Raw genomic sequence first — 52896 nt, forward strand, 5'->3', positions numbered from 1 at the left:
GAAACCAAGGCCGTCGAGTTCGTGAAGAGCGGCGCGGAGATTTACCGGAAGGTGTGAGTCGCTTGCGTTATTCGCCCCGGCTGCCGTTGTCGCGGTAGGTGGGGCGGATGCTCAGTAGCGGGCGCGAAGCGTGATGACGAAGTTGCGGGGATCGCCGTAGAAGTTGTAAGTGTTGGTGCCCCCCAGGCGGGTGTAATAGTGGCTGTCGAAAAGATTGTTGATGTCCAGCGTGGCTGACCAGGTCTTGTCGATGTCGTAGCCGAGTTGCACCCGGTAGACCGTGTAGGCATTTTGCGTGCGGGCGGCGATCGTAGGGCTGGGCGCGCCGCTGGCACTGGTTCCCTGACCTTGCATGCCAAGCCCAAGGCTGAATCCCCTGAGTGGGCTGTTTTCCGCAAACCGGTAGCGGGTCCAGAGTTTGAGCAACTCCTTGGGGTACCAGAAGCTGATGGGTTGGCCGGTGCTCGTACCGTTATTCACCCAGCGGGTGTCCATCCAGGTGTATCCCGCCGAGACATCCCAGCGCGGTGTGATCTGCCCCGCCATTTCGATTTCCCGCCCCTTGCTCTCCAGCTGGCCCGCTGCTGTGTAATAGCCGGGATTGTCGGAGTCGGCCAGCGCCCGGTTGGTGTCCCGAATGTTGAACACCGATGCCGTCACGCTCAGCCGGTCATTGAGCAGACTGGTTTTGGCTCCCATTTCATATTGTCGTCCTACGCGTGGGTCGAGCACGCTGTTGTCCACGCGCTTCTGGGTCTGGGGAACGAAAATGTCCGCGTAGCTCGCATATAAAGTGAGCGCTCGGCTGACGTCCCAGGTGAAGCCTGCGTAAGGCGTGAATTGACCTTCTGCGTTGGCGCCGCGGGACCACTCCGTTGGCACTGGATTGGGGGCCGTAGTGCGGGATTTGTTGGTGTAGTCCGAAAAGCGTCCGCCAAGGATCAGGCGGAGCGGGTCTGCGAGATTAAGGCTGAGGCGCCCGTAAACACCGCTTTGGGTCGTTACGTTGTGACTGCCGGTTCGATAGCTTACGGCGGGTTCCGCAACCAGGGGGGGATCGGCGAGGAGCACATTCGTTACGGTCAGCCCCGAACTGCCCGGCGAATTCGGATTGGCGCCTCGTCCGCGGCTGTCGAAACTGCTGAAGTTGGCGCCCACTAGCACGGCATGCTCCCGTCCCAAGAGCATGAACGGACCGCCGGCAAAGGCATCCACGGCCTCATGCACGTAGTCGTACATGAACTCCCTGCGCGCATAGCTGGCGATCCGCCCGCTGGCGGGGTCAACCCCGGCCGTTGCGTAGCCATCCTTGAAAAATTGACTCTGATCCCGGCGCATCAGCCTGAGCGACGCCGTCCAGCGGTTTGCGAAGCGATGGGTGAGATCGAGCCCGATATCGGTCGTATCCCATTCAATGCGATTCCAGTCCGGGTAAGGATTGAAGCTGCGTGGAACCGACAGTTGTCGGCCATCCGTGTAAGTGGGCAATCCTGAAAAGCCGGTCGAATCGTTGGTGAGATTGGCGACAAACAGGTTGAGGGTTGTTGCCCGGGAAAAGTCGTAGTCCAGGGTGAGGTAGCCCATCCACTTCTTGTCATGGATGCGGTTGAAGACGAAGTCCCGGTCTATGCCTGACAACACGCCCCGGGCACGCAGGCTGCGATCCGCGTTGAGCGCACCACTCACGTCCGCCTCCAGCCGCCGATTGGTCCAGGATCCATAGGATGCGAGGGCCGATGCCATGAGGTCTGCAGTGGGGCGCTTGCGCACAAAGTTCACCGTCCCGGAGAACGAGCCTGAACCTTGCAGCAGACCGGACGGACCGCGCATGACCTCGATGCGTTCATATAGTCCGAGATCGAACTGTTGGTACCCGGAAAGAGGCAAGGTGGAGGGCAGGCCGTCGTGCTGGACCTCGAGCGCGCCACCCCGGGAATGGAACTGTCCCTGGGTGATGTCGTTGGCGACCGCCTGGACGCCGGTGATCTGGGAAAGCGCATCCCAGGGGGTGACCATGTTCTGGTCGTCCATCTGCTGACGGGTCAGCACCGAGACCGAGTTTGGAATTTCCCGGATGGATTGAGGCAGTTTCCCTGCAACGGTTGTGGTTTCCGCCCGATACGATTCCGCGCGGCTGGCTTCCACCAAAACCTCAGGCAGCGCCTTGGCAGTGGCTGGAACAGAATCGGGTGAGGCCGCAGCGACACCCGCCTGGAGCGCACCCATGAGGAGCGCAAGATTGAGGGGCTTGGGCATGAGCAGTTTCCGCAAGTTCTTAGAGTCGTGGCAAGGGCCGCGATTCTAAGAACTTGCGGAATGCATGGATTGCGACTGATTGCCGCATCCTTTGTGCTGGCTGCCGGCTTGCCCTAGATCATCTCCCAGGCCAGCTTGCCGATCAGCACTGTCACCACCGCCAGGAAGGCCTTGCGCACGAAGCCGCTGCCGTGGCGAACGGCCAGTCGCGTGCCGACCTGGGCGCCGGCCAGGTTGCACACCGCCATCGTCAGCCCGATGCCCCACAGCAGCGGGCCGTGGCTGGCGAAGAAGGCGATGGCGGACAGGTTGGTGGCGACGTTGACCAGCTTGGCGCTGGCCGAGGCGCGTAGGAAGTCCATGCCGAACAGGCGCACGAAGCCGAAGATCAGGAAGCTGCCGGTGCCGGGGCCGAAGAAGCCGTCGTAGAAGCCGATCGCGGCACCGAAAGCCGCGGCGTGCCAGCGGTCGGACGGACGCAGTTCCCGCGTCGGCGCCTGGCCGAGCTCCTTGCGGCGGAAGGTGTAGATAGCCACCGCCAGCATCAGCACCATTACCAGCGGGCGCATCGCCTCGCGGGGCAGCCATGCCACCACCGCGGCGCCGAGCCAGGCGCCGACCAGCGCGGCGAGGGCGGCCGGCAGCACGACGAACCACGGAATCCGTACCGTCCGCGCGTACTGCCACAGGGAGGCGCTGGTGCCGGCGATGCTCGACAGCTTGTTGGTGCCGAACAGGGTCGGGATGGATACCTGCGGAAAGTGGCCGAGCAGGACCGGGATCTGGATCAAGCCACCGCCGCCAACGACGGCATCGACCGCACCGGCGAAGAAGGCCACGCTGCCGAGCAGCAGGAGTTCGAGGGACATGGGGACTGGCTCTTCGGTCGGGGGAGCGGCGATGGCTGGATTGGATCAGAAGGGATGGGATTTCCCGTGGGGGCGAATTCATTCGCCCTCGGCGGGTTGATCTCCCTCGACGGGCGAATGAATTCGCCCCCACAACCCCGAAGAAGGGGTGTGGGGGCGATGAGGGTGGATCAGGCTACGACGGGGGCTTCGGCGACCGGCAGGGCCTCGTCTTCTTCGTCGAAGGCTTCATCGACCGGGACAATGGCGTTTTCCCACTTGGCGACGACGCTGGTGGCGATGGCGTTGCCGAGTACGTTGGTGACGGTGCGGCCCATGTCGAGGAAGTGGTCGATGCCCAGCACCAGCAGCAGGCCGGCTTCCGGCAGGTTGAACATCGGCAGCACGGCGGCGACGACGACCAGCGAGGCGCGCGGCACGCCGGCGATGCCCTTGGAGGACACCATCAGCACCAGCAGCATGGTGATCTGCGTACCCAGGCTCAGTTCGATGCCGTAGGCCTGGGCGACGAACAGCGCCGCGAAGGTGGTGTAGATCATCGAGCCGTCGAGGTTGAAGGAGTAGCCCAGCGGCAGCACGAAGCTGGTGACGCGGTTCTTGATGCCGAACTTCTCGAGTTGCTCCATCAGCTTCGGATAGACCGATTCGCTGGAAGCGGTCGAGAAGCCGACCAGCATCGGGCCGCGGATCAGCTTGAGCAGGCGGAAGATCTCCTTGCCGAGCACGAAGTAGCCAGCGGCGATCAGCACGAGCCACAGGGCGGCCAGGGCGGCGTAGAAGCTGAGCAGCAGCTTGCCGAAGACGAGCAGCATGCCCAGGCCGTTGGTGGTGATGGCACCGGCGACGGCACCGAACACACCTACCGGGGCGAAGCGCATCACGTAGTCGGTGACCTTGAGCATCACATGGACGATTTCTTCCATCGTGCACACCAGGCTGCGCGCGGTCTGGCTGTGCAGGTGGCCGAGGGCGGTGCCGAAGAAGACGGCGAAGACCAGGATCTGCAGGATTTCATTGGCCGCCATCGCCTCGAAGATGTTCTTCGGGAAGACGTGGGTGATGAAGTCCTTCAGGTTCAGCGCGCTGGTCTTCAGGTTGGTGGCGGCGCCAGCTTCCGGCAGCGGCACGTTGAGGCCGGTGCCGGGCTGCAGGACGTTGGCGAAGACCAGGCCGAGCAGCAGCGAACAGAACGAGGCGCAGACGAACCAGCCGAGGGCCTTGAGGCCGATGCGGCCGACCGTCTTGGTGTCGCCCATGCCGGCCAGGCCGGCGACCAGGGTCGCGAAGACCAGCGGGGCGATGATCATCTTGATCAGGCGCAGGAAGACGTCGGTCAGGATGCCGAAGTAGGAGGCGATCTCCTTGGCCTGGGCGGGGGTGGCGGCCAGCGTGTTGCAGGCGTAGCCGACAATGATGCCGAGCACCAGGGCAACCCCGATCAGGGTCGTCAGCCGGTTCATTTTCATGATGTTCTCCTTGGTTCTATGAATGGAGGGCTGCTCAGGCGGCCCGGGCCGGGATCATTTGCGGCTTGGTCAGAATTTCGGGGCGCAGCACCTCGGCCAGTGCTTCGGCACTCATCAGGCCGCGGTTCAGCACGATTTCGGCGACGCCCTTCCCGGTGGCGTGGGCTTCGGCGGCCACGTCGGTGGCGTTGGCGTAGCCGATGTAGGGGTTCAGCGCGGTGACGATGCCGATGGAGCGCTCGACGCTGGCGCGCAGGGCGTCCCGGTTGGCGGTGATGCCGTCCACGCACAGGTCGGCCAGCGTGGTGCAGCCGCGGGACAGGTGCAGCACGCTCTTGAACAGGCTGTGGGCGATGATCGGCTCGAAGGCGTTGAGCTGCAGCTGGCCGGCTTCGGCGGCGAAGGTGACGGTCATGTCGTTGCCGATGACTTCGAAGGCGATCTGGTTCACCACTTCCGGGATCACCGGATTGACCTTGCCCGGCATGATCGAGGAGCCAGCCTGGCGGGCCGGCAGGTTGATCTCGCAGAAGCCGGCGCGCGGGCCGGAGGAGAGCAGGCGCAGGTCGTTGCAGACCTTGGACAACTTGGCGGCGACGCGCTTGAGCACGCCGGAGAGCTGGATGAAGGCGCCGCAGTCCTGGGTGGCTTCGATGAGGTTCGGCGAGGTGACCACCGGGATGCCGCTGACTTCAGCGAGACGGCGGCACACCAGGCCGGCGTAGTCCGGGTGGGCGTTGATGCCGGTGCCGATGGCGGTGGCGCCGAGGTTGATCTCGCGGATCAGCAGCGCGGCTTCCTTCAGGCGTTCCTCGTCCTCACCGAGCATGGTGGCGTAGGTGGAGAACTCTTGGCCGAGGGTCATCGGCACGGCGTCCTGCAGCTGGGTGCGACCCATCTTGAGTACATCGGCGAATTCGGTGGCCTTGCGCTCGAAGGCGAAGCGCAGGTGGGCCATGGCGTCCACCAGGCGGAAGATGCCCACGTAGGTGGCAAGCTTGAGCGCGGTGGGATACACGTCATTGGTGGACTGGCTCATGTTGACGTGTTCGTTGGGGTGCAGGAACAGGTACTCCCCGCGCCGGTGGCCCATGATCTCCAGCGCGCGGTTGGCGATCACCTCGTTGGCGTTCATGTTGGTGGAGGTGCCGGCGCCGCCCTGGATGACGTCCACCACGAAGTGGTCGTGGTACTGCCCGGCGATCACTTCGCGGCAGGCCTTGACGATGGCCTCGGTGCGTTCGCTGTCGAGCAGGCCCAGTTCCTGGTTGGCCTGGGCGGCGGCGAGCTTGATCTGGGCGAGGGCGCGCACCAGGTCGGGATAGGCGGCGATGGAGATGCCGCTGATGTTGAAGTTCTCCAGGGCCCGCAGGGTGTGCACGCCGTAGTAGGCGGCGGTGGGGACCTGGCGGTCGCCGAGCAGGTCGTGTTCCGTGCGGTAGATGGCGGTGGTGGTCATGCGTGTCTCCAATGCTTTTGAATGTCGTTTGCCGGGCCGTGGAGAGGCCGTCGTGCCCATTCATTTGCAGGAGCTGTGCCACCGCTCGGACCTCGATCCGAGTTTTTATCTGTATGTTTTTAAAGGATTTTATTTTCTCCGATTGCTGGTGTGTTCGGATTCCCGGAAAGGGGGCGGAAAAAGCATCCGGAAATCCGAACGCCGCGGGGATGAGGCGGGCTCAGTACCAGTTTGAATCGTCGTCGTCGGTCGCCTTACGGGCGGCGGCCTTCACGCGGACGGCCTCTTCGCGCAGGAAGGTGACGATCTGCCAGATCTCGTCCTCGCGGAGGGCCATGCCGAAGGAGCCCATCTGGGTGTTGGGGCGGCCCTTGGAGATGGTGTCGAACATGAATTTGTCGGAGTTGGGGCCGCCGGGGGCCCAGGCGCCGCGCACGAGCTGCGGGCACTTGCCGCCGTGGCCGCGGGTGTTGTGGCACTGCTGGCAGTTGCGGCCGAACAGCTCCTCGCCCTTGCGGGCGGCTTCGGCGTTGCCGGCGAGGGGATTAGCCGATGCGGCGGCAGGGGCACCACCGGCCGGCGTCACGCCGAAGGCATGGGCCAGGCCGCTGAGCCCGAGGGCGAGGCACAGGCCAATGGCGGACGCCCGCTGCCGGACGGCACGGGCGGTGAGAGATGTGGGGGATGTGGGGTGTGTCATGGTTCTCTGGTGTGGGGTCGTTGGTTTGATCACGGTGCCAGGCCGTGGGCCCGCAGGATTGCGTCGAGGCGGCCGTCGCTGCGCAGGCGGTCCACCGCGGCATTGACGTCGGCCAGCAGGGCCGGGTCGCCGTGGCGCAGCGCGAAGACGAAGCGGGTGCGGCCTGCCTCGGGCAGCGCCAGGCCGTCGCTGGCCGAGGCCTGGCCTAGCCTCCGGGCCTCGGCGAGGGCCGGTTGCCACAGCGCGGCGGCGTCCACGCTGCCGTCGGCGAGGGCGGCCAGCAGCGCGCCGTTGTTGCCGTAGGGCAGGCGGTGCAAGTGCTGCTGGAACAAGTACAGATCGGCCGGCGTGGCGGTGACCACGCCGATCCGGCCGAGCCGGCGGGCGTCGTCGAGGCTGCGGACTGGCTTGCGGGCGCCGACCAGCACATAGCCGGTTTCCAGGTAGGGCGTGCTGGCGGCCAGGCGTTTCTCGGCCAGGTCCTCGTTGGGCCCGCCGCTTTCCGGAATGCCGGCGAACAGCGCACAGGCGCCGCCGGCGAGGTTCTGCGCGAGGGCTTTGCCGAGCCCGCCGCGATTCGGGATGGTTACCCATGTCAGGCGGACTTCCCGGCCAAGCTGTCTGGCGACGGCGCGGGCCAGTTCGGCGTCGATGCCGCCGTCCGGCAGGCTGCTGGCCGAGAACGGGGGGTTGGCTTCGGCGAGGCAGACGGTCAGGGGGCCGCCGCCTGGTTCTGCCGGGGGCGGTGCGCTGCCGGCCGGCTGGCCGTGGGCGAGCAGGGCCAGCAAGGTGCCGCAAAGGCGTGTGCGCGGTGTCATGGATCGCTCCGCGGGCGCGGCCCAGGCTTCGGCCGCGCCCGCCGCAAGGGCTGGGACAGGGTTAGCGGTACTGCGGCGAGAGGGCGAAGACCATCATGCCGCCGCCGCGGTTCTGGTGCTTGAACAGCTCGCCGTACACCAGCGGCCACAGGCTGCCGCCGCCGGGGCCGTAGACGATGGCCACGTACTGCTGGCCGTTCACGTTGAAGGTGGTCGGGTTGCCGTGGATGCCGGTGCCGACGTTGAAGCGCCACAGGGTTTCGCCGGTGTCGTCGCGCATCGCCGAGAAGTAGCCTTCGGCGTCGCCGGAGAAGACCAGCCCGCCGGCGGTGGCGAGCAGGCCGCTGGTGGCCGGCGTGCTCTGCGGGCGCGTCCACGCCAGCTTGCCGGTTGTGGCGTCGAAGGCCTTTACTCCGCCGGTGTAGGGGTTGGCCTTGAGGACCTTGGACGACAGGAACCACTCGCCCTGCCGCCATTCCATTTTCTTCGCCTGGATATCCATCGAGCTGTCGATGTAGGGCACGTAGAGCAGCTTGGTGAGCGGGCTGTAGGCCGCCGGGTGCCATTCCTTGCCGCCGTCGAGAATGGGTGCGACGTCGGTGGCGACCTTGTCGTAGCCGGGCACCTTGTCCGGATTGACGATCGGGCGACAGTTGCCCTGGAAGCCGGTGACCCAGTTCACGCGGGCGATCGGCACCACCCAGTTGCACTTGCCGCTGTCCCGGTTGATGGAATAGACGTGGCCGTTGCGGTCGGCGTGCAGCCACACTTTGCGGCCCTGGTCGTCGTCCACCAGGATGGTCTCGTTGTTGCCGTCGTAGTCCCAGGAGTCGTTGGGGGTGTACTGGAAGTGATGCTTGATCTTGCCGGTGGCGGCGTCGAGGGCCAGCGTGGAGTTGCTGTACAGGTTGTCGCCGGCGCGCACGCGGGGGTCGAAGTCCGGCGTAGGGTTGCCGACGCCCCAGAAGATGGTCTTGGTCTTGGGGTCGTAGTTGCCGGTCAGCCAGGCGGAGGCGCCACCGGTCTTCCAGGAGTCGTTGGCCCAGGTCTTGGCGGCGGGGTCGCTGGCGCTGGTTGGGCGGGTGGTGGTCTGCCAGACGGTCTTGCCGGTATCCGGGTCGAGGGCGGTGATCTTGCCGACGTTGCCGCCCACGTCGGAGCCGGAGTTGCCGACCACGATCAGGCCGTTGGCGACCAGCGGCATCGAGGTGTAGATCTCGCCGGTGCGGTAGTCGCCGAGCGCGACGTCCCAGAGCACGCGGCCGGTGGTGTTGTCGAGGGCGACCACGTGGCTGTCGAGGGTCGCCATGTAAACCATGTTCTTGAACACCGCGACGCCACGGTTGACGGCCTCGCAGCACAGGCGGGGGCCGATGTCGCCGGGCAGCGGATGCTCGTATTTCCAAAGCATGCGGCCGCTCTCGCCATCGAGGGAGAAGACCTTGTTCTGGCTGGCGGTGACGTAGATGCGGCCGTTGACGACGGTGGTCTGGCTGTCCTGGGCGTCGTTCACGCCGAAGGACAGGTTCCACTTGGGCACCAGCCGCACGACGTTGTCGCGGGTGATCTGGCGCAATTGGCTGAAGCGGGTGGCCTGGTAGTCCTTGCCGTAGTGCAGCCAGTTGTTGGCGTCCTTGTCGGCGTTGATCAGCATGTCCTCGGACACGTAGTTGGGGCGCCACTTGAAGCCGGCTTCCAGAACGTCGACACCGAGGGGCGGCTCCGGATCGGCAGGGGCCGCGTCGGCCGCCAGGGCGCCGGTGGCGAACAGGGTCGCGAGCGAGGCGGCCAGCACGGACCTGGAAATGCGTTGGGTTTTTCTCATCGTTTTGTCTCCCGCTTTGAGCGTGGTGTGGTGAGGCTTGTCGTCGGGCCGCGCGAGGTGGTGTCGCAACGGCCGGCCAGTTCCTTCAGCCAGCTTTGTGCCAGGAGGTGAAATCTTTTCTTAACAAGGGCTTGCGTTCAGGCCGCGGTTGGTGGGCGAGACATCCTTCTCAATTCGGGCAGTCTGGCCGAGACAGGCGAGACAGCTGTCTCAAGCCCGCAGTGCTTCCCTGGACGGGGCGGTGGAGGGGGCTGGAGCGGACGCGGATGGCCCGGAGGGTGTAGTCTCGCCCCTGTCGGGCGGGGGTCGGTCGCTCCTGTCCGTCATGCGTCGCGTCAAGCGCGATGCGTCGAGGCCGGTCGGAATGACCGGGATGCGGGCCGGATGCGGTGTGTGACGAGTGGATCGATGTCTTTGCGGATTGCAATAAACGGGTACGGGCGGATCGGACGGTGTTTCCTGCGGGCCTTGCTGGCCTCGCCGATGCGGGAGGGGTTTTCGGTGGTGGCGATCAACGAGCCGGCCGATCTGGACAGCATGGCCTACCTGACCCGCTTCGATTCCACCCATGGCTGCTTTCCGGGCACCGTCGAGGTCGGTGACGGCTGCCTGCGCATCGACGGCAAGGACATCCCGGTCTTCCACGCGGACACGCCGGAGGGCGTGGACTGGGGCAAGATCGGTGTGGATGTGCTGGTGGAGGCCTCCGGGCGCTACAGCTACCGGCCGGAACTGCAGCGTTTCCTCGATGCCGGTTGCCGGCGCCTGCTGTTGTCCCATCCGGGGCATAGCGCCGGTGACGTGGACCAGACCATCGTCTTCGGCATGAACCATGAGTTGCTGAGCGGCGCGGAGCGCATCGTGTCGGCGGCGTCCTGCACCACCAACGCCATCGTGCCGGTGCTGTCCATCCTCGACGAGGCCTATGGGCTGGACCACGCGATGCTGACCACACTGCATTCGGTGATGAACGACCAGCCGCTCATCGACGGCTATCACCACACCGACCTGCACCGCACCCGCTCGGCAATGCAGTCGATGATCCCGGTGTCTACCGGCCTTGCCCGTGGCGTGCAGCGCCTGCTGCCGCACCTGGCCGGGCGCATCGAATCGAAGGCGATCCGTGTGCCGGTGGTGAACGTGTCGGCCATCGACCTGCTGGTGACGCTGAAGCGTGGCACCGACGCGGCCGAGGTGAAAGCCCGCCTGCGGGCGGCAGTGGAAGGCCAGGGCTCCGGCCGCATGGCCTACACCGACGAGCCGCATGCCTCCATCGACTTCAACCACAGCCCCCACTCGGCCATCGTGGACGGCGGCCAGACCCGCATGAGCGGCGACCGCCTGCTCAACTTGCTGGTGTGGTTCGACAACGAGTGGGGCTTCGCCAACCGGATGGTGGACGTGGCCGCCTTCTGGGGCTCGCGGATGGCTTGAGCGCGCAGCCGGGGCGCCCGGAGTCTAGTCCCGGACCGGCGGAATCTCCTGCAGGGCGGGGCCGCGTCCGAACACGTCGAGGATGGGGCGCAGGTTGGCCAGTTCGCGTGCGCAGGTCTCCGCGTCGTCCGGGCAGGTCTGGGCGAAATCCCGGCGGAAGTCGGCCAGCCGGCCCTGGTCGTGCAGGATGGTGGCCAATACGTTGAGGGCGTCGATGCGCTCGGCGTAGTCGCCGGGCTTGACGCCGGCGCCGTAGAACAGCGTGGCGATGCGATCGCGGCCGAAGTGGTAGGCGTGGCCCTGGCTGCTGTCCGTCGAGCCGTCCTCGTCGAAGGTGACGATCAGCAGGCTGTTGTGCTGGGTCGCCCAGGCGGCGTAGGGGCCGATATTCGTTTTCAGCCAGTCGTCCATCTCGCCGAGGGAGGCGCTGTGGGCGTCGTGCCGTTCGTTGGGGATCACCAGCGCCACATTGGGCAGTCGTGCAAAATCCAGCGGCCGACCGCCGGCGTCCTCGGCAAAGCCACGCCAGCGGCGCCCCTGCGGGTCGGTGCTGGCATGGAAGGCGAGGTTCACATCCAGCGGCAGCAGGAAGCGGCGGCGCTCGGGCGGAATGCGCTCCGTCGTTGCGGCGCTGGGCAGGGCGATCCAGTTGATGGCCGGGTTGTGCTTGCGGCGATAGAGGTCCAGCTTGGGATCGGCGTCGCCTTCCGCGTCCCATCCCGGATGGGGCAGGCTCTCCGAAAAGCTCAGGAAACTCCGCCCGCCGGCACGCAGGCTGGTGCCCAGGTTGGCGGTGGCAAAGGGGCGGCGGGCCGCAGGGATCAGCCGGTTGCCGATGCCGCTGGGCTGTTCGGTGCCGGGGCTGGCCAGGCGGTCGCCGTTGCGGGCCAGTTCGGCCTTGCCCCGGTAGGACGAGGACGGATCGGCGAACCAGTCCGGTAGCACGCCCTGGTTGCTGGCGGAAAACAGGTACAGGTAGTTGGGCTGGCTCGGGCGTGCCGACAGCGGGCGCTCGAAGCCGGCCGGGACGCGCCGGTAGGGCGTTTCGGCAGCCCAGGCGTTGGTGAAGCGGGCGCCATGCCGCGGATCCCGCGCCAGGCCGTTGAGGAAGGGCAGGGCCGGGTTGTCCCACACGCGCTGTTCGTCGCCGGCGTAGGCAGAGCGGTTCTCGAGCACCACGACGACGATGTGGTTGTAGGGCCGGTGCGTGGCCGGCGGGGCGGCGAACAGCGGTGTAGCAACGAGCAGGCTGGCGGCGGCGAGATGGGTGAGGCGCATGGGGGGCGGGCGGCAGTGGTTATGGGCGAATGAATTCGCCCCTACGGGGTGCCGTGCAGGGACTCCGTTCGCCCCAGTTGCGGGAACAGGCGTGTCCACAGCGCCACGACGAGCAGCGTGGCGGCACCGCCGATGAGTACTGAAGGCACTGCGCCGAACCACGCGGCGGTGAGGCCGGATTCGAATTCGCCGAGCTGGTTTGAGGCGCCGACGAAGATGGAGTTGACCGCGCTGACCCGGCCGCGCATCTCGTCCGGCGTCTGCAACTGCACCAGGGACTGGCGGATCACCATGCTGACCATGTCGGTGGCGCCGCCGATGGCCAGGAAGAACACCGACAGCCACAGGTTGGAGGACAGGCCGAAGGCGATGATCGATAGCCCATAGGCGGCCACCGAGCCGTACAGGATGCGGCCGACCGAGTGACGCAGCGGATTGCGCGCCAGCCACAGGGCCATCGCCAGCGCGCCGATGGCCGGCCCGGAGCGGAGCAGGCCGAGGCCCCAGGAGCCGGTGTGCAGCACCTCGTGGGCGATGATCGGCAGCAGCGCGGTGGCACCGCCGAAGAGCACCGCGAAGAGGTCCAGCGACATGGCGCCGAAGACGATGCCCTGGCCACGGATGAAGCGGATACCGGCGACGAAGCGCTGCCATGCGGAGCCGGCCAGCACGCGCTCCACGTGCACGTCGGGCAGGCGCGACAGGAAGATGGATGACAGGGCCAGCAGCAGCGCGGTGAGCGCATACACCACCGGCGCACCGAGCAGGTACAGGAAGCCGCCGAGGGCCGGTGCGATGATGGTTGCCGCCTGCATCGCCGAGGCGCTCAGGGCCAGTGCCCGCGGCAGTGCGGCGGGCGGCACGAGGGACGGCAGCAGGGACGCGCTGGCCGGCATCTGGAAGGTCTGGGCGGCGCCGAGGATCAGTACCACGCCGAAGATCAGCTCGCGGCTGACGAAACCGGTGGCGCTGGCGATAGCCAGCAGGGCCAGGCCGACGGTCTGCACCAGCTGCGCGGCGACGGTCAGCCAGCGCCGGTCGTGGCGGTCGGCCAGGTCGCCGGCGATGGCGGTGAGGAGGATGCGCGGCAGGAACTGGATCAGCCCGACGAGGCCCAGATCGAGCGCGCTGCCGGTGAGCTGGTAAACCTGCCAGCCGACCGCTACGTCCTTGATCTGGCTGCCCCCGCCGAACAGGATGCGGGCCAGCCAGAACAGCACGAAGGGGCGATGCCGGCGCAGGAAGTCCGGCGCATGGGGATCCGGCGAGGGAGCGCTCATTCGCCGCGGGACAGGGCCGGGCGACGGCCGATTTCCACCTTGAGGTCGAGCTTGTCCTTACCGCGGCGCAGCTCGAAGCCGGCCTTGCGTCCCGGCGAAAGCGCGGCGATGGCTTCCAGCATGGCCTGCGGATCATTGACCTTGCGCCCTTCGACGGCCAGCAGAACGTCACCGGGCTTGACGCCGGCCCGGTCGGCGGGACTGCCGCGCATGACGCCGGAGATGAGCGTGCCGTCGCTGGAAGGCATGCCGAAGGAGTCGGCCAGGTCGGAGGTGATGGCCTGCACTTCGACACCGATCCAGCCGCGCGTGACCGAGCCGCTCTGGATGATCTGTTCCATCACGTTGCGGGCCAGGGACACCGGGATCGCGAAGCCGATGCCGAGGGAGCCGCCGGAGCGGGAGTAGATCGCCGCGTTGATGCCGACCAGGTTGCCAGCCGCGTCGATCAGCGCGCCGCCGGAGTTGCCGGGGTTGATCGCCGCGTCGGTCTGGATGAAGTCCTCGAAGGTGTTGATGCCCAGATGGGAGCGGCCGAGGGCCGACACGATGCCCATCGTGACGGTCTGGCCGACGCCGAAGGGGTTGCCGATGGCCAGCACCACATCGCCGACGTGGAGTTGTTCGGTGTGGCCGAAGGTGATCGGGCGCAGCTTGCCGTCGGACTTGATCTGCAGCACGGCCAGGTCGGATTCCGGGTCGCGGCCAACGATGCGGGCCGGCAGCTTGCGGCCGTCGTTGAGGGCGACCTCGATCTCGTCGGCGGCTTCGATGACGTGGTTGTTGGTGAGGATGTAACCTTCCGGAGAGACAATCACCCCGGAGCCGAGGCCCGAGGTGCGCTGCTGGGGTTTGTTGTTGAGGCGGTCGCCGAAGAAATGGCGGAATAGCGGGTCATCGCTGAAGGGATTGCGCTGGGCCTTCACTTCTTTGCTGGTGAACACGTGCACCACCGCTGGCAGCGCAGCCTTGGCGGCGTCGGCATAGGAGGCCGGCCCTTTACCGGCGGGCAGCGCCGCGGGGGAGACCGCTTCCTGGATCGTTACGGAGGGCAGCATGGCGCGCTCGCCGATCCATTCGGGTTTCAGCGTGCTGACCACGAACAGGAGCGCCACCGAGACGGTGACGGCTTGGGTAAAGATGATCCACAGGCGATGCATCGTAAAATTGGCGACCGGAGACGCCAGCGGGCGTCCGGGAATTCTGAAGGGTTAAGGGGAGGCGGCCATGAACAGAGCCGAATTGCAGCGTTATCTCGACACTCTGCTGGATGTCGGTGGATTCAAGGATTATTGCCCAAACGGGTTGCAGGTGGAAGGTCGGGTCGAGGTGCGCCGCATTGTGTGTGGCGTGACGGCCAGCCAGGCGCTGCTTGATGCGGCTGTGGCGAAGGGGGCGGACGCGGTGCTGGTGCATCACGGCTACTTTTGGCGCGGCGAGGAAGGACGCATCACCGGCATGCGCAAGCGCCGGCTGGCGACGCTGCTTAACAACGACATCAACCTGTTCGCCTACCATCTGCCGCTGGATGCCCATGCCGAGCTGGGCAACAACGCGCAGCTCGGCAAGCTGATGGGTTGGCAGGCGGATGGGCGTTTCGGCGAGCAGGAACTGGGCTGGACCGGTTCGCTGCCCCATGAAACCAGCCTGACGGCGTTGGCCCGCCAGGCCGCCGCGCGGCTGGGGCGCGAGCCGCTGGTGCTAGGCGATGTGGATCGGCTTGTGCGGCGGGTGGCCTGGTGCACCGGCGGGGCACAGGGCTATTTCGAGCAGGCCATCGCCACGGGTGTGGATTGCTTCGTCTCGGGTGAGGTGTCGGAGCAGACGACCCATCTGGCGCGGGAGTCCGGTGTGGCCTACCTGGCGGTGGGGCACCATGCCAGCGAACGCTATGGTGTGCAGGCGCTGGGCCGCCACCTCGCCGAGACTTTCGGCATCGAAGCCGAGTTCGTCGAGGTGGACAACCCGGTCTGATCAGGCCGCCTTGCTGGCCGGGCGTGGTTCCATCTCGGCCAGGGTGAGCTCGGTGTTCGGCCGGTAGGTGCCCAGTGTGTCGTCGAGGACGGCGAGAAGGAGCAGGAGTTCCTCGACCACGCTGAGGGGGAAGCCCTGCCGCGTGCCGTTGCGGTTGTCACGCAGCAACTGATGGATGTAGACCTGGGCTTCCTGGGTGCCCCACAGCTCCTGCAACTGCTGCGTCACGTGCCCCATCTGCTCGACGGAGTCGGGGGCGCTGCGGGTGGCCTTGAAATCGTCCCAGGTAATCGTCTTGACGTTGAAGGTCTTGTTGAGCTGGCGTGTGAGGGCCTCGAACTCGGCCCGCATGCCGGCCACGTGGTAGACGTCGAGCAGCTTGATCCACGGTTTGACCGCCTGGCGCGGGTTGCTGCGGATGTAGTCGGCGAGGGTTTCGGCGGCGCCCTGGGTACGGCCGAAGGACATCATGATCTCCGCCAGCTCAAGGGCAGAGTCCTGCTCGTCGACGGTTTCGTCGAAAGGAATCGGATGGGCCGGCGCGAAGGTCGGGTCTGCCCAGTCGGCGGATTCATCGGGAACCGGTGGTGGCGGCGCGTAGGACTCCGGCCGCGGAGTCAGTGGCACTGCCACGGGCGGGACCGCCGGCTGCGGCGCCGGCTCCTCCGCGTGGCTGGGGACACCGTCCGGCTCGACACGGAAGTGGGGTTCGTCGGGCAGGCGGGAGTCCAGCTCCGCGGTCGACGGAGTGGCTTCGGGGCGCTTTCGGCGCATCAACAGCAGGGCCAGGCCGCCGCCGGCCGCGGCAAGAATGCTGCCAAAAAGTGCGCCGAGCCAGTTGATTGGGGCGTCCTTCTGGGCTTCCGTTGCCGGGGCAGGCTGGGGGGGGGCGGCTTTTGTGACCGGGGGCGCTTTCGGCGCGGGGGCTTGTCCAGCGGCCAGTTGCTGGTCCAGTTCAGCGATGCGTTTGCGCAGTACGGCCTGGTATTCCTCCAGGCGTTTGATCTTCTCGTCGAGCTCGAGCTGTGCCGCCACGCTCTCGTCGTAGGCGGAAATGGTGGGCAGCTTGCCGGGTTGGTTGGCAGGGGTCGGTGTCTCGGGGGCGACCGGCGTTCGAGCCAGCCGGTATTCGAGGCGGAGTGGCGTCCGCTCCTTGCTGACGACCAGCCGGTCGCCGGGAGTGCCCTTCCTGGCGCCGGCTTTGGCGACCGGACCACGCGGGCGACCAGGTGTCGTGCCTTGTCGCGTACTGCGTACGCCCGCCGCGGACGCACCGCGGGATGGGCGGGGCGCACTGGCGAGGCGGCGACTGATCGCGGGCCGCGCAGGCGCTTCGAGTGCCGGCGGACTGACGGTGGGAACGGTCGAGGTGGCGATCGGCGGCTGCAGCAGGATCGGGTAGTCCCGGCGGAATTCCGTTCCGCAGCCGATGCGCAGCCCCAGCATGGCAGCCGGATGATTGACTGGGCCGCGAGTCGTGATGCGCAGGCGCTCGCCGCTGAGCGAAATCCGTGCGTCGCGGAGCCACGGCAGGTCGTCGTTGCCGGACGAGGGGGCTGCAATCCGGAAGCAGTCAGGGTCGATCTCTTCCCCGGACGCCCGGGTCAGCCGGATTTCCGCGCGCAGCGGCTCCCCCAGCGCGGAGTGGACGACAAGATCGCTCAGCCCCATCGCCATGACGCTGGGGGCGAAGAGCAAAGCAAGCGTCGCGGCGAGTGTGACAGGGGGCTTGTGCGCGCTATTCATCAATGGGGACGGGGGCGACGGGATCGCGGTTTCATTGTTGTGCGTTGCGGCATCCACCGATGTACCGCAGTCGATACAATATTCTAGTGAAGTTTGCCGTCAGGCGCGGAGCCTTGTTTTCCGCGAGGCCGGGGCAAATGTTACGTGTCGTGAAATGGTCGACGGTTTTTCCGTGATCACTCTCCGGCCTGTTTCCTGTCAAAGCATTTTCTGATCATCCATGCCGCTTTCCAAGCCAGCCATCGGGCGTAGTCTTGCCCATACCCGCCGCATCGAAGTCCAGGGCTACCTGAGGGACGACGGCATGTTCGACCTGGACGCACGCCTGACCGACGAGAAGGCGGCGGACTATCTGCTTGCTTCCGGCATCCGCAGGGCCGGCGATCCGGTTCATGACTTGTTTATCCGCGTCACCATCGATACCTCATTCGAGGTGGTCGATGTGGAAGCCTGCTCCGAGTGGGTGCCCTATCCCGGTGGTTGCGACACCATCGGGCCCGCCTATCGGGCCCTGATCGGCCTGAATCTCGTGCGCGGTTTCCGCAAGGCCGTCAGTGAGATGTTCAGTGACGTGCGGGGATGCTCCCACCTCACCGAGCTGCTGGCTTCCCTGCCGACGGCGGCGATCCAGACCGTGGCCACCTTCCGGCGTGATACGGGAGAGGGTGAGGATGGCGGCAAGCCCTTCCAGCTCGACCGTTGTCATGCTCTCGAAACCACCTCTCCGACGGTGATGCGCTATTACCCGCGCTGGTACCGCAGGCTCGATCAGGCATAGGCCGGCAGGACGGTCGGTGTGCGGTGCAGCGTGAAAGCGGTTGTGTACGATGTTTCGTATATAATCGGACGATCCAAATACCGACATGTCAATAAGTAGGTCGGCAGAGGATTGTTTTTCGAGCACTCCGGTCGCATACGCCGGGTGGGCGAAAAGCGGGGCGGTACATACGTTGGACGAGGGAGAACGGCGTATGTGTCGCGGGGTGCGTGCTGACCCCGAAGAGTCCCATCAACCAAGCGTGAGCGGCCTTTATAAGGCCAAGACTTCGATCGAAGGGCAACCATGAAAATTCACGAATATCAGGGCAAGCAAATCCTGAAGAAGTTCGGCGTAACGGTTCCGCGCGGTATTCACTGCACGACCGTTGACGACGCGGTCAAGGCAGCTGAAACCCTGGGTGGCAAGGTTTGGGTCGTGAAGGCCCAGATCCACGCCGGCGGGCGCGGCAAGGGCGGTGGCGTCAAAGTCGCCAAGTCCCTGGACGAAGTGCGCCAGTACGCTGGCCAGATCCTCGGCATGCAGCTGATCACCCACCAGACCGGCCCGGAAGGCCAGAAGGTGCGTAATCTGTTGATCGAGGAAGGCGCCGACATCAAGCACGAATACTATGTTGCTGCGCTGACCGACCGCGCGACCCAGAAGGTTGCGATCATGGCCTCCTCCGAAGGCGGCATGGACATCGAGGAAGTCGCACACAGCACCCCCGAGAAGATCATCAAGGTCTTCGTCGATCCGCTCACCGGTCTGACCGACGAGCAAGCCCTGACCCTGGCCAAGGGCATCGGCATTCCTGAAGGCTCCGTGGCTCAAGCCGTGGACACCTTTAAGAAGCTGTACACCACCTACATGGAAACCGACGCTTCGCTGGCGGAAATCAACCCGCTGATCCACGAAGGCGACGGCACCATCAAGGCTCTGGACGCCAAGTTCAACTTCGACTCCAACGCCCTGTACCGCCATCCCGAAATCGTCGAGATGCGTGACCTGGACGAAGAAGATCCGGACGAAATCGAAGCCTCCAAGTTCGACCTGGCCTACATCTCCCTGGACGGCAACATCGGCTGTCTGGTGAACGGTGCCGGTCTGGCCATGGCCACGATGGACACCATCAAGCTGTTCGGCGCCGAGCCGGCCAACTTCCTCGACGTCGGTGGCGGCGCCACGACCGAGAAGGTGACCGAAGCCTTCAAGATCATGCTCAAGAACCCCAAGGTCAAGGGCATTCTCGTCAACATCTTCGGCGGCATCATGCGCTGCGACACCATTGCCACCGGCGTGGTCACCGCGGCCAAGGAAGTGCACCTGTCCGTCCCGCTGGTCGTCCGCATGAAGGGCACCAACGAAGAGATCGGCAAGCAAATCCTGCGCGATTCGGGCCTCCCGATCATCGCGGCCGACACCATGGCCGAAGCGGCCCAGAAGATCGTCGACGCGGTCAAGTAAGGAGTTAGCGAATGTCCATCCTGATCAACAAAGACACCAAGGTCATCACCCAGGGCATCACCGGCAAGACCGGTCAGTTCCACACCGAGAAGTGCCAGGAGTACGCGAATGGCAAGGAGTGCTTCGTCGCCGGTGTGAACCCCAAGAAGGCTGGCGAGAAGATCTTCGACATCCCCATCTACGCGTCCGTCAAGGAAGCGGCTGCCGAAACCGGCGCCACCGTGTCCGTGATCTACGTGCCGCCCGCTGGCGCAGCCGCTGCGATCTGGGAAGCCGTCGAGGCCGACCTGGACCTGGCGATCTGCATCACCGAAGGCATCCCCGTCCGCGACATGCTGGAAGTGCGCAACAAGATGAAGGCCAAGGTTGCGGCCGGCGGCAAGGAAACCCTGCTGCTGGGCCCGAACTGCCCGGGTCTCATCACCCCTGATGAAATCAAGATCGGCATCATGCCGGGCCACATCCACCGCAAGGGTCGCATCGGCGTGGTTTCCCGCTCCGGCACCCTGACCTACGAAGCTGTTGCCCAGCTGACCGAAATCGGTCTGGGCCAGTCTTCCGCCGTCGGTATCGGTGGTGACCCGATCAACGGTCTGAAGCACATCGACGTCATGAAGATGTTCAACGACGATCCGGATACGGACGCCGTCATCATGATCGGCGAAATCGGCGGTCCGGACGAAGCCGAAGCTGCCCAGTGGTGCAAGGCCAACATGAAGAAGCCGATCGTCGGCTTCATCGCCGGTGTGACTGCCCCCGCGGGCAAGCGCATGGGCCATGCTGGCGCGCTGATCTCCGGCGGCGCGGATACCGCTGATGCCAAACTCGCCATCATGGAAGAGTGCGGCTTCAAGGTGACCCGCAACCCGTCCGAAATGGCCAAGCTGCTGAAGGCCATGCTGTAATCAGGTCCGTTGCCTGATGTAGACCGCGCCCGTGGCTGAAGCCGCAGGCGCGGTTTTGTTTTTGGTGTTCTCGTTTTTTATCGGTTGGGTTTCACATGTCCGAGTTTCTGGTGCCGACGTTCTGGATGGGTTTGCTGCAGATCGTGGCCATCGACTTGGTGTTGTCCGGTGATAACGCGGTGGTGATCGCCCTGGCCTGCCGCCGACTGCAGCCGGAACAGCGGCGGATCGGTGTGTTCTGTGGCGTGGCGGGTGCTGTCGGCCTGCGCGTGGTGCTGACGGCCTTTGCAGCAAGCCTGCTTGGCTTGGCCTGGCTCAAGCTGCTCGGCGGGCTCGTGCTGCTGTGGATCGGAGCCAAGTTGTTGCTGCCCGAGGACGACGGTGGGCACGAAATCGATGCGGCAACCTCGGTGGCCGGCGCGGTCAAGACGATCATCGTGGCCGACTTCGTGATGAGCGTAGACAACGTCATCGGCGTGGCAGGCGCGGCGGGCGACAGCCTTGTGCTGCTCGGCCTCGGGCTGGCGGTGAGTATTCCGATCATCGTCTGGTCCAGTCAGTTCATCATGAAGTCGATGGAGCGCTTCCCCGTAATCGTTACCCTTGGTGCGGCTTTGCTGGGCTGGGTCGCGGGCGGCATGATTGTCGACGATCCGTTGTGGCGCGTCGTGCTGGTTGAGCGTCCCGGCTGGTTGAGGCCTCTGGCAGGGCTGGTAGGCATTGCCCTCGTGCTGGGTGTGGCGCGGATGCTGCGCAAGCGCGCCGGGGGGGGGCCGGAGCGGCAGATTCTTTGAGGCGGATTTTCTAAACTTCGGGCATGGATCAATTGCAACCGACGCGTTGGCGCATGGCCATGCTGTCCCATGGGGGGCGTGTTCGTACACGCAACGAGGATCACGTGTGCTGTGCCGAGGAGCTTGGCCTGGCGGTGCTGGCCGATGGGATGGGCGGGCACGCCGGGGGCGCGGTAGCCTCCCGCCTTGCCGTGGAAGCCTGGATGGGCTGCATGGAGTACGTTGTGGCCCACGGTGTGCCGAGCGTGGGGGACTTGAGGATGGCGGTTGCCGCGGCCAATCAGTCCGTTTACGAAGAGGCCCTGCGGGACCCGCTCCTGCGCCACATGGGAACCACGCTGGCCGGTGTCTGGCTGAGCCCCGTGCGGGCCTGCATGCTGGCGTGCCATGTGGGGGATTCGCGTATCTACCGCTGGCGGAACGAGGTGTTCGAATGCCTGACCCGCGACCATAGCGTATTGCGAGAGCAAAGCGACGCGGGCATGATTGATCCTTTGGCTCCCGGCTCTGCCGCATTGCGCGGCCTGCTGACCCGGGCGGTTGGCGTGGCGGCCTGCGTCGAGGCCGACGTAGCCGGTTTTCCGCTGCAGGATGGTGACATTTATCTCCTCTGCTCGGATGGGTTGACCGATATGCTTCCCGACAGCGAAATCGCGGATGTGCTTGACGCGCTGGGCGGCTCGCCCAGGCTGGCGGCCGAGCATCTGGTTGATCTGGCGAATGATCGGGGGGGCGTGGATAATGTTTCGGTTGTCATCGTGTCGTCGCGCCATGAAGGGCGGCTCGGCACCGAACTTGGTTGAGGCAGGTTGTCGATAGGAAGAGTGATGCCCAGGTTGATATTGAGCATGGATGGTCTGGTGTTGAAAGAAATGGCTCTTGAAAAGGAGCGGACGACCATCGGCCGGAAACCGCACAACGACATCCAGATCGACAATCTGGCGATCAGCGGCGAGCATGCGGCGATCGTGACCATCCTCAATGACGCATTCCTTGAGGACATGAACAGCACCAATGGCACCTATGTGAATGGGCAGCCGGTCAAGAAGCATGTCCTCAAGAACAATGATGTTATCGAGCTGGGAAAATACCGGCTGAAATATCTTGCCGACAGCACCGCGCCTGGCGCCGAGCAGGATGAGGCTGTGAGTTATGCCCAGGCAGCCGTCACAACCGATACGGGGCTGCCGTCCGGTGCCCAGGCTGATCTGACGGCCACCAATGCGGCGGCGCCGGTCGGTGCCCTCGGGATGATCCAGATCCTCAGCGGTGCCCACGCCGGCCGGACACTTGAGTTGTCCAAATCGCTTACGACCCTCGGCAAGCCTGGTTCCCAGGTGGCAGTCATCACGCGCCGTCCGCACGGTTATTTCATCACCCATGTGGAAGGGACGGTCTTTCCTGTCGTGAATGGACGTGCGCTGGATGCTCAGGCTCATCGTCTGAATGATAACGACGTGATTGAGCTTGCCGGCGTCAAGATGGAGTTCTTCACGAAGAGCGAAACTTGAGATGGACGTGACGGGCTGGGGGAGCGGGGCGCCTTTGCGGGGGGCTCATCCCATGGCCTGGCGTCCGATCAATTTCTTTCTGACCATTCGCGAGGGCCGGCGGCTTGGCCGGTCGCACTCGAGAGGTGCCGAGAGAGCAAAATGAAAATAAGGGTTCTCGGGTGCAGCGGCGGTATCGGTGGGCGCAGTCAGCGCACTACGGCGCTGCTGGTGGATCATGATGTGCTGATCGATGCTGGCACGGGCGTAGGCGACCTGGAGTTCGAGGAGCTCCTGTGCATCGACCACATATTTGTGACCCATGCCCACCTCGACCACATTGCGATGATCCCGTTGCTCGTGGATACGGTCGGCGATGCGCGCTCGATGCCGATCGTAGTGCATGGCTCCCCCGAGACTTTGCGGATCCTGCGCTCGCACATATTCAACTGGCTGGTGTGGCCTGATTTTTCCTCGATTCCCGATCGCGGCAACCCTTTCCTGCGTTTTCAGGAGATGAGGGTCGGCGAAACGGCTCGCCTGGGTGGCGGGCGGCAGGTCACCATGCTGCCGGCCTTGCATACGGTCCCGGCGGTGGCCTATCAGCTGGCTGAGAGCGGTCGCAGCTTGGTGTTCTCCGGTGATACGGCTTATTCCGACGCCCTGATTTCCGCCATCAACGAGATCCCGGACCTGCGCTATCTGATCATCGAAACCGCCTTTCCCGACGCGCAGCAGGACCTGGCCCTGGCCTCCCGGCATCTGTGCCCGAGCCTGCTGGCCTTGTTCCTCGAAAAGGTGAGGGCGAAGCCCGAGGTGTGGATTACCCACCTCAAGCCGAGCCGGGCGCAGACGACGCTGCAGGAGATCGCCGATAGTTGCGGGCAGTTCGAGCCTAAGGCGCTGTACAACGGTCTCGAGCTGGTCCTTTGACGCCGGGCACGTGTGCTGAGGCGCTTGTTCGCTTGTCTCCGCGAGGAGGTGAGCGGGTTCTTCGCCCGTGCGGGGCGGTTTATTTTCCGGATATGACATTCCTATGAGAAGCAGCGCTCCCGGCAGGATGGGTGGCAGTGACGTGGCGAGCCGCTTGGCCTTTTTCAAAGGGCTGCAGGCGGTTACCAACCGGATTCATGCGACGCAGAACATAGATGAGATCATCTTTGAGCTGTCGTCGGAGATCTGCACACTGTTTGCGGCCGAGCGCATGACGATCTACGTCGTGGACGATAACCGCAGCACCATCTCGTCGCGGGTCAAGACCGGCCTGCAGACGATCCGCACGATCCGCCTTCCCATTGCCGAGAACAGCGTGGCCGGCTACGTGGCGCTGACCGGGAAAATGCTCAACGTCGCCGATGTTTACGATGAGGCGGCGCTGAAAGCCATTTCTCCGCGCATGGAGTTCCGCCGGGAAGTGGATGAGCGTTCCGGCTACCGCTCCCACCAGATGCTGGTGGCGCCGATCCGGCAGGAGGACGGCGATGTGCTGGGTGTGATCCAGCTCATAAACAGCCGCAGCGGTGAGGCGTTTTCCGTTGTCGCCGAGGAGGGTATCCAGGGGCTAGGCCAGACGCTCGCGGTTGCCTTTACCCAGCGTCGTCACGCGCTGATCCAGCCGAAATCCAAGTATGAGGGTTTGGTGTTCGACGCCAAGCTGACCGAGCAGGAGCTCGGGGCTGCAACCAGCCAGGCGCGGGAGCAGGGTATTTCGATCGAGCAGCTCCTGATCTCCGAGTACGGGGTCAAGCCGGCAGACATTGGCAGCGCGATTTCCCGCTTCTTCGGTGTGCCCTACGAGCCTTTCCGCCCCAATCGCGTCAGGCCGCTCGATCTGCTCCGTAACCTGAAGAAGGAGTACGTGCTGCAGGCAGAGTGGCTGCCGCTCGAGGAGGGGCCGGATGGCTTGCTGGTGATGGTCACGGACCCCGAGCAGGCGACTGCCTCGCGCGTCGTGCAGAACGTCTTTCCAAAGGCGGTGCCAGTGTTCTGCGTGACCACCCATGTGGAGTTCATGCAGACCGTTGCTCAGCTGTTTGCGGCAGGAGGTGATGGTGGGTCGGTGAACGATCTGTTGTCCGACATGGGGGAGGATGACGGGGATGGTGCCGTCGCCGCGGATGACGCATCGGCAGCGGCGGACAACGAGCTGGTCAAGCTGGTGAACCGGATCATCATAGACGCCCATCGCCAAGGTGCGTCGGATATCCACATCGAGCCGCGACCGGGCAAGGAAAAGACCCAGATCCGTTTCCGCAAGGACGGCTCGCTGGTGCCCTATATCGAGATTCCAGCCAGCTACCGCAGTCCGATCGTCGCGCGCATCAAGATCATGTGCGACCTGGACATCTCGGAGCGGCGCAAGCCACAGGACGGCAAGATCAGGTTCCGCCGCTTCGCCCCCCTCGACATCGAACTGCGGGTTGCCACGATTCCCACCACGGGTGGCATGGAAGACGTGGTGATGCGATTGCTGGCCAACAGCGAACCCTTGCCCCTCGATCAGCTGGGACTGCTGGAGCACAACTTCACCCGTCTCCAGCAGACGATCGCCAAGCCCTACGGCATTTTCTTCGTGTGTGGGCCGACCGGGTCGGGCAAGACGACGACCCTGCATTCCATTCTGGGCTCCATCAATACTCCGGACACCAAGATCTGGACGGCTGAGGATCCTGTTGAAATCACCCAGAAGGGGCTGCGCCAGGTTCAGGTGAATCGCAAGGCTGGGCTCGATTTCCCGACGGTGATGCGTTCCTTCCTGCGGGCCGACCCGGATGTGATCATGGTCGGTGAAATGCGTGACAAGGAGACCGTCTCCATCGGTCTGGAAGCATCACTGACAGGCCATCTGGTGTTCAGTACCCTGCATACCAACAGTGCGCCGGAGTCGGTAGTGCGGTTGCTTGACATGGGCATGGACCCCTTCAACTTTTCCGATGCACTGCTTGGCGTTCTGGCCCAGCGCCTGGCCAAGCGTCTGTGCGGAAAGTGCAAGCAGCCCTATCACCCGGAAGAGGCCGAAATCCGTCACCTGCTCGATGAGTTCTGCGAGGAGCTGCGCAACACCACGGCCTTTCAGGAAGATCCGGTTGGCGCCCGTGGCAACATCCTCAACGGCTGGCGTCAGCGTTACGCGGATGCACAGGGTCGCTTCACCCTGTATGCCCCGCAAGGCTGTGAGCACTGTACCGGCGGGTACAAGGGCCGGCTCGGGCTGCATGAGCTGATGATCGGGACGGACCGGATCAAGGAATTGATCCAGGGGCGCAGCCGGGTTGCGCTGCTGCTAAGTACGGCGCTCGAGGAGGGGATGCGGACCCTGCGCCAGGACGGCATCGAGAAGGTGCTGGCCGGCCTGACGGATCTCAAGCAGGTGAGCAAGGTCTGCATCCGTTGACCCTGCTCACCGGAGCCCGTCTGTTCAATCGAGGCGGGCCAGCTTGGATTTGGCCATCGGCGGATTCTTTGCAAAATAGCGGCGCAGGCCCCGCAGGATGGCCTCCGCCATGCGGTCCTGGTAGGCCTCGTCGTTGAGCTTGGCTTCCTCATCCGGGTTGGAGATGAAGGCGGTCTCCACCAGGATGGACGGGATGTCGGGGGCTTTCAGCACGGCAAAGCTCGCCTGTTCGACTTCGCCCTTGTGCAGGCGATTGATGCCGCCCAGTTCTCCCAGCACGGCCTTGCCGACCTTCATGCTGTCGTTGAGAGCGGCGGTCTGCGACAGGTCGAGCAGCGTGCGGGCGAGGTGGTCGTCCTTCACGCCGATATTGACGCCACCGATCAGGTCCGCCGCGTTTTCCTTCTGGGCCAGCCAGCGTGCGGCAGTGCTCGACGCCCCCTTTTCCGATAGCACGAAGACCGAGCTGCCGCGGGCGGTCGGGCTGATGAAGGCGTCGGCGTGGATTGATACGAAAAGGTCGGCCTGCACCCGGCGGGCCTTGGCGACGCGCTGCTGCAGCGGCACGAAGTAGTCCGCATCGCGGGTGAGCATCGCCCGCATGTTGGGTTCGGCGTCGATCTTGGCTTTCAAGCGCTTGCCCACCGACAGGGTCACGTGCTTTTCGTAGCTGCCGGCCGCGCCGACTGCGCCCGGATCCTCGCCGCCATGACCGGGGTCGATGGTGATCGTGATCAGACGGCTGACGCCAGCGTCCTCTTCGGTTGGCTTGGCGGTGGGGCGAGCGGCCTGCTGCGGTGGCGGTTCGGTGCTCGTTGCTTCCCGTTTCTGCAGCTGCTCCGGCGGCTTGCGCGCGACCTCGACGGCCTTGCGCGGCTCCTCCGGTTTTTCCGGCCGCTGGGGCGGTTGGGCGCCACCGACTACTGCTTCTTCGGGCGTGATCTTCTCGAGTAATGCCAGCAGCGGATCCACCGGCTCGGTCGGATAGAGGTCGAGGACCAGGCGGTGGCCGTATTCGCCGACCGGCTTGAGCGTGAACACCTGCGGGCTGATCTCTGCCTTCAGTTCGATGACCAGCCGCACGACACCCGGGCGGTTGCGTCCCGCGCGGATCAGCTGGATGTACGGATCCTGCCCGGTGATCTTGGTGGGCAGGGACTGCAGCACCTCGTTGAGCTCGACGCCTTCCAGGTCGACAACCAGCCGTTCCGGCTTGTGCACCAGCTGATGGGTGAAGTTGAGACTATCCCGGCTTTCCAGCGTGATGCGGGTGTAGTCCTTGGCCGGCCAGACTCGCACCGCCAGGACGCTGCTCTGGGCAGCCCGGCCCAGTGGGCTGACCAGCAGGAGCAGGCTGGCGCCGGCCGAGCCGATGAAGCGCCGGCGCATGGCCGCGTCGACGCTAAGGGGATTCAGTGGGTTCGTGATGTGGCGAAACGTTCCAGGCATGTATGACCTTCTCCGCTCAACGGCCGCAGTTCCAGCCTGCGGCCGCCATCGGCGGATACCTGCAAGAGAATTTCGAGATCTGCTGCCGGAAGATAGGGTTGTGCGCGATCAGGCCACTCCACAATACGAATGCCGTCGCCTTCGAAGTATTCTTCCAGTCCAGCCTCGAGAAATTCTTCTGCGTGGGTGAAGCGATAAAAATCAAAGTGATATACGACAATTCTAGAATCTTTATACGGTTCGACCAAGGTATATGTTGGGCTCTTCACCTTTCCGGTGAAGCCGAGACCGCGTAGCAGGCCACGGGTGAGTGTGGTCTTGCCTGCTCCCAGGTCACCGCACAAGAAGACCGTCAGGCGACCGGGGAGGGCGTTTGCCAGCTGCTCGCCGGCAGCGAGCGTGGCGCTCTCATCGGCGAGGTACAGGCTCCCTTCGGGGGCGTTATCATGATTGGGATGAGCGTGAGACACGATGATCCTTCTGCTGGACAAAGCGATCTGACATCCCTGGCGGGACGGATCAAGGGCTGGGCACGAGCCCTGGGTTTCGAAGAAGCGGGTATTGCGGATCTTGACCTAGAAGATTCCGGCGCCGGCCTGGAAAGTTGGCTCGCGGCCGGTTTTCACGGGCAAATGGATTATATGTACAAACACGGGACCAAGCGTTTCCGTCCCGCCGAACTGGTGCCAGGAACGCAACGGGTCATTTCGGTTCATATGTCCTACTGGCCGGAGGCTGAGCCGGCTGCTGAAGTGCTTGCGGATTCGTCCCGGGCCTATGTGTCGCGTTATGCGCTCGGGCGGGATTACCACAAGGTCTTGCGCGCACGCTTGCAGAAGTTGGCAGATCAGATCGCCGAAGAGGCACCCCACGGATACCGGGTGTTCGTGGATTCCGCGCCGGTGATGGAGGTTGCGCTGGCCGACAAGGCCGGGTTGGGCTGGCGTGGTAAGCACAGCTTGCTGCTGTCCCGGCACGCCGGTTCGTTCTTTTTCCTGGGAGAGATCTACACCGATCTGCCGCTGCCGGTGGATCAGGCTGTCAAGCCTCATTGTGGCCGTTGTTCTGCGTGCATCGACCTGTGCCCAACCCAGGCGATAGTGGCACCTTATCAGGTGGACGCCCGGCGGTGTATTTCCTATCTCACCATCGAGCTAAAAGAAGAAATACCGTTGGAATTTCGCAAGGCAATTGGGAACCGTATATATGGTTGTGACGACTGCCAGCTTGCATGCCCATGGAATCGCTTTGCAAAGCCCACGGCGGAAGCGGAATTTGCGCCCCGGCATGGGCTTGGTCATGCAAAGCTGGTAGAGTTATTCCATTGGACAGAAAGGGATTTTCTCGAACGTATGGCTGGCAGTCCGATATACCGTATAGGTTATGAGCGTTGGTCGCGAAACCTGGCCGTGGCACTGGGCAATGCGCCCCACGGGGCCGAAGTCAGGCAGGCTCTGCAGGCCCGCCTGGCAGGGGCATCGCCGCTGCTGGCGGAACATATCATGTGGGCCTTGAAACAGCACGATACATTGCCTGCGGATGCCGCGATATAGTCTTAGTGATGATGTTCCGAAAACAGCCAAAACTTCCCGAGCAAGTGACGCCTGCTCCGCAAACCCTGGCGGAAGTGACTGCCATGGAGTCGTGGCGCTTCGATCCCCTGTGCATCGCTGAAGACGATCCAAAGGTTGATGCGCCCAGCCATCGGCCGGACAAGTTCCGCATCAAGATGCTGATGCGTGATGGCGAGCGTCGTCGTGAGACGGAACTGTTGATCCAGAAGCGCTATGCTTGGCGTGGCTATGGCCAGCTGGGCTCAATGGACGAGCCGAATCAACTGACGATGAATGCAGAGCTGTTCGGCCGCGTCTATGCGACCCTCACGGTTAATGTGGATTCGCCCGCCGGGCTGGCGCTTGATAGCACCTATGGCGCCGAGGCCGCGCGCCTACGTTCACAGGGACGTAAACTATGCGAGTTCGGGCGTTTCGCGATTGACCCGTCGGCCCGATCCAAGCGCCTCATTGCGTCCCTGTTCAACCTGCTTTATATCTATTCGGCCCGCGTCAAGGGGTGCACGGACATCCTTATCGAGATCAATCCGAGGCATCGGGATTTCTACGAGAAGATGCTGGAGTTCCGCCAGCTGGGCGAGGAGCGTATGTGCGAGCGGGTCAAGGCGCCGGCCCTGCTGATGCATATATCTTGTGAGCGCATCGAGCGGCGCATGCAGGAAATTGGCGGACGCTGGCGTGAGCTGCCCGATGAGAAATCGATCTACAAGTTCGCCTTCACGCCTGAAGAAGAGCTGGAGATGATCGAACGTCTCAAGAACTGAGTCGTCGGCCTCTCTTCATGGGGCCGGCTGGCGTAGAATCGCTGCTTCTCTTTCCGCTGCATTTCCATGTCTGATCCTGGCAAGCTGCCCATCGGAGTCTTCGACTCCGGCGTGGGTGGTCTAACCGTCGTGCGTGCGCTGATGGAGCGCCTGCCCCTCGAGAATATCGTCTATTTCGGCGATACGGCTCGCGTTCCCTATGGCGTGAAGTCGGTGGCGACCATCGAGCACTTCACTGGCCAGATCACCGATTACCTGCTCGAGCAGGGCGTCAAGATGCTGATCATCGCGTGCAACACGATGGCGGCGGTGGCGGCCCAGGTGGTCAAGCAGAAGGCTGGCGGCATTCCGGTGCTCGATGTGATCGACGCCGGTGCGCGGGCTGCGGTGGCCGAATCCCGCTCGCGGGCGATCGGCGTGATCGGTACGCCGACCACTGTGAATAGCAATGCCTACGCGCGCCGCATGCATGCCATCGACCCCAGTGTGCGCGTGTATTCCCAGGCCTGCCCGCTCTTCGTGCCGCTGGTTGAGGAGGGTTGGCTGGAGCACGAAGTCACCCGCCTGACGGCCCAGGAATACCTCAAGCCGGTACTGGCGGAAAACGTGGATACGCTGGTCCTCGGCTGTACCCATTACCCGCTGATCAAGCCCCTGTTGCAGGACGTGGTCGGGCCCGACGTGCATCTGGTCGATTCGGCCATTACCGTCGCTGAGCAGGCTGCACGTACGCTCAGCGAGATGGGTATCGCCAATCCGGGTGACAGCTTGTCTACATACCGCTATACCGTCACCGACATCCCCCTGCGCTTCCAGACCATCGGTGAGCGTTTTCTCGGGCGTTCATTGGGGCTGGTGCAGAAGGTGGACTGGTAACGAAAGCGAGGCACCCCGCTCGGGAGGACTGTGTCTCCTGAGGGGCGAATGAATTCGCCTCCACAGGAGGAGTTCTTCGTCTTCATTGAAAAAAGGCTGCGTGATCCGCAGCCTTTTTTACGTCATGCGTTCTTTCGCTTCTGCCACAGCACGTCGCCGCGGCCGCCCGCGCGGTTGAGGACCCGGCCAAGTACGAAGAGCAGGTCGGACAGGCGGTTGAGGTACTGGCGCGGCGCATCGTTGACGGCCTCTTCCTGGCCCAGCGCGACGATCATGCGCTCGCCGCGGCGGCAGATGGTCCGGGCCTGGTGGGCGAGTGCCGCCGCACGGGTGCCGCCCGGCAGGATGAAGTCCTTCAGCGGTTCGAGGTCGTCGTTGAAACGATCAAGCTCGTCTTCCAGATACTGCACCTGCTTGGCGGTGATCATCTCCATGCCGGGAATGCACACTTCGCCGCCCAGGTCGAAAAGGTCGTGCTGCACGTTGGTCAGCAGCGTACGCACGTCGTCCGGAAGTTCCTCGCACAGCAGGACGCCGATGGAGGCATTGACCTCGTCCACTTCACCGAGAGTGTGGATGCGCAGGCTGTTCTTGGAAACCCGGTTGCCGTTGCCGAGGCCGGTGGTGCCGGCGTCGCCGGTGCGGGTATAAATCTTGGACAGGCGGTGGCCCATTGTGCTGTCTCCTGAAGGAGTTGTGTTTTTGGAAGGTCGATTATAGCCAGCGGGGCCCGGCGGGGAGGGATGCTACAATTTACGGCTTTGATACTTGTCCTTCCCCGACCGTCGCAGTTGAGACATCCGGAGACCCCACGCCGATGAAAAGCGCCGAAATCCGCCAGAAGTTCCTCGAATTCTTCGCCTCCAAGGGCCACCAGATCGTGGCGTCCAGCTCGCTGGTTCCCCATGAGGATCCGACCCTGCTGTTTACCAACGCAGGCATGAACCAGTTCAAGGATGTCTTCCTCGGCTTCGACAAGCGCCCCTATACCCGCGCCACCACATCGCAGAAGTGCGTGCGTGCCGGCGGCAAGCATAACGACCTGGAAAACGTCGGCTACACCGCCCGCCATCACACCTTCTTCGAGATGCTGGGCAACTTCAGCTTCGGCGATTATTTCAAGCGCGACGCGATCACCTATGCCTGGGAGTTGCTGACTGAAGTCTTCAAGCTGCCGAAGGACAAGCTCACCGTCACCGTCTACGCGGAAGACGATGAGGCGTACGACATCTGGACCAAGGAAGTCGGCGTGCCGGCCGATAAGGTCATCCGCATCGGTGACAACAAGGGTGCCCGCTACGCCTCCGACAACTTCTGGATGATGGGCGACACCGGCCCCTGCGGCCCGTGCACCGAGATCTTCTATGACCACGGCGAGCACATCTGGGGCGGCCCCCCGGGATCGCCGGAGGAAGACGGTGACCGTTTCATCGAGATCTGGAACAACGTGTTCATGCAGTTCAACCGGGACGAGGCGGGCGTGATGCATCCGCTGCCCAAGCCCTCGGTGGATACCGGCATGGGCCTGGAGCGGGTTTCCGCCGTGCTGCAGGGTGTGCACGCCAACTACGAGATCGACCTGTTCCAGACCCTGATCAAGGCTGCGGCCCGTGAGACGTCCGACGCCGACATGGACAGCCCGTCCCTGAAGGTGCTGGCCGACCACATCCGCGCCTGTTCCTTCCTGATTGCCGACGGTGTGATCCCCGGCAACGAAGGCCGCGGCTACGTGCTGCGCCGGATCATCCGCCGCGCCATCCGCCATGGCTACAAGCTGGGCGCCCGCGCCGCCTTCTTCCACAAGCTGGTGCCGGACCTGGTTGCCGAGATGGGCGAAGCCTATCCCGAGTTGAAGGCCGGCGAGGCTCGCGTGACCGATATCCTCAAGCAGGAGGAGGACCGCTTCTTTGCCACCATCGAGAACGGCATGGCGATCCTCGAAGGCGAACTGGCGGCGATGGCTGCGGCCGGTTCTACCGTGTTCAACGGTGAGACGGCCTTCAAGTTGCACGACACCTTCGGCTTCCCGCTTGACCTGACCGCCGACGTCTGCCGCGAGCGCAGCGTGACTGTGGATAGCGCCGCCTTCGACGCCGCGATGGCGCGCCAGAAGGAGCAGGCCCGTGCCGCCGGCAAGTTCAAGATGGCCGCCAACCTGGAGTACGACGGCCCGGCAACCACCTTCCATGGCTACGAGCACCTCGAAGCCAAGGGCAATGTGCTGGCCCTGTACAAGGATGGCGTGGCTGTCAATGAACTCAACGAAGGCGAGATGGGCGTCGTGGTCCTCGACGACACGCCGTTCTATGCCGAATCCGGCGGCCAAGTCGGTGACCGGGGCGAGTTGCGTTCCGTGCATGGCATCTTCGCGGTGGAGGACACCCAGAAGATCCAGGCTACCGTCTTCGGCCACCACGGGGTGGTCAAGACCGGCAAGCTGACCGTCGGCAACGGCGTTACGGCCAAGGTCGATACCCAGGCCCGCGCTCGCACTGCCCGTCATCACTCGGCGACCCACCTGCTGCACAAGGCGCTGCGCGAAGTGCTCGGCAGCCACGTCCAGCAGAAGGGCTCTCAGGTCGATCCGGACAAGACTCGTTTCGACTTTGCTCACACCCAGCCTGTTACGGCCGAGGAGATCGCCCGCATCGAGCGCATCGTCAATGACGAAATCCTCGCCAACGCGGCCACCGACGCCAGCGTGATGGACATCGAATCCGCCCAGAAGACTGGCGCGATGATGCTGTTCGGGGAGAAGTACGGCGATGAGGTGCGCGTGTTGACCATCGGCTCCTCCAAGGAACTGTGTGGTGGCACCCACGTGGCCCGCACCGGCGACATTGGCCTGTTCAAGATTACCCTTGAAGGCGGCGTGGCCGCTGGTGTGCGGCGTATCGAAGCAGTGTGCGGCGACGTGGCGGTGGCCCTGGTGCAGGCGCAGCAGGCCTTGCTCGACGGCGTGACCGGAGTCCTCAAGGCCCAGCCGCAGGATGTGCTGGCGCGCGTGTCTCAGGTGATGGACAACGTGAAGGCCCTCGAGAAGGAACTTGCCCGCCTGAAGAGCAAGCTGGCGGCCAGCCAGGGTGACGATCTGGCTGCCCAGGCTACCGATGTGGGAGGGGCCAAGGTGCTGGCGGCGACGCTGGAAGGCGCCGACGTGCCGACCCTCCGCGAGACCCTCGACAAGCTGAAGGACAAGCTCAAGTCGGCGGCTATCGTGCTGTCCAGCGTCAATGACGGCAAGGTCAGCCTGATTGCTGGCGTGACGGCCGACCTGACCGGCAAGGTGAAGGCCGGCGAACTGGTCAACTTCGTGGCCCAGCAGGTGGGCGGCAAGGGCGGTGGCCGTCCCGACATGGCTCAGGCCGGTGGTACGGATGCAGCTGCACTGCCTGCTGCGCTGGCCGCGGTGGCCGGCTGGGTGGGCGGCAAGCTGGGGTGAGGGTGATCCCCGGCGTCCCCTGTCTGTGGCGGTGCGTTTAGGCGCTACTGCCCCAGGCGTCACCGAGCTTCTCTTCGCTCGAAAAGGATGCTTACAGTTGAACGGCCGGGCTGTCTGCCGGCCGTTTTTCCGTGGACGGCCCAGTATAGAAGCTGAAGCCGTTTCGACCGGTACCCTTGACGAGATACAAGGCTTGGTCCGCCCGCTGGAACAGGGTTTCGGCGTCCTGGGCGTCCGAAGGATAGAGGGCGATCCCGATGCTGGCGGAGATCCGCGCATCGCCCTCCTTGAGGGCGTAATGGGCGGCCAGCGTGCTGCGGATCGACTGAGCGATGGGCTCGATGTGCAGGCGGTCGGTGATACTCCCCAGGATCACCGCGAATTCGTCGCCGCCGAGGCGGGCTGCGGTATCCGTTTCGCGGATGCAGGCCTTAAGGCGTTGGGCGACTTCGATCAGTAACTGGTCGCCGGCGAGGTGGCCGAGGGTGTCGTTGACCTCCTTGAAGTAATCGAGATCGACCAGCAGCAACGCGACTTCCGTTTCCGCGCGGTCGGCGATGTTCATGTCCTGCTGTAGGCGGTCGAGCAGCAGGCGCCGGTTGGGCAGATCGGTCAGCGTGTCATAGCTGGCCTGGCGCCACAGCAGCTCTTCGGCACGTTTTTGTTCTGTGACGCTGGAGTACATGCCGACCCGCCATTGCACCTGACCGCTGTCGTCGTAGATGGTGTTGATCATCAGCCAGTCGGCGGCAATTTCCCCGTTGCGCCGGCGATTCAGGATTTCTCCCTTCCAGGTGCCGGTCGCGTCCAGGCTTTCCCACATGGTGCGGAAGAAGGCGTGATCGTGGCGTCCTGAGCTCAGGACGCTTGCCGGCTGGCCGATGGCTTCCTCAGGCGCGTAGCCCATCAGGCGGGTGAAGGCCGGGTTGATGGCGACGATGCGGTTGGTGGTGTCGGTGACCATGATGGCTTCACCGACAGCCTGATAGACGAGGGAGGCCAGGCGCAGGGCGTCCTCCCGTTCGCGGCGTTCGCTGCTGTCCCGGATCACGAGCGTTGCCATGCGCCCCCTCTCGGTTTCGGTCGGAGTCATGCTGATGCTGACTGGAAAACGGCGGCCGGCGGCGCTAAGCGCGATCAGGTCTACGTCGGCCACTGACTGGATCGGTTGGTTCAGCTCACTCCATTCGGAGGCGAGCAGGTTGCCCACCGGTCGCCCGATCAAGTCTTCGTAGCGGTAGCCAAAGGTGCTGAGTGCGCGCTGGTTGGCACGGCTGATGTGCCCGGTTGCATCGAGAATGATGATCGCGTCAGGGGCCGTGTCGAGCAGGATGCGCAGCTCCAGTTCCTTGCTGGCGATATGTTTCAGGTCACGTTCCCGGAGCGACCAGAGATGGATCAGCAGGCCGAGCATGACGAGAGTGGCAAGCACAAACAGGGCGACCTGTACCGCGGTTTTGGTGACCTCCCGGTACCAGCCGAGCAGATAGTCTTCGTCGGCCAGCCCCACGATGACGTAGTAGGGGTAGTGCTCCATGCGCCGATAGGCATTGGTCCGTTCGATGCCGTCGATCTGGGTGACGGCGAGGTAGGCGCCTTCTTTTGGGGCTGCCCGGATCGCTGCGGCGAGTTGGGGGGAGACGGCCCGCGAGCCGGTTCGCACGTCGGGGGCGCTGGGGGCCGGATGGCGGGTGATCAGGCCGAGTTCGGTGTCGCGCAGGGTGACGGCCCCGCCGGGCCCTAGGTTGAGGCTGGCGAAGAGTTCGCGCAGATGGGTCAGACGGATGCTGGCGACGGCTACGCCGGCAAAGCGGCCGTCTCGTGTTGTGATGCGGCGGCTCAGGGTGATGATCCATTCACCGCCAATGCGTCCCTGGAGGGGCGCAGAGATCACCAGGCCGGCGGATGCGGAGTTCCGGTGGCGCAGAAAATAGTCCCGGTCGCCCAGCAGGCCGGGCCTGCGGTTCGGCGGCCCGTTGCTGGCCAGCACGGTGCCGTGTTCATCAACGATCAGCAGGCTGTGCAGGGCTGGCTGTCGCGAGAAGTGTTGCTGCAGGATGGTCTGGTAGCGCCGGCTGTCAGGCTTGCTTGTCTGACCATCGTCGAGATCGTCTACCAGTGCCTGGAGTGTCAGGTCGATGCGATCGAAAATTGCAGCGATGTCGTGATCGAGGAGCTGTGCCAGATTGCGGGTGTTGACGATGGCCCTTGCCCGCGACTGTTCCAGTCCCTGATGGAGGGATTGGAAGGCCAGGCCGATGACCATCAGGTTCAGCAGGATGACGGCGATGCTAAGCCGTGTCCGGAATTGGGATGCGCTGAAGCTTGCCGACCGAAACGTGGGCACAGCCTTCATGACGGCTCCTCCATCGAGGCGTGGAACTTATGGCGGCGTCCCGGTGAGGGCTGTTCGGGTGTTGCAGGTTGCCAGTCTTACTTTTTTCTGATGAAGGAGAAAGAGGTTTGCGCAAATATCTGTTCGGCCGGGCCTGGTGATACGGCTGCAGGCCCGGCCGACCGGCTTAGAACGGCAGCGTCACGCCGGGCCAGACACCTTCGATGGCACGACGGAAGTCGGCCTGGATGCGCTCGATGGCGGCAGTGCTGTCAGCTTCAAAACGCAGGACGACGACCGGCGTGGTGTTGGACGGGCGCGCCAGGCCAAAGCCGTCGGCGTACTCGACGCGTACGCCGTCGATGGTCAGGATGCTCTCGGCGCCGCTGAACTGTGCTTCAGCCTTGAGCTTGTCCACCAGCGCGAAGGGTTCGCCTTCGTTCATCTTGATGTTCAGTTCAGGGGTGCTGGTGGCGTTCGGCAGGCCCTTGAGCACCGGGTTGGCATCGGCGTGACGGGACAGGATCTCGAGCAGGCGTGCGCCGGTGTAGAGGCCGTCGTCGAAGCCGTACCAGCGCTCCTTGAAGAAAACGTGGCCACTCATCTCACCTGCCAGCGGGGCGCCGGTCTCCTTCAGCTTGGCCTTGACCAGCGCATGGCCGGTGTTCCACATGGTGGGCTTGCCGCCGCGGTCCTTGATCCAGCCGGCCAGGTTGCGGGTGCACTTGACGTCATAAATGATCTCGCCACCCGGCACGCGGGTCAGCACGTCTTCGGCGAACAGCATCAGCTGACGATCGGGGAAGATGATTTCGCCATCTTTGGTGACGACGCCCAGTCGGTCGCCATCGCCGTCGAAGGCTAGGCCGATTTCCGCATCGGTTTCCTGCAGGGCGCGGATGACGTCCTTGAGGTTCTCCGGCTTGGAGGGATCGGGGTGGTGGTTCGGGAAGTTGCCATCAACCTCGCAGAACAGTTCGACCAGCTCGCACCCGAGGCGCTTGAAGAGTTCCGGTGCAACGGCGCCAGCAACGCCATTGCCGCAGTCCATGACGACCTTCATCGGGCGGGACAGCTTCACGTCGCCAACGATTTTCTCGACGTAGGCCGGCACGACGTCGGCCTGGGTGAGTTTGCCGGGTTCGGCGGCGGTTACCAGGTTGCCGTCGATGATGCGCTGGCGCAGGCCCTGGATCAGTTCGCCGAACAGGGTCTGGCCGCCGAGGACCATCTTGAGGCCGTTGTAGTCGGGCGGGTTGTGGCTGCCGGTGACGGAGACACAGGAGTTGGTGCCCAGCTCGTAGGCGGCGAAATAGGTCAGGGGGGTCGGCACGCAGCCGACATCGATGACGTCCACACCGGCAGCCCGGATGCCGTCGGCCAGGGCTCCGGCGAGTTCAGGACCGGACAGGCGCCCATCCCGACCCACGGCGATGGCTTTCTGACCGCGGGCAACGGCTTCGGAGCCGAGGGCCTGACCGATTGCGCGCACGGCTTCGGCAGTCAGGGTTTTGTCGACGATGCCGCGAATGTCATAAGCCTTGAAGATCTCTGGGGCGGGAACGAACATGCTGGGAACTCCGGTCGGAAACGATGAGGGTTCGATTATACGCGGTGCACCATGACGACTGGGTGTGCTGATGGCGCCGATTTCGATGATTTTCCCGGGCGGATGCTGCATTGCCAAGCAGGACGTCAGTGTCCGGCCTGGAAAAAGTCCAGGATCCGCCGGGGCAGCCAGTTCAAGTGTCCAGGCCAGGCGCCGCTGACGAATCCGACGTGGCCGCCTTCCCTGGGCTGCTCCAGTTGCACAACGGCGGAAACGTGCTGCCGGGTGGGTAGGTGGTGGGCGGGCAGGAAGGGGTCGTTCAGTGGATTCAGCAGCAGGGTGGGAATCTGGATGCCAGGCAGGTGGGGCTTGCTGGATGCGCGGCTCCAGTAATCGTCAGCGTTGCGAAAGCCGTGCAGGGGCGCGGTGACAAGGTTGTCGAACTCATACAGCGTGCGGCTGCGCCACATCGCGCGGGGGTCGAAGATTCCCGGATGCTGCCCCAGCTTTACGGCTGCGTTGTGCTTGAGGGTGGCGAGGAAGTGTCGCGTGTAGATGCGGTTGAAGCCCTGGGCCAGCGCATGGCCCGTCGCGGTCATGTCGATTGGCGCGCAGATCGCGGCGGCGGCGTCGATCAGCCCGCTGGCGGTGCTGCCGCGGGTGCCCAGCCACAACAGCAGGGCGTTGCCGCCGAGGGATACGCCAGCGGCGTAGCGGCGTTGGGCCGGGAAAAGGGCTGCCAGACGTTCCAGTATCCAGCCGATCTCCTCCGCGTCGCCAGCGTGGTAGCCACGTGGCAGGCGGTTGGGTTCGCCGGAGCAGCCGCGAAAATGCGGGATGACCCCATTCCAGCCCAGCTCCGCCAGATGGCGCATGAGATGCCTCGCGTAAGGCGAGCGGCTTGACCCCTCCAGGCCGTGAAAGAGTACGACCAACGGTGCGCCGGGTTGATGCGGCAGCCAGTCGAGGTCAATGAAGTCGCCGTCCGGCGTGTCCCAGCGTTCGCGGAGCATTGCCGGCAGCTGCCCCTTGCGTAGCAGGGGCCAGATGGTCTGGACGTGGCCGCCGGGTAGCCAGCCGGGAGCGACGTAGGCTCCGGCGGCATGGACGTACGCTGTCAATGGACCACGTGAGGGGTGTTGTTGCTGTGCAGGCTGTCCATGTCCGGCGCGAGGGACGCGTGGTGCATGACCATCCGCCAGCCGAGGGCTCCACGCGTAAAGACGTTGGTGGCGATGATCGGTGGGTGCAGCCGGTCGTCGCCCTCCACGTGCACGTGTTGCTGAAGGGTATGCACGGCCGTCATGACGCTGACCCAGCGTACCGGGTGGCTGATGTTGACGTTGATGCGACTGCCGCTAGCAAAGAGCTGGCGCCAGGATTCGCGGATGGCCGCAAGCCCGACCAGGCGGATGCTGCCGGGGTGGACGCAGACAACTTCTTCGTCTTCCGACCAGACGGCCATCATGCCGTCCACGTCGGCGCGGGCCAGCGCGGCATAGAAAGCCGCTTCGGCGTCGTCGGGTGAAGTGTAGATCGGGGTGCTCATGCGTGTTTCTCGGATGGAAGTTCGCATGTGACACGGGGGCGTTACCGCCCCCGTGCTGGCCGTGGCCCGGCGAGGAGCCTCAGTGGTGTCCCTTGGGCAGCTCGCCCTTGAAGACGTACTTGGCGCCGCAATACGGGCAGGTTGCCTGGCCTTCCTTGGTGACGTCAAGGAACACACGAGGATGCCGGGCCCACAGAGGGGCATCGGGCATCGGGCAGTGCAGCGGCAGCTCGTGGGCGGTTATTTCGATCGGCTTCGACTTGTCCTGATTTTCAGGCATGGATTGCTCCCTGGGATCTTAGATGTAAGACAGCCACTCTTCGTATTCGGGGGCCTGGCCGCTGACAATCTGGAAGAAGCGGCTCTGCAGCTTCTCGGTGATCGGGCCACGCTTGCCTTCGCCGATTGTGCGGCCGTCCAGTTCGCGGATCGGGGTCACTTCGGCGGCGGTGCCGGTGAAGAAGGCTTCATCGGCGATGTAAATGTCGTCGCGGGTGATGCGCTTGGAGACGACGTCGAGGCCGAACTCCTTGGCGACGCGGATCACGGAGGCGCGGGTGATGCCGGTCAGCGCGGAGGCGATCTCGGGCTCGTAGATGGCGCCGTCCTTGATCACGAAGAGGTTCTCGCCGGCGCCTTCGGCCACGAAGCCGTTGGTGTCGAGCAGCAGGGCCTCGTCGTAGCCGGCTTCGGTGGCTTCCAGGTTGGCCAGGATGGAGTTGGCGTAAGTGGAGGCCAGCTTGGCGCGCGGCATCGTGACGTTCACGTGGTGGCGGGCGAAGGACGAGGTCTTCACGCGGATGCCCTTCTCCAGGCCATCCTCGCCCAGGTAGGCACCCCACGGCCAGGCCGCAATGGCCACGTGGACCGTGGCGCCCTTGGTGGAGATGCCCATCTTTTCGGAGCCGTAGAAGGCGATCGGGCGCAGGTAACAGGATTCGAGCTTGTTGGCGCGGACCACTTCCAGCTGGGCTTCCATCAGAACTTCCTTGGAGTAAGGAATGTTCATCATGTAAATCTTGCCGGAGTTGAGCAGGCGCTGGGTGTGCTCGGCGAGACGGAAGATCGCCGTACCCTTGACGGTCTTGTACGCGCGGACGCCCTCGAATACGGAAAGGCCGTAGTGAAGGGAGTGGGTGAGCACGTGGGTGGTCGCTTCGCGCCACGGCACGAGCTTGCCGTCGTACCAGATGAAACCGTCGCGGTCTGCCATTGACATTGTGGGGATCTCCAGCTGAAAACAGTAAATTCGAGCCCGCGATTCTAGCTCATTCCGAGAGGCTGCGGACCCTCGCCCGGAACGGGTTAAAATGTCGCCTTTGTCTGCGGGATGACGATGAGAGCCTGGAAACCGAATGTCACTGTGGCGGCCGTGGTCGAACGCGACGGGCGCTTTCTGGTCGTCGAGGAGGAAACCGAGACTGGACTGTGCTTCAATCAGCCGGCCGGCCATCTGGATCAGGGCGAATCCCTGCTGCAGGCCGTCACCCGCGAGGCGCTGGAGGAAACCGCCCATCACTTCAAGCCGGAGTTTCTCGTCGGCATCTACCAGTGGCCCAAACCCGGGAGTGACATCACCTATTTGCGTTTCACGTTCGGTGGCAGTGTGGCGGGATTCGATCCGGAGCGGCGGTTGGACTCAGGTATCGTGCGCGCCTTGTGGCTTACGCTGGACGAGCTGCGCGAGACGCGGGAGCGTCATCGCAGCCCGCTGATCCTGCAGTGCTGTGAAGACTATCTGGCCGGGCGGCGCTATCCGCTGGAGTTGGTGCGCCACTACGACGCCTGATGTTGCGCTCGGGCATATTGGCGACCTGTCTGCTGCTCGGTTCGGGAGCGGCCCTGGCCGACGCGCACCTGACCGTATGTTTCAACTACGGATGCCTGAACGAGGCGTCGGTGGTGTTTTCCGAGGCGCAGATCGGGGTTCTGGCTGGTCGTTTGAGACTTGCGACTTCTGCGCTGGCCGAGCGGGCGGTCCTCGCTCAGGTAATGGGGCAGTTATACCGCTGGGCGGGTGAGCAGTCGCCGATCCATGTGGATCGGCCCGGCGATTATCTCGACGACGACGTGCCGGGCAAGATGGATTGCATCGATCACGCCCAGACCACGACGCGTATGCTGCTGATGCTGGAGAGGCGCGGGTTGCTGCGTTTTCATGAGGTGGATGAGGTGCATCGCCGTGTGCGTTGGCTGGTTGCACAGCATTTTTCGGCGGTGATTCGCGAGAAGAACGACGAGGCGCCCGAGGCTGGCGCACGCTTCGTGGTGGATACTTGGTTTGGGGAGCATGGCGATCCTGCTGTGGTGCTACCCCTGGAAGATTGGCTGGATGGAGAGGGACCGAATGTCTCGTAAGGAAAAAGTCATCGTCGGCATGTCCGGCGGCGTGGATTCGTCGGTGGCGGCGATGCTGCTCAAGCAGCAGGGCTACGACGTTGTCGGCCTGTTCATGAAGAACTGGGAGGACGATGACGACGATGAATACTGTTCGACCCGGGAAGACTTGGTGGACGTGGTGTCGGTGGCCGATGTGCTGGGTATCGAACTGGAGGTGGTGAACTTCTCGAAGGAGTACAAGGAACGGGTTTTCGCCGACTTCCTGCGGGAGTACGAGGCGGGCCGCACGCCCAACCCGGACATCCTGTGCAACTCGGAAATCAAGTTCAAGGCCTTCCTTGACCACGCGCTGGCGCTGGGCGCAGATCGCATCGCCACCGGCCACTACGCGCAGGTGCGCGAATGGACCAACGACGGGCGCACCGAGTATCAACTGCTCAAGGCGGAAGACGGGACCAAGGATCAGAGCTACTTCCTGTATCGCCTGAACCAGGCCCAGCTGTCGAAGGCATTGTTCCCCATTGGCCATCTCTACAAGCGCGACGTGCGCAAGATGGCCGAGGCGGCAAACCTGCATGTGCATGCCAAGAAGGATTCGACGGGTATCTGCTTCATCGGCGAGCGCCCGTTCCGGGAGTTCCTGTCCCGCTACCTGCCGGCCAAACCAGGTGAGATCCGCACGTTGGAGGGCGACAAGGTGATCGGCCAGCATCAAGGCTTGATGCATCACACCATTGGCCAGCGCAAGGGGCTCCAGATTGGCGGCATCAAGGGCAACCAGGATGACGCCGGTGAGCACGACGCCTGGTATGTCGCGCAGAAGGATATGGCGAAGAACGTGTTGTACGTTGTGCAGGGACACGATCATCCCGCACTGCTGAAGGATCGCCTCACGATTACCGACCTGAGCTGGGGCTCTGGTCGGGATCCGCGTACACACTGGGTGTATACGGCCAAGCCACGTTACCGGACGCCGGATGCACCCTGTGAGATCGATGTCCTTGCCGACGGTCGCGCCGAGATTGCCTTTGCCCAGCCGCAATGGGCGGTGACCCCGGGGCAAAGCGTGGTGATCTACGAAAGCCGGGTCTGCCTGGGGGGCGGGATCATCACGGCCTGAAGGGGCTGTTGATACAAAAGCAAACGGGCGCTATGTGGCGCCCGTTTTGTTTTCAAGGGTTCTGAGCCAGCCGGAAGCTCGGATAGGCCCAGTTGTGCTCCCACGCTGCGCGTACCATGTTCGGGTACTCGGGTCGGCCAAGGCTGCCGTTGTAGCGTCCCAGTGCGCGGAACAGGTCGCCACGCTCCATGTCGAGGTAATGACGCAGGATCGTGCAGCCGAAGCGCAGATTGGTACGCATGTGGAAGAGATTGCTCTCCTGGTTGCCGATCAGTTTGACCCAGAACGGCATGACCTGCATGTAGCCACGGGCGCCCGCCGAAGACAGGGCGTATTTCTTGAAGCCGCTTTCGACCTGGATCAGCCCCAGCACCAGTTGGGGGTCGAGGCCGGCACGGGTAGCTTCGTAGTGGATCGCCCGTAGAAGCTCAAGGCGGTAGGTTTCGTCCGGGATGCGTTTGGCCATGCGGCGAGACATCTCGGCCAGCCAACGGGATCCCTCCGGGGAGCGCTGGAAACTTGCATCCAACGGTGCCTGGTCGGCAACTGCCGCATGCAGCGCAGCCTGCACGCTGGCTGCGAGCGGTTCGTAGATCTGGTTCCCGGCATGGGCCATCGTCGCTCCGCCCAGCAGGAGTGCAGCCAGAGTGGAAGCGACGATGGCGCGCATGCTCGGTTTGCCTCAGCCCTTCAGTTTTGCGATGACCGTGGTCGCTACGTCGGCGACGGCCAGCTTGGTGGCTTCGGCGTCGCGGCGGCCCTGGTATTCGACGACGCCTTCCTTCAGGCCGCGGTCGCCGATGACGACACGGTGCGGGGTGCCGATCAGCTCGTTGTCGGCGAGCAGGGAACCCGGGCGCTCGTCCCGGTCGTCGAGGAAGGCATCGATGCCGGCCGCGACCAGTTCGGCGTACAGCTTGTCGGCGGTTTCACGCACGGCTTCGGACTTGGCGTAGCCCATCGGCACGATGGCGACCTGGAACGGTGCGATGGCGTCCGGCCAGATGATGCCGCGGGCGTCGTTGTTCTGCTCGATGGCTGCGCCGAGGATGCGAGAGACGCCGATGCCGTAGCAGCCCATCTCCATGACCTGTTCCTTGCCCTGCTCGTTGAGGAATTTACAGCCGAGGGCTTCGGAGTACTTTGTACGCAGTTGGAAAATGTGGCCGACTTCGATGCCGCGGCAGATGTCGAGGCTGCCCTTGCCGTCCGGCGAGGGGTCACCGACGACGACATTGCGCAGGTCGGCGATTTCGGCTTCGGGGAAGTCACGGCCGATGTTGACGCCGGTGTAGTGGTAGTCGTCCTCGTTGGCGCCGGTGACGAAATCGGCCATTGCCGCAACGGTGCGGTCCATCACCACGCGGCCCTGGAAGCCGATGGGGCCGAGGGAGCCGGCATTGGCTCCGAAGGCGGTCAGGATGGAAGCAGGGGAGGCGAAGGTCAGCGGATTTTTGACGCCCGCCACCTTCTGGGCCTTGACCTCGTTCAGTTCGTGGTCCCCACGCAGCAGGAACAGCACGGGCTTGCCGCCGGAAGCTTCGTCGCCGTCCACCACGATCGCCTTGACGGTCTGGGTGGCGGGAATCTTCAGGAAGGCGGCCAACTCGTCGATGGTCTTGGCGCCAGGGGTATGCACCTTGGTCAGCGCAGCGCTGGCAGCGGGGCGCGGGGTGGTCGGCGCCAGGGCTTCGGCGAGTTCCACGTTGGCGGCGTAGTCGGAGTCCGGGCAGTAGGCGATGTCGTCTTCGCCAGTTTCGGCGATCACGTGGAATTCGTGGGAGCCAGTGCCGCCGATCGAGCCGGTATCCGCCGCGACGGCGCGGAACTTCAGGCCGAGCCGGTTGAAGATGCGATGGTAGGTGTCGTACATGTTGCGGTACTCCCGCTGCAGATCCTCGAAGGAGCTGTGGAAGGAGTAGCCGTCCTTCATGACGAATTCGCGGCCGCGCATTACGCCGAAACGGGGACGGATCTCGTCGCGGAACTTCATCTGCACTTGATAGAAGTGCTTGGGCAGCTGGCGATAGCTCTTCAGCTCCTTGCGCACCACGTCTGTGATGACTTCTTCGTGAGTCGGGCCGACGACGAAATCACGGTCGTGGCGGTCCTTGAAGCGCAGCAGTTCGGGGCCGTAGAAATCCCAGCGGCCGGATTCCTGCCACAGCTCGGCCGGTTGCACGGCGGGCATCAGCACTTCGATGGCACCGGCACGGTTCATCTCCTCCCGCACGATGGCTTCCACCTTGCGCAGGGCGCGCAGGCCCAGGGGCATCCAAGTGTAGATACCGCCGGCGAGGCGCTTGATGAGCCCCGCACGCATCATCAGTTTGTGGCTGATGACTTCGGCGTCGGAAGGGGCTTCCTTGAGGGTGGAGAGGAAGAACTGGGAGGCACGCATGACGGAATCCGTTGTTAGTACAGATTGTAATTTTAACGTGCACCTCGCGCCTTGGCGCCGCTTCTGTTGCACTGCACCGATTCGGGGCATCGGCTTTCGCGGCAAGGGGAAATATGGAAGAATTCCGCACAGTTCATGAATTAAAGGTTGCACCATGCTCGACCGTGAAGGCTACAGGCCTAACGTCGGCATCATTCTGGTGAATGCGCGCAACGAGGTTTTCTGGGGCAAACGGATACGAGAACATTCCTGGCAGTTTCCGCAGGGCGGAATCAAGCACGGCGAGTCGCCGGAACAGGCCATGTACCGTGAGCTCTTCGAAGAAGTCGGCTTGAAGCCTGAGCACGTTCGTATCATCGGCCGCACCCGCGGCTGGTTGCGCTACGACGTGCCCAAGCACTGGATCAAGCGGGAATGGCGTAACACCTATCGCGGCCAGAAGCAGATCTGGTTCCTGTTGCGACTGGTGGGGCGCGATTCTGACGTATGCCTGCGTGCGAGCACTCACCCGGAGTTCGATGCCTGGCGCTGGAGTTATTACTGGGTGCCCCTTGAGGCAGTCATCGAGTTCAAGCGCGGTGTCTATCAGGCGGCACTGCTTGAACTGGCCCGACTGCTTTTCCGTGATCGGGTCTTCGATATTCCCGAAAGCTACCGGCCGATCGTCGTGACGCCGGAGCCTCCGGGGCGACCTTCCCACTCCTGACAAGACGCGTGCCGAGCTGAAACTCGGCACGCGTCTTTTTGTCTCATTCACCGTTGCTGCTGATTTTTGTCGTCGCACAGAGTGTGGCGTCAGGTCCGGGGGGGTAGTAGCCCAATCCGGGTTCATCGCTGTAGGGGCACATTGGGAGGAGGCACCATGGAGCGCTTGCACTATCAGCCGATCCGGCAGTTTCGGGTCAAGAGCGGCACTTGCGAAGTCGCGGATGCCTGGAGCTTGAGCAAAGTCGTTGCGTCGTCACCGGCGATAGAGGTAATGACCGATCTGAGACGGATTCCGGCGGCAACCATCTCCGATTCGGTTTCGTTGGTCGAAGCCAATCACAGCATGATCCTGCGTGGCGTGCGGATGCTCTTTGCCACGGACGCCGATCGCCGCGTGGTGGGCATCATCACGTCCAATGACTTGTTAGGGGAGAAGCCGACGCGGGTGGCGCGGGAGCGGATGTCGCGCCATGAGGAATTGACGGTGCGCGACATCATGGTGGCGACGGAAGAACTCGATGCCGTGACGATGTCGGATGTATTGCGTGCCGAGGTTGGGCACATCGTTGCCACCCTGAAGGCCTGTGGGCGGCAGCATGCGCTGGTGGTTGAGGACGAAGGCGGTGCGGCACCCGTTATCAGGGGGATTTTTTCTGCATCCCAGATCGCGCGCCAGATGGGGATTCCCTTGCAGACCGCTGAGGTGGCACGCACCTTTGCCGAAATTGAGGCTGCTATCGGTAGCTGATCTTTCGCGCAGGCGACGGCCTGTTCTGCAAGGGTTTGGCCCGGCGGAAGGGGAGGGTAGTAGAATTGCGCCCGTCTTTCATCCTCCCCTTTGGAAACCTGATGGCTGCAGCTTCCCGTTTGGTCCGCTCATGTATTCCGCTTTTCTTCGTGGTGACGGGCATCGCGCTTGGTGGTTGTGCTGGTGGTCGCACTTCCCTCTTCGAGGAAGAGGCCAAGCCGGTCTGGAAGGAGATCGAGCCGGCGCTTCCCGCATTTCCCGAAAGCGCGAATCTGATTCCCCTTGATCTGGCGAGTGCATCCACTTCTTCGTCGTTCGTGGATGAGAAGTCGCTGACGCTCGCCGAGGATGGTGTCGTGCGTTTTACGCTGGTTGTGCGTGGAGCGGGCGGCGCCCAGAACGTGAGCTTCGAGGGGATCCGCTGCGACACCGCAGAGCGGAAGCTTTATGCGATCGGCCGCGGCGACAAGGAGTGGGTCCGGCCTCGTACCGACGAATGGCAACGGATTCGCGACAATGCCTTCAATCGCCAGTACGCCTTGCTTGCCAAGGACTTCTTCTGTCCGTTGGGATCCATCCGTCCGAACCGAGACCAAATCGTTCAGTCCCTGCGACAGGCTGCCGGCCTGCGCTGACATCAAATTTTAATTGGAGTGGTGGTGATGCTGGATCAGCTGATCATTGGTTTCGACAGGGCTTTGCGTACCGTGTTTGCGGATGCTCAGACTGTACGTCCCGTGCCTGGTGAGGCACTGCCTGAGGCCGAGATGAGCGAGCAGGAAAAGCGTCATGCGGCCTCCCTGATGCGCGTCAATCACTGCGGAGAAATCTGTGCCCAGGCCTTGTATCAAGGGCAGGCGCTGATGTCCGGGAACGAAGGCATCAAGAAGGCGCTTGCGGGAGCTGCGCATGAAGAGACCGAGCACCTGGCGTGGACCGAGCGTCGCATCGCTGAGTTGGGCGGGCGGAAGAGCTTTCTGAACCCGCTCTGGTACGGCGGCTCGCTCGCCATCGGAATGCTGGTTGCTCGATTCGGCGATGGCGTCAATTTGGGTTTTCTGGCGGAGACCGAGCGTCAGGTCGAAGCACATCTGGACAGCCATCTCGGTCGCTTGCCCGAACAGGATCTGCGTTCCCGCGAGATCGTTGCTCAGATGAAGGTCGACGAGGTCGCCCATGCCGATACTGCTGTGCGCCTCGGGGCTGTGGAGCTTCCTGTGCCAGTGAAGGCCGCCATGCAGGCGACCTCTAAGGTCATGACGGGCGTCGCGTACTGGATCTGAGTCAGATCCGGGCCTAGGCCTCGACAATCTCCCAGGTGTGTTCGATTTCCGCTGTTTTGCTGAGCATGATCGTCGCCGAGCAATACTTGTCGGACGATAGTTTGATGGCTCGTTCTACGCTTTCAGGCTTCAGGCCGCGCCCTGTAACGGTGTAGTGGAAGGAAATGCGCGTGAACACCTTGGGGTCGGTCTCTGCGCGTTCGGCTTTCAGGCTCACGCTGCAATCCCGGACGTCCTGCCGGCCGCGCTTGAGTATGAGGACTACGTCGAAGGCGGTGCATCCGCCCGCGCCGGCCAGCATCATTTCCATGGGCCGTGGTGCAAGATTGCGCCCACCAGCGTCGGGGGGGCCGTCCATTGCAATCACGTGCCCTGAGCCGGTTTCGGCCATGAAGGTCATGTCGCCGACCCACTTGACTACGCACTCCATTCTGTTTCCCTTCAAAATTTGACGTGTTAAGGAGTATTGCTCCTTTTGCGGTTCATGATTGTAGCCGGCCTGAGGGCCACTGAAGTGGCTCCGTATGTTGCATTGCAATATCTGGGGGTCGGTCTGAGGTTTGGATGCGCAGTGGCCTGAGTTGAGGTGCCTGGTTTTGTTCATATGAAATTGTTGATTTCATATGAACTTTATTCGATAAATATTAATTATTTCTTGATAGATAATATTTTGACGCGGCGCACAAAAAAATCTTGCGCCGAGGATGGAGGGGGGAGATAATTTGGTCAGTCCAGTTGCTTTTGTTGTTTGAGGCGGCTGAAAGGTGTCTCCTCCACCCTCCTCCTTTGGTGTGGATTTAGCGCAGATCTCCCCGATCTGCGCTTTTTTTTGCCTTGATTTAATGTTTGACACCATTCTTGAGTCTGGGGTAAAATCCGCGGCTTTCCGAATTATGGTCGTTCCCGGTGTCGGGAAAAGTCAGAGGGATCTTCATGAAAACGTTTTCTGCCAAGCCGCATGAGGTCAAGCGCGACTGGTTCGTCGTCGATGCGACGGACCTGGTCCTTGGTCGGCTTGCTTCCCAAGTTGCGCTTCGCTTGCGCGGCAAACATAAAGCCATCTACACCCCGCACGTTGATACCGGTGACTTCATCGTTGTCGTCAATGTCGACAAGCTGCGTGTGACCGGCACCAAGGCCCAGGACAAAAAGTACTACCGTCACTCCGGCTATCCGGGCGGTATCTACGAAACCAACTTCACCAAGCTGCAGCAGCGCTTCCCTGCTCGCGTGCTTGAAAAGGCTGTCAAGGGCATGCTCCCCAAGGGGCCGCTCGGCTACGCCATGCTGAAGAAGCTGAAGTGCTACGCCGGTGCTGAGCATCCGCATGCCGCACAGCAGCCCCAAGTTCTCGCGATTTAACAGGAGCCAATAATGGCTGTGACTTACAACTACGGTACCGGTCGTCGCAAGTCGGCTGTTGCCCGTGTCTTCATCAAGAAGGGCTCCGGCAACATCGTCGTGAACGGCAAGCCGGTTGATCAGTTCTTCTCCCGTGAAACCGGTCGCATGATCGTTCGTCAGCCGCTGGTTCTGACGAACTTTGTCGACACTTTCGACATTCTGGTCAATGTGACCGGCGGTGGCGAATCCGGTCAGGCGGGTGCTGTGCGCCATGGCATCACTCGTGCGCTGATCGACTACGATGCAGAACTCAAGTCCCCCCTGAAGAAGGCTGGCTTGGTTACTCGCGATGCCCGTGAAGTCGAGCGTAAGAAGGTCGGTTTCCGCAAGGCGCGTCGTCGCAAGCAGTTCTCCAAGCGTTAATCCGCTTAGAGCATGGTCAAAAGGCCGCCTTCGGGCGGCTTTTTGTCATCTTGGCGTAGTATGTTGTTCCGGCGTGGTTCGGGTGTCTGCTGGTGGTTCATTTCCTGTTGGGGGCGAGCATGATCAAGGTTGGTGTGGTTGGTGGGACGGGATATACCGGGGTTGAGTTGTTGCGCTTGTTGGCGCAGCATCCGGATGTGGAACTGAAGGCAATCACTTCGCGTGGTGAGGCGGGGATGCTGGTCGCGGATATGTTCCCGAGCCTTCGTCGCCGGGTTGATCTGCGGTTTGTTGACCCTCAGGCGGCTGATCTGTCGGGGTGTGACGTCGTCTTCTTCGCTACGCCTAACGGGATTGCGATGCAGCAGGCTGCAGCCCTTGTTGCTGCGGGTGTGAGGGTCATCGATCTAGCTGCGGATTTCCGGATCTCCGACGTGGCTGAGTGGGAAAAGTGGTACGGGATGAAGCACGCCTGCCCTGAGCTGGTTGCCGAGGCGGTGTATGGTTTGCCGGAGGTAAATCGCGAGGCTATCAAGGCTGCCCGGGTGGTGGCCAATCCTGGTTGTTATCCCACGGCGGTGCAGCTGGGCTTCTTGCCGCTTGTTGAGGCCGGTGTCGTACAACTGGACGGCTTGGTTGCAGATGCCAAATCTGGTGTTTCCGGTGGTGGCCGCAAGGCTGAGACGCACATCCTGTTCTCCGAGTCGGCGGACAACTTCCAGGCTTACGGTGTGTCGGGGCATCGGCATTTGCCGGAGATTCGGCAGGGGTTGTCGCGCTACGCCAATGCTCCCGTCGGGCTGACTTTCGTTCCGCATCTCACCCCGATGATCCGTGGCATTCATGCGACGCTCTACGCGCGCCTTACGAATGATGTCGATCTGCAGGAGCTGTTCGAGACCCGCTTCGCCAATGAGCCGTTTGTGGATGTGATGCCGCGTGGGGCTCATCCGTCCACGCGTTCCGTGCGCTCCGCCAATATCTGCCGGATTGCGGTTCATCGTCCGCAGGGCGGAGATGTCGTGGTGGTGCTGTCGGTCATCGACAACCTCGTGAAGGGGGCTGCGGGACAGGCAGTGCAGAACATGAATGTCCTGTTCGGTCGCCCTGAAACCGCAGGGCTTGAGCAGATCCCGGTGATGCCTTGAACTAAAATCGAGTGTTTTTGTCGACTATTTGATGGTGTTGCCTTGACCCGCCGTTAGGGGCTGACCATAATCCGACGATCGTTTTGAAGGAGTTGTTCCATGGATGCCGTGACCGAAATGCCGAGCCCGTTTGTGTTTACCGATAGCGCTGCTAGCAAGGTGAAGGAGTTGATCCTCGAAGAGGGGAATCCTGATCTCAAGTTGCGTGTCTTCGTGACGGGTGGTGGTTGTTCCGGTTTCCAATACGGTTTTACCTTCGATGAAATCCGCAACGAAGACGATACCGTTATGGAAAAGGAAGGCGTGATGCTGCTGATCGATCCCATGAGCTACCAGTACCTGGTTGGGGCAGAGATCGATTATACGGAGGGGCTTGAAGGCTCTCAGTTTGTGATTCGCAACCCCAATGCGACGAGTACCTGTGGCTGTGGCTCGTCGTTTTCCGCATGATCTGAGTTGTTAGGCGGGGCGGATCGTCCCGCCCTCCTTGGCTTCGGTTTTGCCGAAAGGCGCCTGTTGCGTAAGTGGCAGGCGCTTTTTCTTTGTTGTGGGTGGAATGCTGCATCCCGTTTTTCGGGATGGGCTAGAATTTTGGCTCTCTTTTCTCAGGGTAGGTCGCGCTAGTGGGTGTGCGACGCTCGGGCCTGAGTGTCGCCTTGAGGCTGTGCAAGGATAAATATGACTGACATTACTACGTCGCTGGAGTTGATCAAGCGGGGGGCGGATGAGCTTTTGATCGAGGCTGATCTGGTTGAGAAGCTCAAGACTGGGCGTCCTTTGCGTGTCAAGGCGGGCTTCGACCCCACTGCGCCTGACCTGCATCTCGGACACACGGTGCTGATCAACAAGTTGCGCCATTTTCAGGAACTCGGTCACCAGGTCTTGTTTTTGATCGGCGACTTCACTGGCATGATTGGCGACCCTTCAGGCAAAAACACGACCCGGCCGCCGCTTACGCGTGAGCAGGTGCTGGACAATGCACGTACTTATCAGGATCAGGTGTTCAAGATCCTTGACCCCGTGAAGACTGAGGTTTGCTTCAATTCCAGTTGGATGGAGGCTTTGGGGGCGTCAGGTATGATCCGCCTTGCTGCGCAGCATACGGTAGCTCGAATGCTGGAGCGGGATGACTTCTCGAAGCGCTATTCAACTCAGCAGCCAATTGCGATCCATGAGTTTCTCTATCCTCTCTGCCAAGGCTACGACTCGGTGGCTTTGAAGGCTGATATCGAATTGGGTGGTACAGATCAGCGTTTCAATCTGCTTGTTGGGCGTGAACTGCAGAAGCATTACGGCCAGGCGCCGCAGTGCGTGCTGACGATGCCGCTCCTTGAAGGGCTGGATGGCGTGAACAAGATGTCGAAATCCCTGGGGAATTACATCGGCATCTATGAGCCGCCCAACGAGATTTTCGGAAAAGTCATGTCCATCTCTGATGATCTCATGTGGCGTTACTACGATTTGCTGTCGTTTAAGGGGGCTGCGGAAATCAAGGGTTTGCGTGAGTCGATTGCTGGAGGGCGGAATCCTCGTGATGTAAAAGTGCTGCTGGCCCAGGAGTTGGTGGCTCGTTTTCATGGGCAGGCTGCTGCAGTGGCGGCCTTGGAGGACTTTGAGGCGCGTTTCCAGCGGAATGCGATCCCCGATGATATTCCTGAAGTTTCCTTGCCTGGTGGGGGCGAAGGGGTTTCAATTAGTTCAATCCTGAAGCAAGCGGGTTTGACGGCAAGTACCTCTGAAGCTCTGAGAATGATCGATCAAGGCGGGGTGCGATTGAATGGGGAGAAGTTGAGCGAGAAGGGGTTGGTTTTGAAGGCCGGAGAGGTTGTGGTGCTTCAGGTGGGCAAGAGAAAGTTTGCCAAGGTGAGTGTTGTCTAAATTATTTTGTCGAATGGTGTTGACGGTTTTCGATAATTCTTTATAATGCGCAG

At 63.1% G+C, this 52896-nt stretch carries 49 protein-coding genes; 26 read left to right on the top strand and 23 right to left on the bottom strand.

Annotated features, from left to right (window positions below; translation table 11 throughout):
• Nucleotides 1-111 precede the first annotated feature (111 nt).
• The 7 genes from ACE3RX_RS19365 to ACE3RX_RS19395 form a co-directional block, all read right to left on the bottom strand.
• The gene (locus ACE3RX_RS19365; RefSeq protein ID WP_374486607.1) at nucleotides 112-2256 is read right to left on the bottom strand and encodes a TonB-dependent siderophore receptor; all 2145 of its coding nucleotides are present in this window, start codon (nucleotides 2254-2256) and stop codon (nucleotides 112-114) included.
• A 113-nt stretch (nucleotides 2257-2369) separates the two neighbouring features.
• On the bottom strand, nucleotides 2370-3125 hold the full coding sequence (locus ACE3RX_RS19370) for a sulfite exporter TauE/SafE family protein (protein WP_374486608.1): 756 nt from the start codon (nucleotides 3123-3125) through the stop codon (nucleotides 2370-2372).
• Between the two features lie 170 nt (nucleotides 3126-3295).
• Entirely contained in the window at nucleotides 3296-4591 is a 1296-nt protein-coding gene (locus tag ACE3RX_RS19375; RefSeq protein WP_374486609.1) for a dicarboxylate/amino acid:cation symporter, read from the bottom strand.
• 34 nt (nucleotides 4592-4625) lie between these two features.
• Nucleotides 4626-6050, bottom strand: a complete 1425-nt coding sequence (gene aspA, locus ACE3RX_RS19380) for an aspartate ammonia-lyase (protein WP_374486610.1) — start codon at nucleotides 6048-6050, stop codon at nucleotides 4626-4628.
• Between the two features lie 220 nt (nucleotides 6051-6270).
• On the bottom strand, nucleotides 6271-6750 hold the full coding sequence (locus ACE3RX_RS19385) for a cytochrome c (RefSeq protein WP_374486611.1): 480 nt from the start codon (nucleotides 6748-6750) through the stop codon (nucleotides 6271-6273).
• Nucleotides 6751-6779: 29 nt separating this feature from the next.
• A complete protein-coding gene (locus tag ACE3RX_RS19390; protein WP_374486612.1) occupies nucleotides 6780-7568 on the bottom strand; it encodes a substrate-binding periplasmic protein in 789 nt (262 codons plus the stop codon).
• A gap of 61 nt (nucleotides 7569-7629) precedes the next feature.
• Complete coding sequence (locus ACE3RX_RS19395; RefSeq protein ID WP_374486613.1) at nucleotides 7630-9393, bottom strand: PQQ-dependent dehydrogenase, methanol/ethanol family; 1764 nt, start codon at nucleotides 9391-9393, stop codon at nucleotides 7630-7632.
• A gap of 408 nt (nucleotides 9394-9801) precedes the next feature.
• Here ACE3RX_RS19395 and ACE3RX_RS19400 point away from each other — a divergent pair, with 408 nt between their 5' ends.
• Nucleotides 9802-10827, top strand: a complete 1026-nt coding sequence (locus ACE3RX_RS19400) for a type I glyceraldehyde-3-phosphate dehydrogenase (protein WP_374486614.1) — start codon at nucleotides 9802-9804, stop codon at nucleotides 10825-10827.
• 24 nt (nucleotides 10828-10851) lie between these two features.
• Here the strand turns inward: ACE3RX_RS19400 and ACE3RX_RS19405 are convergent, their stop codons facing one another.
• From ACE3RX_RS19405 to ACE3RX_RS19415, 3 genes are read right to left on the bottom strand one after another with little or no spacing between them, the layout of a single operon-like run.
• Nucleotides 10852-12105, bottom strand: a complete 1254-nt coding sequence (locus tag ACE3RX_RS19405) for an alkaline phosphatase family protein (protein ID WP_374486615.1) — start codon at nucleotides 12103-12105, stop codon at nucleotides 10852-10854.
• Nucleotides 12106-12146: 41 nt separating this feature from the next.
• The gene (locus ACE3RX_RS19410) at nucleotides 12147-13385 is read right to left on the bottom strand and encodes an MFS transporter (protein ID WP_374486616.1); all 1239 of its coding nucleotides are present in this window, start codon (nucleotides 13383-13385) and stop codon (nucleotides 12147-12149) included.
• Complete coding sequence (locus tag ACE3RX_RS19415) at nucleotides 13382-14545, bottom strand: Do family serine endopeptidase (RefSeq protein ID WP_374486617.1); 1164 nt, start codon at nucleotides 14543-14545, stop codon at nucleotides 13382-13384. The genes ACE3RX_RS19410 and ACE3RX_RS19415 overlap by 4 nt, the downstream gene beginning before the upstream one ends.
• Nucleotides 14546-14612: 67 nt before the next feature.
• Here ACE3RX_RS19415 and ACE3RX_RS19420 point away from each other — a divergent pair, with 67 nt between their 5' ends.
• Nucleotides 14613-15359, top strand: coding sequence for a Nif3-like dinuclear metal center hexameric protein (locus ACE3RX_RS19420; protein ID WP_374486618.1), 747 nt, complete (start codon nucleotides 14613-14615; stop codon nucleotides 15357-15359).
• Here the strand turns inward: ACE3RX_RS19420 and ACE3RX_RS19425 are convergent, their stop codons facing one another.
• Nucleotides 15360-17105, bottom strand: a complete 1746-nt coding sequence (locus tag ACE3RX_RS19425; protein ID WP_374486619.1) for a FimV family protein — start codon at nucleotides 17103-17105, stop codon at nucleotides 15360-15362. It abuts the gene before it with no gap.
• Between the two features lie 220 nt (nucleotides 17106-17325).
• On the opposite strand from ACE3RX_RS19425, the gene ACE3RX_RS19430 reads away from it, so the two are divergent.
• From ACE3RX_RS19430 to ACE3RX_RS19465, 8 genes are all read left to right on the top strand, one after another.
• Nucleotides 17326-17883 (top strand): DUF2889 domain-containing protein, encoded by a 558-nt coding sequence (locus ACE3RX_RS19430; RefSeq protein ID WP_374486620.1) that lies wholly within the window; start codon nucleotides 17326-17328, stop codon nucleotides 17881-17883.
• A gap of 285 nt (nucleotides 17884-18168) precedes the next feature.
• A complete protein-coding gene (sucC, locus tag ACE3RX_RS19435; protein WP_374486621.1) occupies nucleotides 18169-19329 on the top strand; it encodes an ADP-forming succinate--CoA ligase subunit beta in 1161 nt (386 codons plus the stop codon).
• A gap of 11 nt (nucleotides 19330-19340) precedes the next feature.
• Nucleotides 19341-20234, top strand: a complete 894-nt coding sequence (gene sucD / locus ACE3RX_RS19440) for a succinate--CoA ligase subunit alpha (RefSeq protein WP_374486622.1) — start codon at nucleotides 19341-19343, stop codon at nucleotides 20232-20234.
• A gap of 95 nt (nucleotides 20235-20329) precedes the next feature.
• Nucleotides 20330-21028 (top strand): TerC family protein, encoded by a 699-nt coding sequence (locus ACE3RX_RS19445; protein ID WP_374486623.1) that lies wholly within the window; start codon nucleotides 20330-20332, stop codon nucleotides 21026-21028.
• 53 nt (nucleotides 21029-21081) lie between these two features.
• Entirely contained in the window at nucleotides 21082-21831 is a 750-nt protein-coding gene (locus tag ACE3RX_RS19450) for a PP2C family serine/threonine-protein phosphatase (protein ID WP_374486624.1), read from the top strand.
• Nucleotides 21832-21855: 24 nt separating this feature from the next.
• Nucleotides 21856-22539: an FHA domain-containing protein gene (locus ACE3RX_RS19455; RefSeq protein ID WP_374486625.1), complete on the top strand. Its 684-nt coding sequence runs from the start codon at nucleotides 21856-21858 to the stop codon at nucleotides 22537-22539.
• 141 nt (nucleotides 22540-22680) lie between these two features.
• The gene (locus ACE3RX_RS19460; RefSeq protein ID WP_374486626.1) at nucleotides 22681-23451 is read left to right on the top strand and encodes a 3',5'-cyclic-nucleotide phosphodiesterase; all 771 of its coding nucleotides are present in this window, start codon (nucleotides 22681-22683) and stop codon (nucleotides 23449-23451) included.
• Between the two features lie 103 nt (nucleotides 23452-23554).
• Nucleotides 23555-25912: a GspE/PulE family protein gene (locus ACE3RX_RS19465; RefSeq protein WP_374486627.1), complete on the top strand. Its 2358-nt coding sequence runs from the start codon at nucleotides 23555-23557 to the stop codon at nucleotides 25910-25912.
• 24 nt (nucleotides 25913-25936) lie between these two features.
• Here the strand turns inward: ACE3RX_RS19465 and ACE3RX_RS19470 are convergent, their stop codons facing one another.
• Both ACE3RX_RS19470 and tsaE read right to left on the bottom strand, forming a co-directional pair.
• Nucleotides 25937-27301 carry an N-acetylmuramoyl-L-alanine amidase gene (locus ACE3RX_RS19470; RefSeq protein ID WP_374486650.1) on the bottom strand — a complete coding sequence of 455 codons (1365 nt, stop codon included), beginning with the start codon at nucleotides 27299-27301 and terminating at the stop codon, nucleotides 25937-25939.
• 23 nt (nucleotides 27302-27324) lie between these two features.
• Complete coding sequence (tsaE, locus tag ACE3RX_RS19475; RefSeq protein WP_374486651.1) at nucleotides 27325-27834, bottom strand: tRNA (adenosine(37)-N6)-threonylcarbamoyltransferase complex ATPase subunit type 1 TsaE; 510 nt, start codon at nucleotides 27832-27834, stop codon at nucleotides 27325-27327.
• On the opposite strand from tsaE, the gene queG reads away from it, so the two are divergent.
• The 3 genes from queG to murI all read left to right on the top strand — a co-directional run bounded on the left by queG (nucleotide 27817) and on the right by murI (nucleotide 30575).
• Nucleotides 27817-28914: a tRNA epoxyqueuosine(34) reductase QueG gene (queG, locus tag ACE3RX_RS19480; RefSeq protein ID WP_374486628.1), complete on the top strand. Its 1098-nt coding sequence runs from the start codon at nucleotides 27817-27819 to the stop codon at nucleotides 28912-28914. The two genes, tsaE and queG, sit on opposite strands and share 18 nt — an antisense overlap.
• 8 nt (nucleotides 28915-28922) lie before the next feature.
• Entirely contained in the window at nucleotides 28923-29699 is a 777-nt protein-coding gene (locus tag ACE3RX_RS19485) for a hypothetical protein (RefSeq protein WP_374486652.1), read from the top strand.
• A gap of 66 nt (nucleotides 29700-29765) precedes the next feature.
• Nucleotides 29766-30575, top strand: a complete 810-nt coding sequence (gene murI, locus ACE3RX_RS19490) for a glutamate racemase (protein ID WP_374486629.1) — start codon at nucleotides 29766-29768, stop codon at nucleotides 30573-30575.
• A 122-nt stretch (nucleotides 30576-30697) separates the two neighbouring features.
• Here the strand turns inward: murI and ACE3RX_RS19495 are convergent, their stop codons facing one another.
• Nucleotides 30698-31249 (bottom strand): cob(I)yrinic acid a,c-diamide adenosyltransferase, encoded by a 552-nt coding sequence (locus tag ACE3RX_RS19495; protein WP_374486630.1) that lies wholly within the window; start codon nucleotides 31247-31249, stop codon nucleotides 30698-30700.
• Between the two features lie 143 nt (nucleotides 31250-31392).
• Here ACE3RX_RS19495 and alaS point away from each other — a divergent pair, with 143 nt between their 5' ends.
• Nucleotides 31393-34017 carry an alanine--tRNA ligase gene (gene alaS, locus ACE3RX_RS19500; RefSeq protein ID WP_374486631.1) on the top strand — a complete coding sequence of 875 codons (2625 nt, stop codon included), beginning with the start codon at nucleotides 31393-31395 and terminating at the stop codon, nucleotides 34015-34017.
• Nucleotides 34018-34108: 91 nt separating this feature from the next.
• Here alaS and ACE3RX_RS19505 read toward each other — a convergent pair whose 3' ends face one another.
• The 6 genes from ACE3RX_RS19505 to ACE3RX_RS19530 form a co-directional block, all read right to left on the bottom strand.
• Nucleotides 34109-36373 (bottom strand): diguanylate cyclase domain-containing protein, encoded by a 2265-nt coding sequence (locus tag ACE3RX_RS19505; RefSeq protein ID WP_374486632.1) that lies wholly within the window; start codon nucleotides 36371-36373, stop codon nucleotides 34109-34111.
• Between the two features lie 166 nt (nucleotides 36374-36539).
• Nucleotides 36540-37922: a phosphomannomutase/phosphoglucomutase gene (locus ACE3RX_RS19510; RefSeq protein ID WP_374486633.1), complete on the bottom strand. Its 1383-nt coding sequence runs from the start codon at nucleotides 37920-37922 to the stop codon at nucleotides 36540-36542.
• A gap of 125 nt (nucleotides 37923-38047) precedes the next feature.
• A complete protein-coding gene (locus tag ACE3RX_RS19515; RefSeq protein WP_374486634.1) occupies nucleotides 38048-39022 on the bottom strand; it encodes a hydrolase in 975 nt (324 codons plus the stop codon).
• Nucleotides 39019-39450, bottom strand: a complete 432-nt coding sequence (locus ACE3RX_RS19520; protein ID WP_374486635.1) for a nuclear transport factor 2 family protein — start codon at nucleotides 39448-39450, stop codon at nucleotides 39019-39021. Before ACE3RX_RS19520 ends, ACE3RX_RS19515 begins: the two co-directional genes overlap by 4 nt.
• Before the next feature lie 79 nt (nucleotides 39451-39529).
• On the bottom strand, nucleotides 39530-39730 hold the full coding sequence (locus tag ACE3RX_RS19525) for a zinc-finger domain-containing protein (RefSeq protein ID WP_374486636.1): 201 nt from the start codon (nucleotides 39728-39730) through the stop codon (nucleotides 39530-39532).
• An 18-nt stretch (nucleotides 39731-39748) separates the two neighbouring features.
• Nucleotides 39749-40669 carry a branched-chain amino acid transaminase gene (locus ACE3RX_RS19530; RefSeq protein ID WP_374486637.1) on the bottom strand — a complete coding sequence of 307 codons (921 nt, stop codon included), beginning with the start codon at nucleotides 40667-40669 and terminating at the stop codon, nucleotides 39749-39751.
• A 111-nt stretch (nucleotides 40670-40780) separates the two neighbouring features.
• On the opposite strand from ACE3RX_RS19530, the gene ACE3RX_RS19535 reads away from it, so the two are divergent.
• From ACE3RX_RS19535 to mnmA, 3 genes are read left to right on the top strand one after another with little or no spacing between them, the layout of a single operon-like run.
• Nucleotides 40781-41239 (top strand): NUDIX hydrolase, encoded by a 459-nt coding sequence (locus tag ACE3RX_RS19535; RefSeq protein WP_374486638.1) that lies wholly within the window; start codon nucleotides 40781-40783, stop codon nucleotides 41237-41239.
• Nucleotides 41239-41808: a hypothetical protein gene (locus ACE3RX_RS19540; RefSeq protein WP_374486639.1), complete on the top strand. Its 570-nt coding sequence runs from the start codon at nucleotides 41239-41241 to the stop codon at nucleotides 41806-41808. Before ACE3RX_RS19535 ends, ACE3RX_RS19540 begins: the two co-directional genes overlap by 1 nt.
• Nucleotides 41798-42910: a tRNA 2-thiouridine(34) synthase MnmA gene (gene mnmA, locus ACE3RX_RS19545; RefSeq protein ID WP_374486640.1), complete on the top strand. Its 1113-nt coding sequence runs from the start codon at nucleotides 41798-41800 to the stop codon at nucleotides 42908-42910. The genes ACE3RX_RS19540 and mnmA overlap by 11 nt, the downstream gene beginning before the upstream one ends.
• A 52-nt stretch (nucleotides 42911-42962) precedes the next feature.
• Here the strand turns inward: mnmA and ACE3RX_RS19550 are convergent, their stop codons facing one another.
• On the bottom strand, nucleotides 42963-43580 hold the full coding sequence (locus tag ACE3RX_RS19550; RefSeq protein WP_374486641.1) for a lytic transglycosylase domain-containing protein: 618 nt from the start codon (nucleotides 43578-43580) through the stop codon (nucleotides 42963-42965).
• Nucleotides 43581-43592: 12 nt separating this feature from the next.
• Nucleotides 43593-45311: a proline--tRNA ligase gene (locus tag ACE3RX_RS19555; RefSeq protein WP_374486642.1), complete on the bottom strand. Its 1719-nt coding sequence runs from the start codon at nucleotides 45309-45311 to the stop codon at nucleotides 43593-43595.
• A gap of 154 nt (nucleotides 45312-45465) precedes the next feature.
• Here ACE3RX_RS19555 and ACE3RX_RS19560 point away from each other — a divergent pair, with 154 nt between their 5' ends.
• The 4 genes from ACE3RX_RS19560 (at nucleotide 45466) to coq7 (ending at nucleotide 48050) form a co-directional block, all read left to right on the top strand.
• A complete protein-coding gene (locus ACE3RX_RS19560) occupies nucleotides 45466-46017 on the top strand; it encodes an RNA pyrophosphohydrolase (RefSeq protein WP_374486643.1) in 552 nt (183 codons plus the stop codon).
• Between the two features lie 156 nt (nucleotides 46018-46173).
• Nucleotides 46174-46767, top strand: a complete 594-nt coding sequence (locus ACE3RX_RS19565; RefSeq protein WP_374486644.1) for a CBS domain-containing protein — start codon at nucleotides 46174-46176, stop codon at nucleotides 46765-46767.
• A gap of 101 nt (nucleotides 46768-46868) precedes the next feature.
• Nucleotides 46869-47402: a CNP1-like family protein gene (locus ACE3RX_RS19570; protein WP_374486645.1), complete on the top strand. Its 534-nt coding sequence runs from the start codon at nucleotides 46869-46871 to the stop codon at nucleotides 47400-47402.
• Nucleotides 47403-47429: 27 nt separating this feature from the next.
• A complete protein-coding gene (coq7, locus tag ACE3RX_RS19575; protein WP_374486646.1) occupies nucleotides 47430-48050 on the top strand; it encodes a 2-polyprenyl-3-methyl-6-methoxy-1,4-benzoquinone monooxygenase in 621 nt (206 codons plus the stop codon).
• A 13-nt stretch (nucleotides 48051-48063) separates the two neighbouring features.
• On the opposite strand, the gene ACE3RX_RS19580 is transcribed toward coq7, so the two are convergent.
• Nucleotides 48064-48480, bottom strand: coding sequence for an OsmC family protein (locus ACE3RX_RS19580; RefSeq protein ID WP_374486647.1), 417 nt, complete (start codon nucleotides 48478-48480; stop codon nucleotides 48064-48066).
• 503 nt (nucleotides 48481-48983) lie between these two features.
• Between ACE3RX_RS19580 and rplM the strand changes: the two genes are divergently transcribed.
• From rplM to tyrS, 5 genes are all read left to right on the top strand, one after another.
• Nucleotides 48984-49412 carry a 50S ribosomal protein L13 gene (rplM, locus tag ACE3RX_RS19585; protein ID WP_079437046.1) on the top strand — a complete coding sequence of 143 codons (429 nt, stop codon included), beginning with the start codon at nucleotides 48984-48986 and terminating at the stop codon, nucleotides 49410-49412.
• Between the two features lie 12 nt (nucleotides 49413-49424).
• Entirely contained in the window at nucleotides 49425-49817 is a 393-nt protein-coding gene (gene rpsI, locus ACE3RX_RS19590) for a 30S ribosomal protein S9 (RefSeq protein WP_141351686.1), read from the top strand.
• A 119-nt stretch (nucleotides 49818-49936) separates the two neighbouring features.
• Nucleotides 49937-50965 carry an N-acetyl-gamma-glutamyl-phosphate reductase gene (gene argC / locus ACE3RX_RS19595; RefSeq protein ID WP_374486648.1) on the top strand — a complete coding sequence of 343 codons (1029 nt, stop codon included), beginning with the start codon at nucleotides 49937-49939 and terminating at the stop codon, nucleotides 50963-50965.
• A gap of 99 nt (nucleotides 50966-51064) precedes the next feature.
• The gene (erpA, locus tag ACE3RX_RS19600; protein WP_079437043.1) at nucleotides 51065-51415 is read left to right on the top strand and encodes an iron-sulfur cluster insertion protein ErpA; all 351 of its coding nucleotides are present in this window, start codon (nucleotides 51065-51067) and stop codon (nucleotides 51413-51415) included.
• A gap of 228 nt (nucleotides 51416-51643) precedes the next feature.
• On the top strand, nucleotides 51644-52843 hold the full coding sequence (gene tyrS, locus ACE3RX_RS19605) for a tyrosine--tRNA ligase (protein WP_374486649.1): 1200 nt from the start codon (nucleotides 51644-51646) through the stop codon (nucleotides 52841-52843).
• Nucleotides 52844-52896 lie beyond the last annotated feature (53 nt).

This window comes from Zoogloea sp. (assembly GCF_041914405.1).
Taxonomy (GTDB): domain Bacteria; phylum Pseudomonadota; class Gammaproteobacteria; order Burkholderiales; family Rhodocyclaceae; genus Zoogloea.

Bases quoted from the DNA above. Each gene is read 5' to 3' on its own strand.
- ACE3RX_RS19395 (WP_374486613.1), bottom strand. From the start codon at position 9,393: ATGAGAAAAACCCAACGCATTTCCAGGTCCGTGCTGGCCGCCTCGCTC.
- ACE3RX_RS19570 (WP_374486645.1), top strand. From the start codon at position 46,869: ATGGCTGCAGCTTCCCGTTTGGTCCGCTCATGTATTCCGCTTTTCTTC.
- ACE3RX_RS19430 (WP_374486620.1), top strand. From the start codon at position 17,326: ATGCCGCTTTCCAAGCCAGCCATCGGGCGTAGTCTTGCCCATACCCGC.
- ACE3RX_RS19465 (WP_374486627.1), top strand. From the start codon at position 23,555: ATGAGAAGCAGCGCTCCCGGCAGGATGGGTGGCAGTGACGTGGCGAGC.
- ACE3RX_RS19510 (WP_374486633.1), bottom strand. From the start codon at position 37,922: ATGTTCGTTCCCGCCCCAGAGATCTTCAAGGCTTATGACATTCGCGGC.
- ACE3RX_RS19455 (WP_374486625.1), top strand. From the start codon at position 21,856: ATGCCCAGGTTGATATTGAGCATGGATGGTCTGGTGTTGAAAGAAATG.
- erpA (WP_079437043.1), top strand. From the start codon at position 51,065: ATGGATGCCGTGACCGAAATGCCGAGCCCGTTTGTGTTTACCGATAGC.
- coq7 (WP_374486646.1), top strand. From the start codon at position 47,430: ATGCTGGATCAGCTGATCATTGGTTTCGACAGGGCTTTGCGTACCGTG.
- sucD (WP_374486622.1), top strand. From the start codon at position 19,341: ATGTCCATCCTGATCAACAAAGACACCAAGGTCATCACCCAGGGCATC.
- ACE3RX_RS19565 (WP_374486644.1), top strand. From the start codon at position 46,174: ATGGAGCGCTTGCACTATCAGCCGATCCGGCAGTTTCGGGTCAAGAGC.
- queG (WP_374486628.1), top strand. From the start codon at position 27,817: ATGAGCGTGAGACACGATGATCCTTCTGCTGGACAAAGCGATCTGACA.
- ACE3RX_RS19390 (WP_374486612.1), bottom strand. From the start codon at position 7,568: ATGACACCGCGCACACGCCTTTGCGGCACCTTGCTGGCCCTGCTCGCC.
- ACE3RX_RS19365 (WP_374486607.1), bottom strand. From the start codon at position 2,256: ATGCCCAAGCCCCTCAATCTTGCGCTCCTCATGGGTGCGCTCCAGGCG.
- ACE3RX_RS19385 (WP_374486611.1), bottom strand. From the start codon at position 6,750: ATGACACACCCCACATCCCCCACATCTCTCACCGCCCGTGCCGTCCGG.
- ACE3RX_RS19560 (WP_374486643.1), top strand. From the start codon at position 45,466: ATGCTCGACCGTGAAGGCTACAGGCCTAACGTCGGCATCATTCTGGTG.
- ACE3RX_RS19370 (WP_374486608.1), bottom strand. From the start codon at position 3,125: ATGTCCCTCGAACTCCTGCTGCTCGGCAGCGTGGCCTTCTTCGCCGGT.
- ACE3RX_RS19405 (WP_374486615.1), bottom strand. From the start codon at position 12,105: ATGCGCCTCACCCATCTCGCCGCCGCCAGCCTGCTCGTTGCTACACCG.
- ACE3RX_RS19400 (WP_374486614.1), top strand. From the start codon at position 9,802: ATGTCTTTGCGGATTGCAATAAACGGGTACGGGCGGATCGGACGGTGT.
- rplM (WP_079437046.1), top strand. From the start codon at position 48,984: ATGAAAACGTTTTCTGCCAAGCCGCATGAGGTCAAGCGCGACTGGTTC.
- ACE3RX_RS19415 (WP_374486617.1), bottom strand. From the start codon at position 14,545: ATGCATCGCCTGTGGATCATCTTTACCCAAGCCGTCACCGTCTCGGTG.
- alaS (WP_374486631.1), top strand. From the start codon at position 31,393: ATGAAAAGCGCCGAAATCCGCCAGAAGTTCCTCGAATTCTTCGCCTCC.
- ACE3RX_RS19450 (WP_374486624.1), top strand. From the start codon at position 21,082: ATGGCCATGCTGTCCCATGGGGGGCGTGTTCGTACACGCAACGAGGAT.
- ACE3RX_RS19460 (WP_374486626.1), top strand. From the start codon at position 22,681: ATGAAAATAAGGGTTCTCGGGTGCAGCGGCGGTATCGGTGGGCGCAGT.
- ACE3RX_RS19495 (WP_374486630.1), bottom strand. From the start codon at position 31,249: ATGGGCCACCGCCTGTCCAAGATTTATACCCGCACCGGCGACGCCGGC.
- ACE3RX_RS19535 (WP_374486638.1), top strand. From the start codon at position 40,781: ATGACGATGAGAGCCTGGAAACCGAATGTCACTGTGGCGGCCGTGGTC.
- ACE3RX_RS19410 (WP_374486616.1), bottom strand. From the start codon at position 13,385: ATGAGCGCTCCCTCGCCGGATCCCCATGCGCCGGACTTCCTGCGCCGG.
- ACE3RX_RS19505 (WP_374486632.1), bottom strand. From the start codon at position 36,373: ATGAAGGCTGTGCCCACGTTTCGGTCGGCAAGCTTCAGCGCATCCCAA.
- ACE3RX_RS19375 (WP_374486609.1), bottom strand. From the start codon at position 4,591: ATGAAAATGAACCGGCTGACGACCCTGATCGGGGTTGCCCTGGTGCTC.
- ACE3RX_RS19580 (WP_374486647.1), bottom strand. From the start codon at position 48,480: ATGGAGTGCGTAGTCAAGTGGGTCGGCGACATGACCTTCATGGCCGAA.
- ACE3RX_RS19420 (WP_374486618.1), top strand. From the start codon at position 14,613: ATGAACAGAGCCGAATTGCAGCGTTATCTCGACACTCTGCTGGATGTC.
- rpsI (WP_141351686.1), top strand. From the start codon at position 49,425: ATGGCTGTGACTTACAACTACGGTACCGGTCGTCGCAAGTCGGCTGTT.
- ACE3RX_RS19550 (WP_374486641.1), bottom strand. From the start codon at position 43,580: ATGCGCGCCATCGTCGCTTCCACTCTGGCTGCACTCCTGCTGGGCGGA.
- ACE3RX_RS19470 (WP_374486650.1), bottom strand. From the start codon at position 27,301: ATGCGCCGGCGCTTCATCGGCTCGGCCGGCGCCAGCCTGCTCCTGCTG.
- ACE3RX_RS19520 (WP_374486635.1), bottom strand. From the start codon at position 39,450: ATGAGCACCCCGATCTACACTTCACCCGACGACGCCGAAGCGGCTTTC.
- aspA (WP_374486610.1), bottom strand. From the start codon at position 6,050: ATGACCACCACCGCCATCTACCGCACGGAACACGACCTGCTCGGCGAC.
- mnmA (WP_374486640.1), top strand. From the start codon at position 41,798: ATGTCTCGTAAGGAAAAAGTCATCGTCGGCATGTCCGGCGGCGTGGAT.
- sucC (WP_374486621.1), top strand. From the start codon at position 18,169: ATGAAAATTCACGAATATCAGGGCAAGCAAATCCTGAAGAAGTTCGGC.
- ACE3RX_RS19425 (WP_374486619.1), bottom strand. From the start codon at position 17,105: ATGAATAGCGCGCACAAGCCCCCTGTCACACTCGCCGCGACGCTTGCT.
- argC (WP_374486648.1), top strand. From the start codon at position 49,937: ATGATCAAGGTTGGTGTGGTTGGTGGGACGGGATATACCGGGGTTGAG.
- tyrS (WP_374486649.1), top strand. From the start codon at position 51,644: ATGACTGACATTACTACGTCGCTGGAGTTGATCAAGCGGGGGGCGGAT.
- ACE3RX_RS19485 (WP_374486652.1), top strand. From the start codon at position 28,923: ATGATGTTCCGAAAACAGCCAAAACTTCCCGAGCAAGTGACGCCTGCT.
- ACE3RX_RS19445 (WP_374486623.1), top strand. From the start codon at position 20,330: ATGTCCGAGTTTCTGGTGCCGACGTTCTGGATGGGTTTGCTGCAGATC.
- ACE3RX_RS19540 (WP_374486639.1), top strand. From the start codon at position 41,239: ATGTTGCGCTCGGGCATATTGGCGACCTGTCTGCTGCTCGGTTCGGGA.
- murI (WP_374486629.1), top strand. From the start codon at position 29,766: ATGTCTGATCCTGGCAAGCTGCCCATCGGAGTCTTCGACTCCGGCGTG.
- ACE3RX_RS19525 (WP_374486636.1), bottom strand. From the start codon at position 39,730: ATGCCTGAAAATCAGGACAAGTCGAAGCCGATCGAAATAACCGCCCAC.
- ACE3RX_RS19530 (WP_374486637.1), bottom strand. From the start codon at position 40,669: ATGTCAATGGCAGACCGCGACGGTTTCATCTGGTACGACGGCAAGCTC.
- ACE3RX_RS19555 (WP_374486642.1), bottom strand. From the start codon at position 45,311: ATGCGTGCCTCCCAGTTCTTCCTCTCCACCCTCAAGGAAGCCCCTTCC.